The sequence below is a fragment of the Sanguibacter suarezii NBRC 16159 genome (assembly GCF_001552735.1).
Lineage (GTDB): Bacteria > Actinomycetota > Actinomycetes > Actinomycetales > Cellulomonadaceae > Sanguibacter > Sanguibacter suarezii.
The window spans coordinates 171,061-228,731 of record NZ_BCRT01000016.1; the positions used below are offsets into that span (position 1 = coordinate 171,061).

The 57,671-nt window shown below is 70.2% G+C and carries 50 protein-coding genes (2 of these 50 only partly in view); 28 read left to right on the plus strand and 22 right to left on the minus strand.

Annotation, left to right across the window (positions count from 1 at the left end):
* The 3 genes in view from xseA to SS2_RS11495 are tightly spaced (at most 21 nt apart) and all read left to right on the plus strand, a layout consistent with a single transcriptional unit that may run on beyond the window.
* Positions 1–1,122, plus strand: the 3' portion of a protein-coding gene (xseA, locus tag SS2_RS11485) for an exodeoxyribonuclease VII large subunit (RefSeq protein WP_083942158.1). Its footprint begins 177 nt before the window's first position; 1,122 of the gene's 1,299 nt are visible here — the last part of the coding sequence; its start codon lies off the left edge, out of view; it ends in the stop codon at positions 1,120–1,122.
* A 21-nt stretch (positions 1,123–1,143) separates the two neighbouring features.
* Complete coding sequence (locus tag SS2_RS11490; RefSeq protein WP_066464164.1) at positions 1,144–1,416, plus strand: exodeoxyribonuclease VII small subunit; 273 nt, start codon at positions 1,144–1,146, stop codon at positions 1,414–1,416.
* Between the two features lie 7 nt (positions 1,417–1,423).
* Positions 1,424–2,365, plus strand: coding sequence for a carbohydrate kinase family protein (locus SS2_RS11495; RefSeq protein ID WP_066464166.1), 942 nt, complete (start codon positions 1,424–1,426; stop codon positions 2,363–2,365).
* 41 nt (positions 2,366–2,406) lie between these two features.
* On the opposite strand, the gene SS2_RS11500 is transcribed toward SS2_RS11495, so the two are convergent.
* From SS2_RS11500 to SS2_RS11515, 4 genes are read right to left on the minus strand one after another with little or no spacing between them, the layout of a single operon-like run.
* Positions 2,407–3,702: an ABC transporter ATP-binding protein gene (locus tag SS2_RS11500; RefSeq protein ID WP_066464168.1), complete on the minus strand. Its 1,296-nt coding sequence runs from the start codon at positions 3,700–3,702 to the stop codon at positions 2,407–2,409.
* A gap of 22 nt (positions 3,703–3,724) precedes the next feature.
* Positions 3,725–4,573, minus strand: a complete 849-nt coding sequence (locus SS2_RS11505) for a carbohydrate ABC transporter permease (protein ID WP_066464169.1) — start codon at positions 4,571–4,573, stop codon at positions 3,725–3,727.
* The gene (locus SS2_RS11510) at positions 4,570–5,544 is read right to left on the minus strand and encodes a carbohydrate ABC transporter permease (protein WP_066464171.1); all 975 of its coding nucleotides are present in this window, start codon (positions 5,542–5,544) and stop codon (positions 4,570–4,572) included. Before SS2_RS11510 ends, SS2_RS11505 begins: the two co-directional genes overlap by 4 nt.
* Positions 5,541–6,800, minus strand: a complete 1,260-nt coding sequence (locus SS2_RS11515; protein WP_066464173.1) for an extracellular solute-binding protein — start codon at positions 6,798–6,800, stop codon at positions 5,541–5,543. Before SS2_RS11515 ends, SS2_RS11510 begins: the two co-directional genes overlap by 4 nt.
* 253 nt (positions 6,801–7,053) lie before the next feature.
* Between SS2_RS11515 and SS2_RS11520 the strand changes: the two genes are divergently transcribed.
* The 6 genes from SS2_RS11520 to SS2_RS11545 all read left to right on the plus strand — a co-directional run bounded on the left by SS2_RS11520 (position 7,054) and on the right by SS2_RS11545 (position 12,338).
* Complete coding sequence (locus SS2_RS11520) at positions 7,054–7,701, plus strand: carbonic anhydrase (protein WP_066464175.1); 648 nt, start codon at positions 7,054–7,056, stop codon at positions 7,699–7,701.
* 92 nt (positions 7,702–7,793) lie between these two features.
* Entirely contained in the window at positions 7,794–9,215 is a 1,422-nt protein-coding gene (locus tag SS2_RS11525; RefSeq protein WP_066464176.1) for a class II fumarate hydratase, read from the plus strand.
* A 199-nt stretch (positions 9,216–9,414) separates the two neighbouring features.
* Entirely contained in the window at positions 9,415–10,269 is an 855-nt protein-coding gene (locus SS2_RS11530; protein ID WP_066464177.1) for a DUF4397 domain-containing protein, read from the plus strand.
* 66 nt (positions 10,270–10,335) lie between these two features.
* Entirely contained in the window at positions 10,336–10,986 is a 651-nt protein-coding gene (locus SS2_RS11535) for a class F sortase (RefSeq protein WP_066464178.1), read from the plus strand.
* A 49-nt stretch (positions 10,987–11,035) separates the two neighbouring features.
* Positions 11,036–11,611, plus strand: a complete 576-nt coding sequence (locus SS2_RS11540) for an RNA polymerase sigma factor (protein ID WP_245643535.1) — start codon at positions 11,036–11,038, stop codon at positions 11,609–11,611.
* Positions 11,589–12,338 carry an anti-sigma factor gene (locus SS2_RS11545; RefSeq protein ID WP_066464185.1) on the plus strand — a complete coding sequence of 250 codons (750 nt, stop codon included), beginning with the start codon at positions 11,589–11,591 and terminating at the stop codon, positions 12,336–12,338. Before SS2_RS11540 ends, SS2_RS11545 begins: the two co-directional genes overlap by 23 nt.
* On the opposite strand, the gene SS2_RS11550 is transcribed toward SS2_RS11545, so the two are convergent.
* Positions 12,335–12,844, minus strand: a complete 510-nt coding sequence (locus tag SS2_RS11550; RefSeq protein ID WP_066464187.1) for a MarR family winged helix-turn-helix transcriptional regulator — start codon at positions 12,842–12,844, stop codon at positions 12,335–12,337. The two genes, SS2_RS11545 and SS2_RS11550, sit on opposite strands and share 4 nt — an antisense overlap.
* A 93-nt stretch (positions 12,845–12,937) precedes the next feature.
* On the opposite strand from SS2_RS11550, the gene SS2_RS11555 reads away from it, so the two are divergent.
* Positions 12,938–14,245, plus strand: a complete 1,308-nt coding sequence (locus SS2_RS11555) for an FUSC family protein (RefSeq protein WP_066464189.1) — start codon at positions 12,938–12,940, stop codon at positions 14,243–14,245.
* Here the strand turns inward: SS2_RS11555 and phoH2 are convergent.
* Both phoH2 and SS2_RS11565 read right to left on the minus strand, forming a co-directional pair.
* Positions 14,214–15,548 carry an RNA 5'-3' helicase PhoH2 gene (gene phoH2, locus SS2_RS11560; RefSeq protein ID WP_066464191.1) on the minus strand — a complete coding sequence of 445 codons (1,335 nt, stop codon included), beginning with the start codon at positions 15,546–15,548 and terminating at the stop codon, positions 14,214–14,216. The two genes, SS2_RS11555 and phoH2, sit on opposite strands and share 32 nt — an antisense overlap.
* A gap of 168 nt (positions 15,549–15,716) precedes the next feature.
* Positions 15,717–17,327, minus strand: a complete 1,611-nt coding sequence (locus SS2_RS11565; protein WP_083942160.1) for an MDR family MFS transporter — start codon at positions 17,325–17,327, stop codon at positions 15,717–15,719.
* Between the two features lie 117 nt (positions 17,328–17,444).
* Between SS2_RS11565 and SS2_RS11570 the strand changes: the two genes are divergently transcribed.
* From SS2_RS11570 to SS2_RS11595, 6 genes are all read left to right on the plus strand, one after another.
* Positions 17,445–18,035 carry a DUF1697 domain-containing protein gene (locus SS2_RS11570; RefSeq protein ID WP_066464193.1) on the plus strand — a complete coding sequence of 197 codons (591 nt, stop codon included), beginning with the start codon at positions 17,445–17,447 and terminating at the stop codon, positions 18,033–18,035.
* A gap of 67 nt (positions 18,036–18,102) precedes the next feature.
* Positions 18,103–19,449 (plus strand): sensor histidine kinase, encoded by a 1,347-nt coding sequence (locus SS2_RS11575; protein WP_083942162.1) that lies wholly within the window; start codon positions 18,103–18,105, stop codon positions 19,447–19,449.
* A complete protein-coding gene (locus tag SS2_RS11580; RefSeq protein WP_066464460.1) occupies positions 19,446–20,159 on the plus strand; it encodes a response regulator transcription factor in 714 nt (237 codons plus the stop codon). Before SS2_RS11575 ends, SS2_RS11580 begins: the two co-directional genes overlap by 4 nt.
* A 248-nt stretch (positions 20,160–20,407) precedes the next feature.
* Positions 20,408–21,997, plus strand: coding sequence for a YhgE/Pip domain-containing protein (locus SS2_RS11585; protein WP_066464196.1), 1,590 nt, complete (start codon positions 20,408–20,410; stop codon positions 21,995–21,997).
* Positions 21,998–22,080: 83 nt separating this feature from the next.
* Positions 22,081–23,373: a Na+/H+ antiporter NhaA gene (gene nhaA / locus SS2_RS11590; protein ID WP_066464199.1), complete on the plus strand. Its 1,293-nt coding sequence runs from the start codon at positions 22,081–22,083 to the stop codon at positions 23,371–23,373.
* A gap of 9 nt (positions 23,374–23,382) precedes the next feature.
* A complete protein-coding gene (locus tag SS2_RS11595) occupies positions 23,383–25,119 on the plus strand; it encodes an alpha/beta hydrolase (protein WP_066464202.1) in 1,737 nt (578 codons plus the stop codon).
* Positions 25,120–25,150: 31 nt separating this feature from the next.
* Here the strand turns inward: SS2_RS11595 and SS2_RS11600 are convergent, their stop codons facing one another.
* From SS2_RS11600 to SS2_RS11615, 4 genes are read right to left on the minus strand one after another with little or no spacing between them, the layout of a single operon-like run.
* Positions 25,151–27,154: a glycoside hydrolase family 127 protein gene (locus SS2_RS11600; RefSeq protein WP_083942163.1), complete on the minus strand. Its 2,004-nt coding sequence runs from the start codon at positions 27,152–27,154 to the stop codon at positions 25,151–25,153.
* 28 nt (positions 27,155–27,182) lie between these two features.
* On the minus strand, positions 27,183–27,998 hold the full coding sequence (locus SS2_RS11605; protein WP_066464204.1) for a carbohydrate ABC transporter permease: 816 nt from the start codon (positions 27,996–27,998) through the stop codon (positions 27,183–27,185).
* On the minus strand, positions 27,995–28,951 hold the full coding sequence (locus tag SS2_RS11610) for a carbohydrate ABC transporter permease (protein ID WP_066464206.1): 957 nt from the start codon (positions 28,949–28,951) through the stop codon (positions 27,995–27,997). The genes SS2_RS11605 and SS2_RS11610 overlap by 4 nt, the downstream gene beginning before the upstream one ends.
* Positions 28,952–29,011: 60 nt before the next feature.
* Positions 29,012–30,295, minus strand: a complete 1,284-nt coding sequence (locus SS2_RS11615) for a sugar ABC transporter substrate-binding protein (RefSeq protein WP_066464212.1) — start codon at positions 30,293–30,295, stop codon at positions 29,012–29,014.
* A gap of 275 nt (positions 30,296–30,570) precedes the next feature.
* On the opposite strand from SS2_RS11615, the gene SS2_RS11620 reads away from it, so the two are divergent.
* Positions 30,571–31,605: a LacI family DNA-binding transcriptional regulator gene (locus SS2_RS11620; protein WP_066464214.1), complete on the plus strand. Its 1,035-nt coding sequence runs from the start codon at positions 30,571–30,573 to the stop codon at positions 31,603–31,605.
* Positions 31,606–31,691: 86 nt separating this feature from the next.
* On the opposite strand, the gene SS2_RS11625 is transcribed toward SS2_RS11620, so the two are convergent.
* Together SS2_RS11625 and SS2_RS11630 are read right to left on the minus strand one after the other, a co-directional pair.
* Complete coding sequence (locus SS2_RS11625) at positions 31,692–32,420, minus strand: hypothetical protein (RefSeq protein WP_157607314.1); 729 nt, start codon at positions 32,418–32,420, stop codon at positions 31,692–31,694.
* Between the two features lie 60 nt (positions 32,421–32,480).
* Positions 32,481–32,762 carry a DUF3892 domain-containing protein gene (locus SS2_RS11630; protein ID WP_066464218.1) on the minus strand — a complete coding sequence of 94 codons (282 nt, stop codon included), beginning with the start codon at positions 32,760–32,762 and terminating at the stop codon, positions 32,481–32,483.
* 179 nt (positions 32,763–32,941) lie between these two features.
* Here SS2_RS11630 and SS2_RS11635 point away from each other — a divergent pair, with 179 nt between their 5' ends.
* From SS2_RS11635 to SS2_RS11675, 9 genes are all read left to right on the plus strand, one after another.
* Positions 32,942–35,056 carry a hypothetical protein gene (locus SS2_RS11635; RefSeq protein ID WP_066464220.1) on the plus strand — a complete coding sequence of 705 codons (2,115 nt, stop codon included), beginning with the start codon at positions 32,942–32,944 and terminating at the stop codon, positions 35,054–35,056.
* Position 35,057: 1 nt separating this feature from the next.
* Positions 35,058–36,686 (plus strand): class I SAM-dependent DNA methyltransferase, encoded by a 1,629-nt coding sequence (locus tag SS2_RS11640; RefSeq protein ID WP_066464227.1) that lies wholly within the window; start codon positions 35,058–35,060, stop codon positions 36,684–36,686.
* Positions 36,687–36,975: 289 nt separating this feature from the next.
* Positions 36,976–37,860, plus strand: a complete 885-nt coding sequence (locus tag SS2_RS17040; RefSeq protein WP_245643557.1) for a restriction endonuclease subunit S — start codon at positions 36,976–36,978, stop codon at positions 37,858–37,860.
* 39 nt (positions 37,861–37,899) lie between these two features.
* A complete protein-coding gene (locus SS2_RS11650; protein WP_157607316.1) occupies positions 37,900–38,424 on the plus strand; it encodes a hypothetical protein in 525 nt (174 codons plus the stop codon).
* 2 nt (positions 38,425–38,426) lie between these two features.
* Positions 38,427–39,455: a 5'-nucleotidase gene (locus SS2_RS11655; RefSeq protein ID WP_083942165.1), complete on the plus strand. Its 1,029-nt coding sequence runs from the start codon at positions 38,427–38,429 to the stop codon at positions 39,453–39,455.
* A 103-nt stretch (positions 39,456–39,558) separates the two neighbouring features.
* A complete protein-coding gene (locus SS2_RS11660) occupies positions 39,559–42,828 on the plus strand; it encodes a type I restriction endonuclease subunit R (RefSeq protein ID WP_066464232.1) in 3,270 nt (1,089 codons plus the stop codon).
* A 30-nt stretch (positions 42,829–42,858) separates the two neighbouring features.
* Complete coding sequence (locus tag SS2_RS11665) at positions 42,859–43,332, plus strand: hypothetical protein (protein ID WP_066464237.1); 474 nt, start codon at positions 42,859–42,861, stop codon at positions 43,330–43,332.
* Positions 43,329–44,672: a hypothetical protein gene (locus tag SS2_RS11670; protein WP_066464244.1), complete on the plus strand. Its 1,344-nt coding sequence runs from the start codon at positions 43,329–43,331 to the stop codon at positions 44,670–44,672. The genes SS2_RS11665 and SS2_RS11670 overlap by 4 nt, the downstream gene beginning before the upstream one ends.
* A gap of 74 nt (positions 44,673–44,746) precedes the next feature.
* Complete coding sequence (locus tag SS2_RS11675; protein ID WP_174523200.1) at positions 44,747–45,292, plus strand: type II toxin-antitoxin system Phd/YefM family antitoxin; 546 nt, start codon at positions 44,747–44,749, stop codon at positions 45,290–45,292.
* A gap of 99 nt (positions 45,293–45,391) precedes the next feature.
* On the opposite strand, the gene SS2_RS11680 is transcribed toward SS2_RS11675, so the two are convergent.
* The 8 genes from SS2_RS11680 to eda form a co-directional block, all read right to left on the minus strand.
* On the minus strand, positions 45,392–46,087 hold the full coding sequence (locus SS2_RS11680) for a response regulator (RefSeq protein WP_066464251.1): 696 nt from the start codon (positions 46,085–46,087) through the stop codon (positions 45,392–45,394).
* Entirely contained in the window at positions 46,084–48,636 is a 2,553-nt protein-coding gene (locus SS2_RS11685) for a DUF4118 domain-containing protein (protein ID WP_066464252.1), read from the minus strand. Before SS2_RS11685 ends, SS2_RS11680 begins: the two co-directional genes overlap by 4 nt.
* Positions 48,637–48,645: 9 nt before the next feature.
* On the minus strand, positions 48,646–49,350 hold the full coding sequence (gene kdpC, locus SS2_RS11690; RefSeq protein WP_083942166.1) for a potassium-transporting ATPase subunit KdpC: 705 nt from the start codon (positions 49,348–49,350) through the stop codon (positions 48,646–48,648).
* 1 nt (position 49,351) lies between these two features.
* Positions 49,352–51,505, minus strand: a complete 2,154-nt coding sequence (gene kdpB / locus SS2_RS11695; protein ID WP_066464253.1) for a potassium-transporting ATPase subunit KdpB — start codon at positions 51,503–51,505, stop codon at positions 49,352–49,354.
* The gene (kdpA, locus tag SS2_RS11700) at positions 51,502–53,151 is read right to left on the minus strand and encodes a potassium-transporting ATPase subunit KdpA (protein WP_066464254.1); all 1,650 of its coding nucleotides are present in this window, start codon (positions 53,149–53,151) and stop codon (positions 51,502–51,504) included. The genes kdpB and kdpA overlap by 4 nt, the downstream gene beginning before the upstream one ends.
* A gap of 11 nt (positions 53,152–53,162) precedes the next feature.
* Positions 53,163–53,270, minus strand: a complete 108-nt coding sequence (locus tag SS2_RS18250; RefSeq protein WP_157607317.1) for a potassium-transporting ATPase subunit F — start codon at positions 53,268–53,270, stop codon at positions 53,163–53,165.
* A gap of 338 nt (positions 53,271–53,608) precedes the next feature.
* Entirely contained in the window at positions 53,609–54,730 is a 1,122-nt protein-coding gene (locus SS2_RS11705; protein WP_066464259.1) for a sugar kinase, read from the minus strand.
* Positions 54,731–54,733: 3 nt separating this feature from the next.
* Positions 54,734–55,390: a bifunctional 4-hydroxy-2-oxoglutarate aldolase/2-dehydro-3-deoxy-phosphogluconate aldolase gene (gene eda, locus SS2_RS11710; RefSeq protein WP_083942191.1), complete on the minus strand. Its 657-nt coding sequence runs from the start codon at positions 55,388–55,390 to the stop codon at positions 54,734–54,736.
* Positions 55,391–55,473: 83 nt separating this feature from the next.
* Between eda and SS2_RS11715 the strand changes: the two genes are divergently transcribed.
* Together SS2_RS11715 and SS2_RS11720 are read left to right on the plus strand one after the other, a co-directional pair.
* Positions 55,474–56,268, plus strand: coding sequence for an IclR family transcriptional regulator (locus tag SS2_RS11715; RefSeq protein WP_066464264.1), 795 nt, complete (start codon positions 55,474–55,476; stop codon positions 56,266–56,268).
* 54 nt (positions 56,269–56,322) lie between these two features.
* The gene (locus SS2_RS11720; protein WP_066464270.1) at positions 56,323–56,703 is read left to right on the plus strand and encodes a universal stress protein; all 381 of its coding nucleotides are present in this window, start codon (positions 56,323–56,325) and stop codon (positions 56,701–56,703) included.
* On the opposite strand, the gene SS2_RS11725 is transcribed toward SS2_RS11720, so the two are convergent.
* Positions 56,700–57,671 carry the end of a substrate-binding domain-containing protein gene (locus tag SS2_RS11725; protein ID WP_066464272.1) on the minus strand. Its footprint extends 1,254 nt past the window's final position, so the window shows 972 of its 2,226 coding nt (coding positions 1,255–2,226); the start codon falls outside the window, past its right edge — the gene reads right to left on this strand; it ends in the stop codon at positions 56,700–56,702. The genes SS2_RS11720 and SS2_RS11725 overlap by 4 nt on opposite strands.

Here is a 57,671-nt window from a genome sequence, read left to right on the forward strand (position 1 = left end):
CCGCTGTGGGTCGAGGGGCAGATCGTCCAGCTCAACCGTCGCCCCGGCGCCGGCATGGCCTTCCTCACCTTGCGTGACACCGACTCCGACATGTCCTTGCCCGTCTCGGTCTACGCCAAGGTCCTCGACTCTGTCGGCGCACCGCTCGAGGAGGGCGCGCACGTCGTCGTCCACGCGAAGCCGACCTTCTGGACCAAGCGCGGTTCCTTCCAGCTCCAGGCCGACCAGCTCAAGCCGGTCGGCATCGGTGAGCTGCTGGCCCGGATCGAGCACCTCAAGCGCCTGCTCGCCGCGGAGGGCCTCTTCGACGTCTCCCGCAAGAAGCCGCTGCCCTTCCTCCCCCACGTCGTCGGGCTGATCTGCGGGCGGGAGTCCAAGGCCGAGCACGACGTCGTGGTCAACGCCCGCGCGCGCTGGCCGCAGGTGCGCTTCGAGATCCGTGAGGTCGCTGTCCAGGGCGTCGCCGCCGTGCCGCAGGTCAGCGCGGCGATCGCCGAGCTCGACGCCCACCCTGACGTCGAGGTCATCGTCGTCGCCCGCGGCGGCGGCGCCGTCGAGGACCTGCTGCCCTTCAGCAACGAGACCCTCGTGCGCGCTGCAGCGGCCTGCCGCACGCCGTTGGTCTCCGCGATCGGCCACGAGACCGACGCGCCGCTGCTCGACCTCGTCGCCGACTACCGCGCCTCCACCCCGACCGACGCCGCACGGCGCATCGTCCCCGACGTCAGCGAGGAGCGGGCCCGGATCAGCCAGGCCCTCAGCCGCATCCGCGGAGCCATCACCTCGCGGGTCACGCACGAGCAGGCCGGGCTCGACTCCTTGCGCTCGCGCCCGGTACTCGCCGCACCGCAGACCATGATCGACTCCCGCGACCGGGAGATCACCGGGTTGCTCGAGGGCTCGCGCCGCCAGCTCGACCGTCTGCTGCTCCACGCCGCATCGACCGTCGACCGTCTCGAGGCCCAGGTCCGCGCCCTGTCCCCCGCCGCGACCCTCGAGCGCGGCTATGCCGTGGTGCACGGGCCCGCCGGCGGCGTTGTCCGCTCCCCCGACGACGTGACCAGCGGCGACGCGCTGCGCATTCGACTTGCTCACGGCGAGATCGCCGCGAGCGCCCACTGAGAGAGTTGGTTGACTACACCCATGGCTCCTGACCCCACGTCCGCCCCCGGCGCCGACGTCGCTGACCTCACCTACGAGCAGGCTCGCGACGAGCTCGTCCAGGTCGTCTCCCGCCTCGAGGCAGGCGGCGAGCCCCTCGAGGCGAGCCTCGCCCTCTGGGAGCGCGGCGAAGCCCTGGCCGCTCGGTGCCAGGAATGGCTCGACGGCGCACGGCAGAAGCTCGACGCCGCGCGCTCCGGCGGCACCGGCGCGACCGGCGACGCTGCCTCCGCTCCCTCACCCGACGACGAGTAGGACTCCCATGACACCCCGCGCACGGCCCGCACCGCCCGAGGCGACCGCCCTGGTCATCGGCGAGGCGCTGATCGACGTGGTCCACAGCGCCGACGGACGGATCGCTGAGCACCCCGGCGGCAGCCCGGCCAACGTGGCCCTCACCCTGGGACGGCTGCAGCGACCGGCCGAGCTGCTCACCTGGATCGGCTCCGACGTCTACGGCGACCTCATCCGCAAGTGGTTGGCCGGCTCGCAGGTGGCCTTGTCACCCGGCAGCGACGGGGCTGCCTCGACGTCCATCGCGACGGCGCACCTGGGCGCCGACGGCGCGGCGACGTACACCTTCGACCTCGACTGGAACCTGCCCAGGAACGTCGTGGTCCCCGAGGGCACCAGCGTGGTCCATACCGGTTCGATCGCGGCTGTCCTCGCTCCCGGGGCGAGCGCGGTGCGCACCCTCCTGGAGAGCCTGCGCCACCGCGCGACCATCACCTACGACCCCAACGTGCGCCCGACCCTCATGGGATCACCTGCGCAGGCACGCCCGCAGATCGAGGCGCTCGTCCGGACCGCGGACGTGGTCAAGGTCAGCGACGAAGACCTCCTGTGGCTCTACCCCGGCGCGGACCTGTCCGTCATCGCCACCACGTGGCAGCGATCCGGCCCGGCGGTCGTCGTGGTGACCTACGGCGGCGACGGCGCGGTGGCCTACACCGCCACCGAGCGCATCACGGTCGCCGCACCCAGCGTCACGGTCGCCGACACCGTCGGAGCGGGCGACTCCTTCATGGGCGCGCTCATCGACGGGTTGTGGGGGGCGGACCTGCTCGGGGCGACCAAGCGACCGGCCCTCAAAGCCATCGGCTCCGACGTGCTGCGCACCGTCCTGGAACGCTGCGTCCGCGTCGCGGCGATCACCGTCTCACGCGCCGGCGCGAACCCGCCGCGGCTGGCGGAGCTGGGCTGACATCCCCGGTGCAGCAGGGCTGAGCGGGTCCCCCGACCCGCTCAGCTCACCGCCTTGAGCTGTCCGCCGTCGGTCTGACCGCCCTCGGCTGCCGCGGCGTTGCGGTGGGCGCGAGCCAGGGAGGCCTTGCGGTCCTCCTCGTTCTCGCGGTCCAGGCGGGCTACCTCGTCGAGGTCCCGCGTGAGGTTCTCCCCGCCTTCGGGGTCGAAGATGAGCATCTTCTCGGGGTTGAACCACAGCGTCGTCGTGTCGCCGTCGCGCACCCGGCTCGCGGAGTCCAGACCGACGATGAACTGGGTCCGCATCCCCTCCCCGTCCAGGTCCCGGTCGAGCTCCTCGAGCTTGGCGGCCACGTCAGGGTGGGTCTGGAAGGGCACGTAGGCGTAGAGCTCCGAGCCGAGCCACTCCGTCACGTCGACGTCCGCGTCGAAGGTCTCGCCGGTGCCCTTCTTCGACTCCTCCACCAGCGCCGCGTCCTCGAAGTGCTCGGGGCGCAGCCCGACGATCACCAGGGACCGGTCCCCCACCGCCTGGGCGATCCGATCGGGCATGGTGAAGGTCCCGAAGGGCAACGTGATCTGCCCGTCCGCCACCTCACCGGGCATGAAGTTCATCGGCGGGGAACCGATGAACCCGGCCACGAAAAGGTTGACCGGCTGCTCGTACAGCGCCCGGGGGCTCGCCACCTGCTGCAGCTCTCCCTTGCGCAGCACCGCGACCCGGTCGCCCAGCGTCATGGCCTCGGTCTGGTCGTGGGTGACGTACACCGTGGTCGTCCCCAGCCGGCGCTGCATCCGGGCGATCTCCGTGCGCATCTGCCCGCGCAGCTTGGCGTCGAGGTTGGACAGGGGCTCGTCGAAGAGGAAGGCGTCCGCCTCGCGGACGATCGCGCGCCCCATCGCGACGCGCTGGCGCTGGCCGCCGGAGAGGTTGGCGGGCTTGCGGTCGAGGTGGTCGGTCAGCTCGAGGGTCTCGGCGGCGTGGGCAATCTTCGCCTGGATCTCGTCCTCGGTGAAGGCGCCCTTGTGCAGGCGCAGCGGGAAGGCGATGTTCTCCGCGACGGTCAGGTGGGGGTACAGGGCATAGTTCTGGAAGACCATCGCCAGGTTCCGGTCCTTGGGCGCCTTCTCGTTGACCCGGACCCCTCCGATCTCCAGGTCGCCGTCGGTGATGTCCTCCAGGCCCACGATCATCCGCAGCAGGGTCGACTTCCCGCAGCCCGACGGACCGACGAGGATGACGAACTCCCCGTCGGCGATGTCCAGGCTCACGCCGTTCACCGCAGGGAAGCCATCTCCGTACTTCTTGACGATGTCCTTCAGCGTGATGGCAGCCATGTGTCCACTCCTTCGACTTGGTTCATCCCTTGACCGCCCCCTGGGTCAGCCCTGCCACGATCTGACGCTGGAAGAGCAGCACGAGGATCACCACGGGCACGGTGACCACCACAGCAGCGGCGGAGATCGCACCGGTCGGCGACTCGAACTGCGACGCACCGGTGAAGAACGCGAGCGCCGCGGGAACGGGGCGGGCCGCGCTGGTCGAGGTGAGCGAGATCCCGTACACGAAGTCGTTCCACGCGATGAAGAACGCGATGAGCGCCGTGGTGAACACCCCCGGCGCCGCGAGCGGCACGATGGCCTTGCGGAAGGCCTGCCACGTCGTCGCGCCATCCACCTGCGCGGCCTGCTCGAGCTCCCAGGGGATCTGGCGGAAGAAGGCCGCGAGGGTCCAGATGGAGATCGGCAGGGTGAGCGAGAGGTACGGGATGATCAGGCCGGGCCACGTGTCGTACAGCCCGATCGCCCGCCACAGGTTGAACAGCGGGGTGACGATCGAGATGACCGGGAAGATCGACACCGCGAGCGCCGTGGTGAGGATGAGCTTCTTCCCGGGGAAGTCCAGCCGCGCGATCGCGTAGGCGGCGAGCGTGGCGAGCACGACGGCGATGGCCGTGGCGATGAGGGAGATCCCCACCGAGTTGCGCAGCGCGGACAGGAACAGCTCCTGCGCTGCGCCCGACGGCGCGAGGATCGACTCGTAGTTGGTCCCTGACCAGGTCTCGGGAAGGAAGGTACCGGTGTTGAGCTGGCTGGGCAGCTTGAAGGAGGTGGCCACGATCGAAGCCACCGGGAACAGGGCGTAGACGAGCACCAAGACGGTGATCACGCCCCAGCCGATCCGCTGGCGGGCGGTCAGGGCACTCATGACTTCTCCCCTCGTGAGCTGGCGAGATCCACCTTGAAGAGCTTGACGGCCACGAAGCAGATGAGGATCACGCAGAGGAAGAGCAGCACCGAGATGGCGGACCCGAGGCCGATCTCGAGGCGGACGATCGACGTCTTGTAGGCGAGCAGGGACAGCACCTCGGTGTTGTACGCACCGTTGGTCATGATGAAGACGTTGTCGAAGATCCGGAAGGCGTCCAACGCTCGGAACAGCACCGCGACCATGATGGCCGCCTTCATGTTCGGCAGGACCACCCGCTGGAGCACCTGCCACCCGGTGGCCCCGTCCACCCGCGCCGCCTCCTCGAGGTCGCCGGGGACCTGCGCCAGCCCGGCGAGCAGCAGCAGCGAGATGAACGGCGTCGTCTTCCAGATCTCCGAGGCGATGATGACGAAGAGGCTCGTCCCGGTCCCGGCGAACCAGTTGAGGTCGGGGCTGATGCCCGGGACCCAGTCGAACCACTGGTTGATGAAGCCGGAGTTGATGTCGAAGGCGTAGAACCAGGCGAAGGCCGAGACGACGGTGATGATGCCGTAGGGCACGAGGATCGCGGTGCGCAGCAGCCCCCGCAGCTGGCGGGCCGCGCGGTGCATGACGAGCGCGAGCGCGAAGCCCAGCACGAGCTCGACCACGACGGTGATGACCGTGATGAGGACGGTGACCAGCAGCGCCCGCCAGAACACCCAGTCCGTGAGCACGACGGCGTAGTTCTCCAGGCCGACGAACTTGCGGTCCTCGGGGGCGGTCAGGCGGAAGCTGAACAGGGACTCGTAGAAGGCCTGCAGGATCGGGTAGGCGGTCACAGCGAGCATGACCACGAAGGCAGGCCCGGCGAGGTACCAGCCCAGGCGCCGCTCGGCGCGGGCCCGGTCGCTGCGGACCGCGGTGCGACGCGGTCGCTGCGGGCCGGGGTCCGGTGGGGCTGGGGCGGGGGCGGTCTGGGCCGTCATAGCAGCCTCTTCCCTTGCAGCACGGCGGTGATGAACTCGGTCGAGTACTGCGGTGTCGTGTCGGGGTTGACGCTCGAGATGGGGTGCCAGGTCTCCTGCAGGCCGGAGGACACCTCGTTGTAGTACCGGGTCTGGGGGCGCGGGACCGCGAGCTCGAGGGAGTCACGGATGACCGGGGCCATCGGGAACTCCTCGAGGACGGCCGGGTCGTCGAAGGCGACGCTGCTCGCGGGCGGGTTCCCGTTGCTCACGAAGTACTGCGCCTGGTTCTCCGGCGCCACGATGCACTCCACAGCCTCGTAGGCGAGGTCCACGTGCTTGGAGTACTTCCCGACGCCGAGGTTGATGCCCCCGTAGGGCGGAGCGACCGGGCGGTCGGCGGAGACGGCCGGGTAGAGCGCCCATCCCATGTCGTCCAGGACGGACTGGTCGATCGTGCCGTCCTCGACCGAGGCCTGGGTGGCAGCCCAGACGAAGGGCCAGTTCACCATGAACGACCCGCTGTCCCCCTGGAACACGGTCAACGAGGCGTTCTCGTCCTCGGTCGGCAGGCCGGGACCACCGACCCCGGTCTGGGAGATGCTCTGCAGGATGGTCGCCGCCGCGCGGCCCGCGTCGCTGTCCAGGCCGATCGTGATCTCGTCCTGAGGCGCCTCGGGGTTCTCCACGATCGCCCCGCCCGCTGAGGCCACGAGGGCGTTGACCCACACGGTGAGGGACTCTGCCTTGATGCCCTGCACGCCGAGCAGCTTGTCCTGAGAGGCGGCGGCCTCGATGACCTGGTCCCAGGTGACCGGCTGGGTCATGTCCAGCCCGGCGGCCTCCGCCACAGACTTGCGGTACCAGAGCAGCTGCGTGTTGGCCCAGAACGGTGCGGTGACGAGCGCGCCCTCCCAGCTCGCGCCCTGGAGCGCGCTCTTGGTGACGTCCTTGGACACGACCGCGGCGACGTCCTCGGGCACGGGGGCGAGGAAGGTGGCGAGCTCGGGGATGAATGGGGGGTCCAGGCTGATGATGTCGAGGGAGGAGTCGTGGGCCGCGAGGCGTCGGGCGAGCTGCTCACGCTGGGCGGCCGCCTGGGTGGGCAGGCCCGAGGTGACGATGCGGTAGCGACCCTCGGCCGCCGCGGTGCACGTCTTGGCGATCTCGGCCTGTCCGCCGTTGTCCGGGTTGGTGTACCAGGTGAGCACTGGCACGTCCGAGCCGGAGCTCGAGCACGCGGCCAGCGGCAGGGCGAGGGCGCATGCCACGAGCATGCACCGCAGCTTCGAGCGACTTCGCACGATGGCTCCCGTCTACGTTGACGTGGGTCCGAGATGACGTCGTACCGCCAGTACAGTTCTTCAGGACGTTCGCCGCCACGGCACCCCCTGACGTCATGGACACCATGGACGCTGCACGTCGCGACGAGCATCTCTGCTTATCCTCAGAACTACACGAGAACACGGCACGGCGCACCACGAAGGCCGCGACCGCTGGCGCTCGGCCGATCGACCAGGACGGAATTCCATGCCCCACCACGTCTCCCCCACCGCAGCCTGGAGCGAGCTCCGCGACGGCAACAACCGCTTCATCGCCGGCGAGATGCTCCACCCCTCCCAGGGCTTCGACCGTCGCGAGCAGATCAAGGTGGCGCAGAACCCCTTCGCGCTCGTCTTCGGCTGCTCGGACTCCCGCGTCGCTGCGGAGATCATCTTCGACCAGGGCCTCGGCGACGTCTTCGTCGTCCGCACCGCCGGTCACGTGGTCGACACCACGGTCGTCGGGTCGATCGAGTACGGCGTCGACATCCTCGACACCCGCCTCATCGTCGTGCTTGGGCACGACAACTGCGGCGCGATCGGGGCCGCGGTGCACGCCCTGACCACCGGCGAGCAGCCCAACGGCTTCATCCGCGCGGTCACCGACCGGGTGATCCCCTCGATCGTCAGCCTGACCTCGGCTGAGGGCGGATTCGTCTCCCCCAACACCGACGTGCTGCGCCGCGAGCACGTGCGCCACACGATGTCGATGCTGCACTCCTACTCGGCGGCCATCGCCAAGGCTGTGACCGAGGGCCGCTGCGCGATCGTCGGGGTGGAGTACGACCTGGAGGACGGCCACGCCCGCCTCATCGACGTCATCGGTGACATCGGAGACGTCCCCTTCGACGTCTGAGTCGCCGCCTGTCAGCGCGCGCCCCGTGGTTGCGGTCAAGATCACGGGGCGCGCGCTCGGGTTTTGGGCCGGGGGTGCGGCACGATGGACCCATGACTTCCACACCTGACACCGACGTCACCGGCGAGTTCCGGATCGAGCACGACACGATGGGTGAGGTCCGCGTCCCTGCGGCCGCGCTCTACCGTGCTCAGACCCAGCGCGCCATCGAGAACTTCCCGATCTCTGGCACGCCGCTCGAGCGCAGCCACATCGAGGCCCTGGCCCGCGTGAAGAAGGCAGCCGCTCGCGCGAACGCCGAGCTCGGCGTGCTCGAGGCGGACGTCGCCGAGGCGATCGTCGCCGCGGCCGACGCCGTCGCGCGCGGCGGCTACGACGAGCACTTCCCGCTCGACGTCTTCCAGACCGGCTCCGGCACGTCGTCGAACATGAACGCCAACGAGGTCATCGCGACGTTGGCGTCCCGCTCCCTGGGCCGCGAGGTGCACCCCAACGACCACGTCAACGCCTCGCAGTCGTCCAACGACGTCTTCCCGACGTCGGTCCACGTGGCAGCCACGGCTGGTGTGGTCGGTTCGCTGATCCCGGCCCTGGACCACCTGGCCACAAGCCTGGAGGCCAAGGCCACCGAGTTCGCGACCGTGGTGAAGTCCGGGCGCACCCACCTCATGGACGCGACCCCCGTCACCCTCGGCCAGGAGTTCGGCGGCTATGCCGCTGCCGTGCGCTACGGCATCGAGCGGCTGGAGTCGGCGCTGCCGCGCGCCGCCGAGGTCCCCCTCGGCGGGACCGCCGTGGGCACCGGGATCAACACCCCGGCCGGCTTCCCCCAGCGTGTCATCGCCCTGCTCGTCGAGGACACCGGCCTGCCGCTGACCGAGGCGCGCGACCACTTCGAGGCCCAGTCCGGGCGCGACGGGCTCGTCGAGCTCTCCGGCGCCCTGCGCTCGATCGCGGTGTCGCTGACCAAGATCTGCAACGACCTGCGCTGGATGGGCTCAGGCCCCAACACCGGCCTCGGCGAGATCGCCATCCCCGACCTGCAGCCCGGCTCCTCGATCATGCCCGGCAAGGTCAACCCGGTCATCCCCGAGGCCGTCCTCATGGTCGCCGCCCGCGTCATCGGCAACGACGCGACCGTCGCCTGGGCAGGCGCGAGCGGCTCCTTCGAGCTCAACGTGCAGATCCCGGTGATCGCCCTCGGCGTGCTCGAGTCGGTCCGCCTGCTCTCCAACGCCTCCGTGCTGCTGGCTGACAAGACCGTCGACGGCATCACCGCCAACGTCGAGCGGGCCCGTGCGCTGGCCGAGTCCTCCCCCTCGATCGTCACCCCGCTCAACCGCGTCATCGGCTACGAGGCTGCGGCCAAGGTCGCCAAGCACTCGGTGAAGAAGGGGCTCACGGTCCGTGAGGCCGTCATCGATCTGGGCTTCGTCGAGCGCGGCGAGGTCACCGAGGCCCAGCTCGACTCCGCCCTGGACGTGCTCGCGATGACGCGTCCGCCGCAGGCCTGAGCACCCGCTCGCCAGCACCAGCTCACCGCAGCGCCGGGTACCCACCGACAGGGTCCCGGCGCTGCGTCGTGGTGGCCCAAAAAAACTTCTCGACGACAAGTGCATCCACGGGCACCCGTCGGGGAGAAGACACAGGTGTCCTCAGTTCCTCCTGACGCTCGCACCGACGACGGCGCGACCACAGACACCTGGAGCACTCATGAACGCACGACCGCAGGCCCGCCGCACCATGTTCGGCGCTCTCGCCCTCACCGCCGCGACCACCCTCGCCGGGCTCACGATGATCCCCGCAGCCCAGGCTGCCGAGGGAGACGCCCAGCTCTCCGTGCTCCACGCCGTCCCCGGACTGACCGTGGACGTCTGGGTCAACGGAGAACGCACCCTGGACGACTTCACCCCGGGCTCCCTCGCCGGGCCTCTCGAGCTTCCCGCCGGGACCTACTCCGTCGCCATCACCGCAGCCGACGCCGCCGACGCCAGCTCACCGGCCATCGGCCCGGTCGACCTCTCCCTGACCGGGAACACCAACTACACCGCGGTCGCCCACCTCGATGCCTCGGGTGCTCCCACGGCCACCCTCTTCACCAACGACACCTCGACCACCCCGGCGGGTGACGGACGCCTCACGGTCCGTCACGTCGCGGCTGCTCCGGCCGTGGACGTCCTCGCCGGTGGGACCCCCGTCATCACCAACCTCGCCAACCCTGACGAGAAGGTCCTCGACCTGCCCGCCGGGACGCTGTCGGTGTCGGTGGCCGCAACAGGGACCACCACCCCGGTGATCGGCCCGGCCGACGTCCCGGTCACCGAGGGCGTCAACACGATCGTCTACGCCTGGGGCAGCCTGGCCGACGGCAACCTCGCCCTGGCCACGCAGACCATCGACGGACTCCACGCGTCACCGGCCGGGGTTCCCGCCGGTGAGGTCGGGCTCGCGGACACGGGCTCCGGCAACGGACCTGCCATGGGGGTCGCAGCCGCCGCGTCCGCAGGGGTCCTCGCCCTCGGGGCTGTCCTCTACCGCCGGCGCTCTGGCGCCCACGCGGATCGCTGAGCTGGCCCCCGAGCTCACCGACCCGACGCATCGATCATGACGCTGCAGCCACGGAGCTCTCGCCCGGTGACGACCTCACGCCCTCGCGTGCTGGCCGTCACCGGGCTGGTGGCTGCTGTCCTGGTGGCCTGCAGCCCCTCAGCGGGACCGTCAGATCCAGCGGACCCTGCGCCCACGGCGTCCACCGCGCCCGCTCCCGAGGCGCCCGCCGTCGTCCTCCCTCAGGACATCCCGGTCCGGGTGGCCGACGACGCGTCCACCGCGCCGGTCCCCGCACCGGCCCGGCTGGTCGTCGCCGACCTCGACGTGGACATGGCCGTCATCGGGGTGGGCACCGAGGCTGACGGGACCATGACCCTGCCCGCCTCAGCGGCCGACGCCGGCTGGTACCGCTTCGGCTCGGCTCCTGCCAGCCCGTCGGGCACCACGGTGCTCGCCTCGCACGTCGACACCCGCGCTGAGGGTCTGGGCCCCTTCGCGCGGCTGCGCGAGGCGCAGGTGGGAACTGCGGTGAGCGTGACGGACGAGGACGGCACGGTCCACGGCTACACGGTGTCCTCCGTCGATCGGATCGCCAAGACGAACGTTCCTCTCGACGAGGTCTTCGACCGGGACGGACCACCCCGTCTTGTGCTCCTCACCTGCGGTGGCGCATGGGACGCGTCCATCGGACACTACGAGGACAATGTCATCGTCACCGCAGTCCCGGACGCCTGAGATGGGCAACACCTCCGGGGCTGAGGCATCACTGATCGAAGGAGCGTGCGTGGACGATCCCGGCCAGGTGGACCGGCGCGGCAACGCGCTGGACACCTCCTTCGCCGGCGGTGACGAACGTGCGCTCGCCCAGGCCTACCACCGGTGGTCGCCGCTCGTCTTCACGGTCGCCCTGCGGTCCCTCGGTGACCGCCAGGACGCCGAGGACGTCACCCAGCAGGTCTTCGTGGCCGCGTGGCGCGGGCGCGGCTCCTTCAACCCCGAGCACGCCCGTCTGTCGACGTGGCTCATGGGCATCACGCGCCACAAGATCGCCGACGCCCACGAGAGCCGCACCCGGGCCCGGCACTCCGAGCAGGCCGCCGTCGTCCTCGCCCCGGGCGCCACGCCCGGCCTGGCTCACGACACAGCGGTCGCCGATCGTGTCATGATCGCCGACCAGCTCGCTCGCCTCGGCGAGCCGGGCAAGACGATCCTCGAGCTGGCCTTCTTCCGTGATCTCACTCACGCGCAGATCGCCGACGAGCTGGCCATGCCCTTGGGTACGGTCAAGAGTCACCTGAGACGAAACCTGTCCCGACTGCGCACACGGCTGGAGGTGGATGGTGCAGCACGTCGATCCTGAGATCCTCGCCCTCATCGCCCTCGGCGAAGCCGCGCCCGACGTCGCCGGTCCCACCGAGCGCGCCCACCTCGAGACCTGCGCCGAGTGCCAGGAGGAGTCAGCCGACCTCGCAGCCGTTGCTGCCCTCGCCCGCACGGTGCGCCCCGACGAGCTCGAGCACCCCTCCCCCCAGGTGTGGGCGCGGATCAGCGCCGAGCTCGGCCTCGACGCACCCGCCGAGCCCTCTCCCGTGCCCGCCGCCCGCACGCAGCGTCGCCGCCACAGGTCCGCACCGCGCCGCTGGGGACTGGTGGCCGCGGCCGCCAGCGTGGCCCTCGTCGCGGGGATCGGCGCCGGCATCGTGTGGGACCGCGTCACGACGCAGGAGCCCAGCGACCCGATCATCGCCCAGGCCCCCCTGGACGCTCTGCCCGACTGGCCGGACGCGTCGGGCCAGGCCACGATCGAGACCGCACCGGACGGCACGCGACAGGCGGTGATCAGCGTCGACGCCCCGCCGAGTGCTGACGGCTACCGCGAGGTGTGGCTCATCGCCGAGGACCTGAGCAGCCTGACCAGCCTGGGTGTGCTCGAGGGGTCGCAGGGGCGTTTCGACATCCCGGACGATCTCGACCTCGCGGCCTTCCCCCTCGTCGACGTCTCTCAGGAGCCCCTCGACGGCGACCCGACGCACTCGGGGGACTCGATCGTGCGCGGGAGCCTGACCCCCGAGACGGCGTCGAGCTAGCCCGCACCCGGGCTCGTGGCGAAGTCCTCCGGGTCGACGGTGGACAGGACGACCGCCAAGAGCTCGGCGAGGCGTGCCGCCTGGGCGGGGTCGAGCCCCGCGAGCGCCTCGGCCTCGCTCGCCGCGATGGCGGGGAAGACGTCGTCGAGGAGGGTGGTTCCCTCGTCGGTGAGGCTGACGAGCACCGACCTGCGGTCGTCCTCGGCCTGCTCGCGGCGGACCATGCCGTGGGCGGAGAGCCGGTCGAGCCGCTTGGTGATGGCCGCCGGTGAGGCGCCTGTCACCGTGGTGATCGCTCCGGGGCGCAGTGGGCGCCCGGCCCGGCGCAGCGCGCACAGCAGGTCGAACTCGCCGCGGGTCAGGCCGTGCTCGGCGAGCTCCACCTCGCTGCGGGCCGTGACCACCGCCGCGATCCGTAGGATCCGTCCGACCACGAGGATGTGGGAGGCGTCGAGGTCGGGGTAGCGCTCGGCCCACTGGTGCACTGCGCGTTCGGCAAAGTCCACGCCTGAGTCCGTCCCCCGGGATGGCCCGGAATTATTTCACGAGTAAACTACTTTCAGAAGCATAGCCACCCCTGGAAGGATCCGCCCCACCCCGTGCCCTCCCCCGCCGCTCCGCCCCGCTCCGCCGTCACCTCCACCCCCGGCGGGCGCCGTCACGCCGTCCGCTCCGTGCTGTCCACCTCGCACGCCTGGTCAGCCCTTGCCGTGCACTCAGCCGACGCGACGGTGGCCGCTGCGGTACGCGCCGGCCTCGCCGTGGGGCTCGCCCTCGCCCTGGGGCACCTGTCCCCCCACCCGGAGATGGTCGGCTTCGCCGCGCTCGGCGTCCTCACCGCGATCTACTCCCGGTACGAGCCCTACCGGCGTCGTGCCTCCCGCCTTGCCCTGGCGGGGGCGATGATCACGGGGGCGATCTTCCTCGGCTCGTTGTCCGCGCACCTGGACTGGCCGCCGTACGTGCGTCTGCTCCTCGTGGCCCTGGTCGCCGGCGCGGCCAGCCTCGTCGCCCTCGCCTCCCGCATCGGAGCGCCGGGACCGATCATGGTGATCTTCGCCGCCGGTGCGGCGGTCGCCGGCGCACCCACCCTGGGCGAGGTCGGGCTGCGGACGGCCTTCGCCGCCGGCGGCGCGGGGATCGCCTGGCTCGTGTGCATGTCCGGATACCTGCTGCGCCCCTCGGCCCCGGCGGTGCTCGCCGTGCGCCGCGCCCTGGCCCCGGCCGACTACGACGCGGCGCGGGTGTCCCTGGCCCGCGACGTCCTGGCCGACGACGCCTCTCACCGGCGCACCGCGCCGATGGCCCACGAGCTCGCGCTCGTCCTCGCCGAGCACGCCGAGAACGCCGGGGACACCGGTGAGGCAGCGGACCTGCCCCCGCGCCGCACCCTGGCGGACACCGTGCGTGAGGAGTGGTCCTCCGGTGAGCTCGTCGTCCCGGTGGTCCGGATCACCATCGCCTCCCTCGCGGCAGCCTTCCTCGCGCAGGCCCTCGGGTGGGGTCACCCCTCGTGGGCGGCCATCGGTGCGGCCTCCACCCTGCAGGGCCGACACATCCACACCACGACGCCGCGTGCGCTCCAGCGCGCGCTGGGCACCGCGGTCGGCGCGCTCCTCGCGTGGCCGCTGCTGGAGGCCGGGCTGAGCTTCTGGTGGGTGGCCGGCGTCGTCGTCGCGCTGCAGTTCGTCACCGAGCTCATCGTGGTGCGCCAGTACGCCCTCGCGATGCTCACCATCACCCCGATGGCGCTGCTCATGACCTCCTTCGGTGACCCCTCGGGCGGTCAGCTCGCCCTCGACCGGGCGCTCACCACCGCCCTGGGTGCGCTCGTGGGAGTGATCATGACGATCCTCGTGCACGACACGTGGACGATCAGACCTCGATCCGCTCGAGCATCTCGGTGACCAGCGCGGCCACCGGGGAGCGCTCCGACCGCGCGAGGGTGACGTGGGCGAAGAGCGGGTGGCCCTTGAGCGCCTCGATGACGGCGGCGATCCCGTCGTGGCGGCCCACCAGCAGGTTGTCGCGCTGGGCGACGTCGTGGGTGAGCACCACCCGGGAGGACTGACCGATCCGGGACAGGACGGTGAGCAGCACGTTGCGCTCGAGGGACTGTGCCTCGTCGACGATGACGAAGGCGTCGTGCAGGGACCGGCCACGGATGTGGGTCAGCGGCAGCACCTCGAGGATCTCGCGGTCGATGATCTCCTCGATCACCTCGCGGCTGACCACCGCACCGAGGGTGTCGAAGACCGCCTGGGCCCAGGGGTTCATCTTCTCCGCCTCGGAGCCGGGCAGGTAGCCCAGGTCCTGTCCGCCGACCGCGTACAGCGGGCGGAAGACCATGATCTTGCGGTGCTTGCCCTTCTCCAGGACCGCCTCGAGGCCGGCGCACAGCGCCAGCGCGGACTTCCCGGTGCCGGCCCGCCCACCGAGGGAGACGATGCCGATCGAGTCGTCCATGAGCAGGTCGATGGCGATCCGTTGCTCGGCCGACCGCCCGCGCAGACCGAAGACCTCCTGGTCGCCGCGCACGAGCTGGAGGTGCTTGTCCGGGGTCACCCGGGCGAGGGCGGAGCCGCGCGGTGAGTGCAGCACCAGACCCGTGTGGCACAGGGTGGGTGCGGCCGCCGCGAGCGCGGCCGGGTCCAGCCCCGCCAGCTCGAGGGACTCGTTCTCCCACAGCGCTGCCATCTGCTGCTCGGCGAGGGCCAGCTCGCCCATGCCGGTCCAGCCGGAGTCCACGGCGAGCTCGGCCCGGTACTCCTCGGCGCTCAGGCCCACAGCCGAGGCCTTGACCCGCATCGGCAGGTCCTTGGACACGACCGTCACCTCCGCCCCCTCGGCGGCGAGGTTGGCCGCGACGGCGAGGATGCGGGTGTCGTTGTCCCCGAGGCGGAAGCCGTCCGGCAAGCTCCGCGGGTCGGTGTGGTTGAGCTCGACGCGCAGCGTCCCGCCGGCCTCGCCCACCGGGATCGGTGAGCTCAGCCCGCCGTGGGCGACCCGGAGGTCGTCGAGCATGCGCAGCGCGCCGCGGGCGAAGTACCCCAGCTCGGCGTGGTGGCGCTTGGCCTCCAGCTCGGTGATCACCACGATCGGCAGCACCACGTCGTGCTCGGCGAAGCGCAGCGGCGCGGTGGGGTCCGAGAGCAGGACCGAGGTGTCCAGCACAAAAGTTCGACGAGCTGCGGTTCGACGAGCTGCCATGACAGGCTCCCTCCGGCGCGCGTGCGCCTGGGTGTCAGGACGGCCGGATGCCGTCCGTCACGACGAAACTACGCCCGCGTAGTTTGCAGCGCCACGGCACACGCGCGAGGACCCACGACTGTCATACGGCGTTCACCTGCCGGATATCTCCGCAGACGCCGCGGCGTCTCAGCCCGCCACGTGCCCGGACTCCCGGCGCATCGCGACCCCGGCGACCAGCCCGGCCAGCAGCACACCGGCCACGAGCAGCATCGTCTGACCTGCCGCCGTCGCGAAGCCGGTGTTGAAGGCGTCCTGGGCGGCGGCGGCGAAGGAGGCGGCGACGTCGGCGGGCACCCCCTCGGGCACGCTCACCCCGGAGCCGCCGCCCGTGAAGGACCCGCCGGCGGCGGCGAAGGCGTCGACGAAGGGCTCGCGGAGCTGGGCCGGCAGCGCGGTCGCGGCCTGCGCAGCGGCGTCGGGCAGGGTGACGGCGAGGCGAGCCTGGAGCATGGCGACCACGGCTGCCGAGCCGATCACGCCGCCCACCTGGCGGGTGGTGTTGAAGGCGCCGGCGCCCGCACCGGCGGTGGTGTGGTCCAGGCCCGCGGTGGCCAGGCTGGCCATCGGGGAGAAGACGCACCCGGTCCCCACCCCGAAGAGCACCATCGGCGCCACGATCGCCCACGGCGAGGCCCCCGGGGCGATGACGAGGTCCAGCCACACGGTGGCCAGGGCGAGGGCCGCGAAACCGGTGACCATGACCCACTTGGCGGGCACACGGTCGGACAGGCGTCCGGCGAAGGGCGCCACCACGCCCGAGACCAGCGAGCCGGGCAGGCCGATGAGCGCGGCGTGCAGCGGCGAGAGGCCGAGGGTCGTCTGCAGGAAGATCGTCAGCGGGAAGAAGATCCCGATCATCGCGAAGGACACCGCCATCCCCGACACGTTGGCCAGGGAGAAGTTGCGGTGGTGGAACAGGCTCAGCGGCAGCAGGGCGTCCGCACCGAGGCGGTGCTGCCAGGCCACGAAGGCGGCGATGACCACGACGCCGAAGCCGATGATCAGCGGGACGGTGATCGGCCCCCACACCTGACCCCAGTCGAAGGTCTCCCCCTCCTGGACGCCGAAGACCAGCGCAGCCAGACCCACGACGGACAGCACCACGCCGACGACGTCGAAGGACTTCTTGTTCGTGGCCAGCGCGGGCAGCGTGCGCACGGCGAAGAACAGCGCGACCAGGCCCACCGGGATGTTGACGAAGAAGATCCACTCCCACCCCAGGGACTCCACGAACAGCCCGCCCAGCACCGGGCCGGTGATCGTGGCGATGCCCGCGACCGAGCCCCACAGGCCCATCGCCGCGCCGCGCTGGTGCGGGGGGAAGACCCGGGTGATGATCGCCATCGTCTGCGGGGTCATGAGCGCGGCGCCCACGCCCTGCACCGCCCGCGCGACCACGAGCATGGCGATGCTGCCGGAGAGCCCGCACCACAGCGAGGCCAGGGTGAACACCGCCAAGCCGATGACGAAGATGTTCTTGGGGCCGTACCGGTCCCCCAGCCGCCCGGTGACCAGCAGCAGGACGGCGTAGGTGAGCAGGTAGGCGCTCGTCACCCAGGCCACCGCGGACAGCCCGACGTCGAAGGTCTCCACGAGGGTGGGGACGGCGATGTTCACGATGGTCGTGTCGACCATGATCATGAAGAAGCCGAGCAGCAGGGCGGGCAGCACGCTCCACGGCGTGCGGCCACGCAGGTCGACGACGGGCGGTGCCCCGGCGGTGGTGGGTGCGCTCATGTGCAGTCCTAGGGTGAGGTCCGGATGGCGCGGTCGCGCGTGATGACAAACCATCGTCGAGCGGTTGATATTCCCTCCTCCGTTCCATCCTCGCCCCGAGGGCGCTACCGTGACCGCATGAACGCGCACGCCGCCCTGCTGCGGGGAGTCAACGTCGGCGGCCACCGGTCGGTGCCGGCCGCGGTCCTGCGGTCCCTGGGGGCCGACGCCGGCTTCGCAGCCCCGGCGACCCTGCTCACCAGCGGGAACCTCGTGCTGGGCGGCGCCCTCCCCGGGACTCCCGCGGCCTCCTGCACCTCGCCCGCGGACGTCGCGGACCTGGTCCGCGCGGAGCTGCGGTCCCGCCTCGACCTCGACGTGGACGTCGTGGCGGTCACCCTGGCCGATCTCGACGCGGTCGTGGCGGCCAACCCCTTCCCCGCGGAGAGCGAGGCCGCGCCGTCCACGGTCCTGGTGACCTTCTACCTCGACCCGCCCGAGCCGCAGCGGCTGGCCGGTCTCGACCTCACCGGCTTCCCCGAGCGGGTGGTCTGGACCGGCGGCGTGGCCTTCACCCACTACCCTTCGGGCGCCGGGACGAGCCGCCTCACCCCGGCCTACCTGCGCCGCGTCGTCGGGGTCGACGGGACGGCCCGGAACTGGTCGACCGTGCTCAAGCTCCGCTCTCTGCTCGCCGAGCGGGAGCACGCCGATCAGCCGAAGGACTGACCCGAGGCGCACGAGTCCAGCCGATCGGCCGTCGCACCGGCGTCCTGCGGGTCCGTAGGCTGACGCCATGCAGGTCAGCGACCGCCCCCTCCTCGATGCCCGGTGGGCCCTCCCCGGGCAGCTGGCGCGCGCCGTCGGCCCGGCGGGAGAGCCATCCTCCACCCGGCGTTCCCCACGCGACTGGGCGGTGGACGCCACCTTCTTCCTCGCCGCGACGCTGTTCTGGATGATGGGCACCGAGACGTCCGCCACCACGACCGTCGAGCTCTCGAGCGAGGTCGAGAACGGGCTGAGCATCGCCTCGCCGGTGGCCCACGACCCCTCGATCCTGCTCGACGTCGTCGACCCGGTGGTGGGCGCCCTGCTGTGCATCGCGTTGTGGTGGCGACGCCGGATCCCGGTCGTCCTCGCGGTCGCCGCCCTGGTCGCCTCGACCTTCTCCGTCACCGCCGCCGGCGCGATCTTCGTCATCGTCTTCACCCTCGCGGTGCACCGCCCGTGGCCGATCTCGGTGCCACTGTCCCTGCTCCAGGTCCCCGCTGGCCTCGTCTACGACCGGGTCCATCCCGACACCTCCACGAACGCTGTGCACCTGTCCATCGCCGGGACCCTCCTCGTGGGCGCCGTCCTCGCCTGGGGCATCGCCGTGCGCGCCCGGCGTCAGCTCGTGCTCAGCCTGCGCACCAGCTCCGAGCAGGAACGGCGCGAGCACTCCCTCCTGCTGCACAACGCTCGCCGGGCCGAGCGCGAGCGCATCGCCCGCGAGATGCACGACGTCCTCGCCCACCGGATCTCCTTGCTGTCCGTGCACGCCGGAGCCCTGGAGTACCGCACCGACCAGGCCGAGGCCGGCACCGCACCGCCCCCCACGGCCGCGGAGGTGCGCGACGCCGTCTCGGTCATCCGGGAGAACGCCCACCAGGCTCTCGAAGAGCTCGCTGAGGTGCTCTCGGTGCTGCGCACCGCGGACCTGCCCGAGGATCCCGCCGACGCCCCCGCGGCGACCGGCACAGCCGCACCGCAGCCTGACCTCGGCGACCTCGACGCCCTCGTCGCCGAGGCGCGCACCGCGGGGCAGCAGGTGCACCTGGACGTCCACGCCCCCGGCCTGGAGACCACCCGACCCCAGCTGCAGCGCACGATCTTCCGGGTGGCCCAGGAAGGCCTGACCAACGCCCGCAAGCACGCACCCACCTCGCTGGTGAACATCACCCTGCGCGGCGACGCGGACACCGGCGTGGAGCTCGTCCTGACCAACGTCGTGGCGATGGACGCCGTCGAGTCCCAGATCCCCGGCGCCGGCGCGGGCCTGGCTGGGCTGACCGAGCGGGTCGCGATCGAGGGCGGGACGTTGGACCACGAGATCCGGTCCGGCGCGTTCCGGCTCCGCGTCCGGCTACCGTGGCGACCATGATCCGCACCCTCATCGTCGACGACGACGCCCTCGTCCGCTCCGGCCTGCGCCTCATGCTCGGCGGAGCCCATGACATCACCGTGGTCGGCGAGGTGGCCGACGGCGCGCTCGTGGCCGAGGCCGTCCGCGAGCTGAGCCCCGACGTCGTGCTCATGGACATCCGGATGCCCGTCATGGACGGCATCGCAGCGACCGGGGCGCTGGCGGCGAGCGGGACGCCGGCCCAGGTCATCGTGCTGACGACCTTCGGCGGCGACGACATGATCCTGGCCGCCCTGCGGGCCGGGGCCTCGGGGTACCTGCTCAAGCACACCCCGCCGGAGGAGATCGTCGACGCCGTGCGCCGCGCCGCCGACGGCGAGCCGGTGCTCTCGCCGGCCGTCATGCAGGTGCTCATCGACCAGGCGACCAAGCTCCCGGTGGCTGCGAGCGCACCGACCGCACCGACAGCGCCGACGGCGCCGGCCCCTGTCGCCGAGCGCGCCGTCTCCGAGCGCGCTCTCGCCGCACAGACCCGCCTCGGCGTGCTCAGCGCACGCGAGCGCGAGGTCGCGAGCGCCGTCGCCCGGGGGATGACGAACGCCGAGATCGCCACGGAGATGTTCTTGTCGATGGGCACCGTGAAGTCCCACATCTCGAGCGCACTGACCAAGCTGGACATGACCAACCGGATCCAGCTCGCCCTGCTCGGTTACGAGGCCGAGCGGTAGCACGAGGCTCGCCCGGGCTCCGGGGAGCCGCCGCGCCACGCCGAGTGTGACCTACTTCACAAAGAGCGTCCGGTTTGCTAGCCTTGCGGGGTAGTTAACCAAGACTTTGAGTTTCAGATAGTCGAGAGCGCTCATGGACGGACCAATGGCGGTCCGCCCTCAGGGCTCCCGCCCCGTCCACACCAGCCCGGCGCTGCGCCCGGCTGTTCACGCGCGCGCCGGAAGCTGCGGCGCGAGACAGGACTTCGATGAGCTCGCACGAGACTGCCCGACTGCCCCGTTTCCCCTTCTTCACCGGGATCTCGATGATCCTGCTCGCTCTCGTAGCGATCGGGCTCATCGTCTACCTCCAGATCTTCAACACGAAGGTGCACAACGCCTCGATCAAGCTCAACGACGGGTCCGTCCAGGTGGCCGCCGGCGCGAGCGAGCTCGCCGCCGGATCAGGCAGCGCGGCCACCGGGGCGAGCGACCTGTCGACCGGTGCCACGACCCTGCAGACCGGCGCCGCCGCGGTCGCCGACGGGGCGACCAGCCTCTCTGACGGTGCCGCCACGCTGGCCACCGGGGCCATCGCCCTCCAGACCGGCGCGAGCAGCCTCGACACCGGCGCCCAGGCCCTCGACGTCGGGGCCTCCAAGGTCGCCACCGGTGCGTCCGACGCCGCCACAGGTGCCCAGCGCCTCAAGGTCGGCGCAGCCGCGGTGGACACCGGCGCCAGCACGCTCGCGACCAAGACCGGCGAGCTGCGCGACTCCGTCGCGGTCCTGGCCGACAAGCTCCCCACCCTGGACACCGGAGCCGGAGCGATCGTGGACGGAGCCAAGTCCGTCTCCGACGGAGTCACCAGCGTGAAGACGAACGTCGAGGCCCTCAGCACAGGCTTGGGTCAGATCTCCCAGGCCGTGACCACCGCACCTCCGGGGGGCACCTCGCTCATGGCAGCCGCGAAGAGCGTCAGCGACGGAGCGGGCAACCTCGCGACACAGCTCGACACCCTCGAAGGCACTCTCGAGGCGCTCCGCACGAAGATCGCCGCCGGCGGCGTCGTGACCGACGCCGAGCTCGCGGCGCTCTCCGCGGGCGCGGGGGCCCTGTCCACGGGGGCGACCACCCTCCAGAACGCTGTGCTCGACTCGACGCCCGGCTCAGCACCGACGAGCCTGTCCGACGGTCTCCTCGTCATGCAGGCCACGATCGCCGGTGTCTCCACGAGCGCGAGCACCCTCGCGACCGGGATGGCTCCGCTCGTCACCGGGTCCGCCGCCGTGCACGCCGGGGCGAGCACCCTCAAGGAGGGCACCGCCGCGCTGGCCCTCGCCGGCCCCGCGCTCGTCGAGGGCACCACGCTCATCGCGGCCGGGGCGAGCACGCTCAGCGACGGGACGACCAGTCTCGCGACGGGCACCACCTCCTTGGCCACCGGGACGCAGACCTTGGCCACCGGGGCGACCACCCTGGCCACCGGGGCAGGCACGCTGGCAGAGGGCACCACCGAGATGAGCACCGGGGCGACGACCCTGTCCCTGGGATCGCAGACGCTGGCCGCCGGGGCCTCGACCCTGGCCACCGGCGCCGGCGACCTCAGCTCCGGCTCCGACACCCTCGCCGAGGGCGCCAGCACCCTCGCCACCGGGGCCAGCGCAGTCGCCGAGGGCGCCGACTCCATCGACGGCGGCACCACCCAGATCTCCGCCGGGACCGCGAAGCTCCAGACGGACGTGGAGAACGGCCCGACCCTCACCCTGGCCTTCGTGGGGGCGGCCCTGGCGATCCTCGGGCTGATCACCGGAACCGTCGCGGTGGTGATCGGGATGCGCAGACGAACACTCGCCTGACGTACCCTGGGGTCATAGGATCTACCCCTTGGTGTGCCGGGAAGACTGGTCGGTGTTCTCGTCGTCGACCCCTTGGGAGCAGCATGAGCACGCCCGCCAGCACACCGTCACACACCCCGCCCACCGGCCTGCAACGGCTCACGGCGTGGGTGACCCGCGAGACTACCGGCGGCCTGCTGCTGATCATCGCAGCGGCCGCCGCCCTCGTCTGGGCGAACTCTCCGTGGCGCGACGCCTACGCCTCGCTCGCCAGCACGACGATCGGGCCGGAGGCGCTGCACCTCGACCTCACCCTCGCCCAATGGGCTGCTGACGGGCTGCTGGCGATCTTCTTCTTCGTCGTCGGGCTCGAGCTCAAGTACGAGTTCGTCGCCGGGTCGCTGCGCCAGCCGCGACGGGCCGGCGTCCCGATCCTGGCGGCCGTGGGCGGCATGGCCGTCCCGGCGCTGCTGTTCGTGCTCGTCCTCAAACTCACCGGGGACACCTCCGCGATCGACGGGTGGGCGATCCCCACCGCGACGGACATCGCCTTCGCCCTCGCGGTGCTGGCGGTCTTCGGGCGGGGGCTGCCCGCCGCCATCCGCACCTTCCTGCTCACCCTCGCCGTCGTGGACGACCTGCTGGCGATCGTGGTCATCGCGGTCTTCTACACCGACAGCGTGTCCTGGGTGCCGCTGGGCCTGGCCGTCGTCGCCCTCGTGGTCTTCCGGATGCTGGTCACCGCACGCCGGGTGCACAGGTGGGCGCTGCTCCCCCTCGCCGTGGTCATCTGGGTCCTCGTGCACTCCTCCGGGGTGCACGCCACCGTCGCCGGCGTCCTCATGGGCTTCCTTGTCCCGGCTCTCCTCATCCACGGTGAGCACCACCCGCGCACGCACAGCTTCGAGCGCGTGTGGAGCCCGATCTCCTCGGGCATCGCCCTGCCGGTCTTCGCCTTCTTCGCCGCCGGGGTCTCCCTCGTCGACGACGGCGTCCTGGGTGTCCTCAGCCAGGGGGTCGCGGTGGCGATCATGGTGGCGCTCGTGGTCGGCAAGTGCCTGGGGGTGCTCGGGACCACGTTCCTGCTGACCAAGCTCACCCCGCTGCGCCTGGCGCCGGGCATCGGCCTGCGGGACCTGCTCCCGGTCGGTCTGCTGGCAGGCATCGGCTTCACCGTCTCGCTGCTCATCGCCGAGCTGTCCTTCCCGCCGGACTCCGTGCACGCCCACGCCGCGAAGGCCGCTGTGCTCGCGGCGTCGGTCATCGCGGCCTCGCTCGCAGCGCTCGCGCTGCGCGCAGACGCGCGCCGGGCCGACCGCAGCACCGACATGAACGAGGACGGCCTGCCCGACGACGTCACCGAGTTCATCGGAGGCGAGGACAGCCAAAGCCACTAGGCTCACAACATGGAGCGAAACGGTCACATCCTGTCGGGGCTCGGTGCTTCTCTCGCGCGGTACGGCCGCACCTTCTCCCCGACGGGTCTGGCCTTCGCGCTGACCTTCTACTGCATCTCCATGACGCCGTCCCTCATCCCGCGTGAGTGGCTCTACCAGGCCCTGCTCACCGGGCTGTCAGTGATCGGCGGCTACGCGATCGGGACCTTCCTGGGCTGGGTGCTGCGCCGCTTCGGCTTCCGGACCCCGTGGCCGCCGTCGGTGACCCGGGTGTTGTGGTGGGGACTGGCGCTGGCCACGGTGGTGCTCGTCCCGTGGTTCCTCGTGCTCGGCTCGCACTGGCAGAACGACCTGCGCACCCTCTTCGGGATGGAGCCCCCCGGCCCGTTGCACACCATCCCGCTGCTCGGGCTCGCTCTGCTGCTGGCTCTCGTCCTGCTGGAGATCGGGCGCACCCTGCGCAGGTGCACCCGGTGGGCCGCCCGTGTGCTGGGCCGGTGGGTCCCGCTGCGGGTGGCCCGGCTCGTCGCCGCGGTCGCGGTCACCGCGGTCACCATCGTGGTGGTCAACGGTGGCCTCATCGACGGGACGCTCAGCGCCCTCAACTCCGTCTACGCCAAGGCTGACGAGACCACTCCGGCGGGGGCGGTCCGACCCACCTCCCCCGAGCGGTCGGGATCGCCGGAGTCGCTCGCCTCCTGGGAGACCCTGGGCAAGCAAGGTCGCGGCTTCGTCTCCGGCGGTCCGTCGGTGGCCCAGATCCAGGACTTCGTCGCGGGCGGGGACGTCATCGCCCCGGCGGACGTCATGGAACCCATCCGGGTCTACGCGGGGCTGGACTCCGCCGCCACCGACTCCGCTCCCGACTCCGCCGAGTCCCTCCAGGCGACAGCCGAGCTCGTCGTGGCTGAGCTCGATCGCACCAACGCCTGGGACCGGGACATCCTCGTGGTCACCACGACGACGGGCACCGGCTGGGTGGACCCGTCCATGTCGCAGAGCCTGGAGTACATGCACGGCGGGAACACCGCGACCGCCGCCATGCAGTACTCCTTCCTCCCGAGCTGGATCAGCTTCGTCTCCGACATGTCCACTCCCCCGGCCGCGGGCAAGGCGCTCTACGAAGCCGTCTACGCGGCGTGGTCGGCCAAGCCCGCCGACGACCGGCCGTTCCTCCTGGCCTTCGGCATCTCTCTGGGCAGCTACGGCGCGCAGGGTGCGTTCAGCGGCCTGCAAGACATGAGCGCCCGCACTGACGGCGCGCTCTTCGTCGGCACTCCCAACGCCACCGCGAACTGGCAGTTCTTCACCGACAACCGCGACCCCGGCAGCCTCGAGTACAGCCCCGTCTACGAGGAGGGCCGCCAGGTCCGCTTCGGGACCGAGGTGGGGAGCGCGGCAAACATCTGGGACTTCCCGGGCACCTGGCAGACGCCGCACATCGTCTACATCCAGCACGCCTCCGACGCCATCGTCTGGTGGTCCCCGGACCTCCTGTGGCGCGAGGCCGACTGGATCTCCCAGCCCGGCCCGGACCGGATGGAGATGACCTGGGTGCCGATCGTGACCTTCTGGCAGGTCACCTTCGATCTCTTCGTGGCCGGCGACGTGCCCTCCGGCCATGGCCACGACTACCGCGAGGCGTACGTGGACGGGCTCGCTGCGCTCGGCGCTCCCGAAGGGTGGGACACCCAGGAGACCACGCGGCTGCGTGATCTCCTGGGGCCCCAGGCCAGCCAGGGTTAGCAGGGGGGGCTTGGCTGGCCGGCTCAGGGGGTCAGGACACCGGCATCCACACCCGCATGGTCGACGGTCCGCGGTTGGCCCAGGCGTGGTACGGGACCAGCTGGACGAGTCCGCGGTCGGTGACCCGCTCGGGAGCCACGGCGTCGGCGTCCGGGCCGAAGGGCCACGGGGTGTCGTGGGGGTCCACCGTGGTCGCCGAGACGAGCACGGCGCCGTCCAGCTCGACGGGGGGCAGGCTCGTGTCCACCGAGACGGTGTTGACCGAGGCGCCCAGGTCCGTGGACTCCAGGCACAGCACGAGCGGACCGCGCTCGACCGCGACCTGGCCGCGGACGGCGTCGACGCGGGCGTCCGGCCAGGTCCACCGGGCCACCACGGGCAGCTCGAGCTCGACGACGTCGCCCACTGCGAAGGCGCGTCGCACCTGGGCGTAGCCGGCGTCCACGCTCGTGGAGACGCCGCCGGTCCGCAGCACGGCGCGCTCCGCCCAGGCGGGCACCCGCAACGAGAGCGTCCACTCCGCGTCCTGGTCGGCCTCGGGCACCTGGGTGATCGTCACCCGGACCAGCCCGTCGTGGGGGTAGTGCGTGGCCACGCTCACCCCGACCGTGCGGCCATCCCCGAGCGGGGCCACGACCTCGGCCGAGGCGTACTGGTGGAGCTGGGTCCCGGCGTCGTCCGCGGAGGCGAGGTAGGACCCGAGGGAGGCCACGGTGCGAGCCACGTTCGTGGGGCAGCAGGACACCTCGAACCACGGGGCGCGCAGGCTGGAGGAGGCGCGGGCGCTCGGCTCGGTGGCGTCCGGGACGGTGCCCGGGACCCGCTGGTGCAGGGTGTTGGTGTAGTAGAAGGCCTTGCCGTCCTGGGCGGGCGACGTCGCGACGACGTTGTAGAGGGTGCGCTCGACGGCGTCGGCGTGGGCCGCCTCGCCCGAGGCCAGCAGCAGGCGCTGGTTGAGCATGACCGAGGCCACGCCCGCGCAGGTCTCGGAGTACGCGCGGTCGGAGGGCAGCTCGTAGTCGGCCCCGAAGGACTCCCCCTCGTGGTGGGCGCCCATCCCGCCGGTGAGGTAGGTGCGGCGGGCCAGGGTGGCCAGGGTCTGTGCGGTGATCGCTGCGAGCAGCTCGTCGTCGCCCTCCTCGATGGCGAGGTCGGCGGCACCTGCGGCGAGGTAGAGGGCGCGGACGGAGTGACCGGTCATGATCGCCGTCTCGCGGACGGGCTGGTCGTCCTGGAAGTACTGGGCGCCGAACTCGATCTGCCCGAGCCGCCCGTGGCCGCGGCGGTCGACGAAGAGCTGAGCCTGGTCGAGGTACCGGCGGTCCCCGGTGTAGCGGTACAGCTCGACGAGGGCGACCTCGATCTCCGGGTGCCCGCAGACGTTGTCGATGCCGTCAGGGCCGAAGGCCTCACAGACGTGGTCGGCCGCGCGCACGGCGATCTCGACGAACTGGTCCGCACCCGCGGTCCGGCCGCGCGCCACACCGGCCTGGATGAGGTGGCCGTAGCAGTAGAGCTCGTGGCCCCACTCCAGGTCGGAGTACCGGGGCTGCTGGCCCGGGCGGCCGAACTTCGTCGACAGGTAGCCGTCAGCCTCCTGGACCGGGGCGATCCGTGCCACGAGCGCCTCGAAGCGGGCGTTCATCGCCTCGTCGCCGGTGCGCCCGATCTCCCAGGCCATGGCCTCCATGAGCTTGTAGACGTCGGAGTCGGAGAACTCCCGCCCCCGCCGGGTCTGAGCGATGGTGCCGGCCACGACCGCGTCGAAGTTCGTGGTCCAGCCCATCTGCTCGACCCACGCCTCGCAGTGCTCGATCATCGCGGAGGAGTTGAGGGCCTGCAGGTCAGCCCAGAACCCGCCGGTGATCTGCACCTCGCCCAGGCCGAGCGGGCGCAGCCGGCCCGCGGACGGCGCGATCGGCAGCCCGCGGTCGGCGCCGGAGTAGACGAGGCTGGTGCGGCGGGCGGCGGCGGTGGCTGTGCTGGCGGTGGCAGCCAGGTCGCCCAGGTTCTGGGCGCGATCGGAGGAAGACATGACTAGCTCCAGTTCAGTGGTTCAGGGGTCACTTGACCGCGCCGACGGTCAGTCCGTCGCGCAGCAGCTTGTAGGTGGAGGAGAAGACGATGAGGACCGGGATCGAGGTCAGGACCGCCAAGGCCATCAGGCCGGGCCAGTTGATGCCGAAGGCCGACACCTGCTGGGAGAGCAGAGCGCTGAGCGGGTAGCTGCCCGGGGAGAGGAAGAAGTTGACCGCGTAGAGGAACTCGCCCCAGGACATGAGGAGCACGAGGGTCCCGGCGGTGAAGATCCCGTTGCGGGCGATGGGCAGCACGATCGAGAAGAAGGTGCGCATCATGCCCGAGCCGTCGATGGACGCGGCCTCCTCGAGCTCGGGGGGCACCCCACGGAAGAAGGGACGCAGCAGGATGATCGCGAAGGGGGCGAGCAGCGCGGTGTCCGCGACGATCACACCGGCGACGGAGTCGAGCAGCCCCCAGTTGCCGAAGACCTGGAAGAGCGGGATGACGTTGGCCGTCTGCGGCATCATCTGGAAGACGATGAGCAGACCGAGCCCGATGGTCGTGATGTACCCGGAGGTCCGGGCCAGGCCGTAGGCGGCGGGGATCGCGATGAGCATCGTCAGGGCGGTGGTGCCCACCGCGATGGTCACGGACTGTCCCAGCGCGGTGAACAGCTCTCCGTTGAAGGCCTCGACGTAGGCCGTGGTGACCGGCCGGAAGAAGATCGAGGACTGCGTCGACATGACGTCGGCCGAGCTCTTGAAGGAGGTGAGGATGATCCAGAACAGCGGGACGCCGTACAGGAGGGTCAGGAGGACCTTGATCGTGGTGGTCACGGGTCCGGCGGTCTGCTTCACGATTCCGACTCCTCACGGCGGATGCTGCGGGCGTAAACGACCGCAAGGACGATGACGAACAGCACGGTGAACACCGACGTCGCCGAGCCCAGGCCAAAGTCGTACCGGACGAAGGCCTGCAGGTAGCCCAGGAAGGGCAGGGTGTTGGTGGCCGTGCCGGGGCCGCCGTAGGTCATGACGTAGATGAGGTCGAAGCTGCGGAAGGCGAAGACGACGGTCAGCACGAACAGCACGAGCGTCGTCGGGCGGGCGGCGGGGATCATGATGTGGCGGATCTCCTGCCACTTGTTCGCCCCGTCCAGGGCTGCGGCCTCGAAGGTCTCCGGCGCGATGCCCATGAGCGCAGCGCGGAAGACGAGGGCGTTGAAGGGGATGACCGACCAGGAGTTGACGAAGGCCACCGAGGCCAGCGCCCAGTGCTGGTCGTAGAGGAACGGGATCGCGGTGTCGGTCAGCCCGGTCTTGAGGATGATCGTGTTGATCAGCCCCGCGTCACCGAGCAGGAACTTCCACACGCTGCCGTTGACCACGGGGGGCAGCGCCCACACGAAGACCATGACGGCGAGCACGACGCCGGACCACCGCCCGGTGGTCCGCAGCGCGATCGCGGCGGCGAGGCCGCCGGCCATGCCCACGACGGTGACGACGACGACGAAGAGGCCGGTCCGCCACAGCGCCTGGGTGGTCTCCCCCGAGGCGAAGCCGGTGCGGAAGTTCTCCAGGCCGGTGAAGACCCAGTCGCCGTTGAGCGTCGCGGCGTTGACCGCGGACATGCTCATGCGCACCAGGGTGATGAGGGGGTACACGCTGAACAGGGCGAGGAAGATCGCGGCCGGGGCGAGGAAGGCGAGCTTGTTCCCTCGCTTGAGGCCGGTGCGCGCTCGAGGGGCCGGGGCGCGCGTCCCGGGGGTCAGGGTGGTCGGCGAGGGCGCCGACGCCAGTGGTGCTGTCATTCGATGGGCCTTGTCTGTCTCGAGGTGACCTGGCGTCGGCGCCTGCGGCGCCGTCCGGGCTTACTTCTTCAGGAGTCCGTCAAGGGTGGAGACGGCGGAGGTGGCGGCGTCGGCGGGAGACTTCTGTCCACCGATCGCCGCGCTCCAGGCCTGTCCCACGGTCAGCTGGACGTCGGCGACGGCAGCGGCGGGGATGACCGAGGCGGGGTAGTTCGCACCGAAGCGGGCGATCGTCTCCGAGAACGGCTGGAGCAGCGCGTTGCCGGTCACGGCCTCGTCCTGGCCCGCGTCCGCGCGGCTGGGCAGCGACCCCACGTTGTTGACGGCCACGAGCTGTCCGTCCGCGCTGTAGTAGGTCTCAGCCAGGTACTCCCAGGCGAGGTCGGGGTTCTTGCTGAAGGCACCGATGCCCTCGCCCTCGCCGCCGAGGTAGACCTGGCCGTCCGCGCCCAGCGGGAGCGGCACGACGCCGTACTCGAAGTCCGCGTCGGAGGCCGCGGTGCCCATCTGCCAGTTGCCGTTCTGGGCAAAGGCCACCCCGCCGGCGGCGAACTTCTGGAAGGGGACGGTCTGGTCCCAGGTGACGGCTTCCTGGGTGAGGTAGCCGTTCTCCACCCAGCTGCGCACGCGGGTCAGGCCGGCCTCGAGGGCTCCGGCGTCCGGGGCGTCGTAGGTGAAGCCCTCGGTCGAGAGCCACGGGAAAGCCTGCCACTCACCCTGGGACTGCGGGAGCCCGGAGAGGGTCATCCCGGCGTAGCCCGCGTCCTTCGCAGCGGCCATGGCCGCCTCGAGCTCGTCGATCGTGGTGGGCGCCTCGACGCCGATCTCGTCGAGGATGTCCGCGTTGTACCAGAGGCCGAGCAGGTTGACGTAGCCCTGGACGGCGTAGGTGGTGTCGTCGATCGTGTGCACGACCGAGTCGGGGAACTGGTCCTTGTCTGCGAAGGCGTCCCACTGCTCGTCGAGGGGTGCCAGCGCGCCGCCGAGGGCGAGCGTGCCGGCGTCGGCGCCGTTGAAGACGACGACGTCGGGGCCGGTCTTGGCGCCGGCGGCGGAGATGAGCTTGGAGTTCATCTGGTCGTAGGGGACGAAGACGTTCTCGACGGTGACGCCGTCGTGGCTGGCCTCGAACATGTCCGCGTAGTCGGTCATGATCTTCACCTGGTTGGCGTCGCTGAAGTAGTGCCACACGGTGAGCGTGTCTGCCGAGGCTGCTGAGTCGTCGGCGGACGAGCCGCAGGCCGCGAGGGCGAGCGAACCGACAACAGCGAGGGAGAGGGCGGCGGTCAGGCGCCGGGCGGGTCGGGGGGCGGTCCGGCGTAGGCCGGAGGTCAGGATGCTCAACGGATCTCCTCAAGGGGTGTGCGACCGGGAGCCATGGCGAACCTCTTCTTTGAGTCCCGAGCGCACGTGGATGAGATGTGCGAGTGCTGCAGGCCGCGCGCGTAGTTGCGTGCCGATGGCGCGGTCGGCAACGACCAGCCACTGTCGAAAAGCACCCCGTGAGGCAACATTCCGAAACCGTTTTCTGACCGTAGCCTCGGCGTGACGGCGTGGTCAAGGCCACATTTCCTGGGCTACAGTTCGGTAACGAATCAACAGTTTTCGCTGGGAGACCCATGCCTGTCCATGACGACGTCGCCGCACGGCCGAGGAACGCCACGCTCAAGGACGTCGCCGCTCTCGCCGGGGTCTCGGTGGCCACCGCCTCCAAGGCGCTCAACGGCAAGGGCAACGTCCACCCGGACACTCGCCGCAGGGTGGTCGAGGCGGCTGAGCGCATCTCCTTCACGCCCAACCAGCTCGCCCGGGCCATCGTCGGCAAGCAGACCGGGACCGTGGGGCTGCTCACCCACGACCTCGAAGGACGGTTCTCCCTGCCCATCCTCATGGGTGCCGAGGACGCCGTCGGCGCGGACCAGATGTCGGTGTTCCTCTGTGACGCCCGCGGCGACACGATCCGCGAGCAGCACCACCTGCGGGCGCTGCTCTCGCGCCGCGTCGACGGTCTCATCGTCGTCGGCGGGCAGACCGACGCGCGCCCCACCCTCGGGCGCAACCTGCCGGTCCCGGTGGTCTACGCCTACGCGCCCTCCCTCGACCCCGCTGACGCCTCGGTCATCCCTGACAACACCCACGGCGGCACCCTCGCCGCCCAGCACCTCGTGGCGACCGGCCGGCGTCGCATCGCCCACATCTCTGGCGACGTCGCGTACCTCGCGGCTCGCGAGCGCAGCGAGGGCGTGCAGCTGGCGCTGACCGCCGCGGGGCTCTCGCTCGCCGGGGGCGAGGTCCTCTACGGCAGCTGGTCGGAGGCCTGGGGCCGCAGCGCCGCTCTCACCCTCCTCGACCGCGACCCCCACATCGACGCGATCGTCTGCGGCTCCGACCTCATCGCCCGCGGCGCCCTGGAGGCGCTGCGCGGGCGCGGCGTCGACGTCCCCCGCGATGTCGCAGTGATCGGCTTCGACAACTGGAAGGTCCTCGTCGAGGGCTCACGCCCCGCACTGACCAGCATCGACATGAACTTCGAGGCCCTGGGCCGCCGCGCCGCCGAACGCCTCATCGACGCCATCGCCGGCCGAGAGCGCCCCGGCATCGAGACCCTCGACTGCCGGTTGGTGGTGCGGGGTTCTACAACGTACGACGGCTAGGACGGGATCCCGACCAGCCCCCTGCCGGGCCGAGATCCCGCCTCCCCTTCCGCCGCGTCAGACGGCTGCCTGACGTCCGGAGACGCTCAGGTCGTGGCGGCCGTAAAGAACACCGGGTCACTCCACCCTGCGCTGACCGTCCAGAGTCCGTCGGCGCCCGCCGGGACCGCGACGCACGTGTTGCCCACGGCAATCCCGCCGGCGTAGAGCTCACCAACGTCGTTGAGCGAGTCGGGGATCACGCCGCAGCTGTCGGAGTACGTCACGCCGTCCGACCCGACGAAGGCGACCCGCAGGTCGAGCCACGCGGTGCCGGTATCCGCCCCCGTGTAGGTCGCCGACACCGGGACGATGTAGAACTCGAAGCCCGCGGTGGGCGGAGAGTTGAACTGGTTCTCGGCCGAGACCTCTGCCGCCGCTTCACGCGGGGCGGAGAGGACTACGGACCAGTCGTCGTTCCCGACCGTCTCACCGATCGCATACGGGTTGGCACGAGTCCCTTCCGCGGCCGCTGGCGTCGCGGAGGGCTCCGGGGTGGGTTCGACCGTATCCACGGTCTCCTGCTCGGTCGTTTCCTCCGTGCCCGAGGTCGTTGCGGCAGCCGATGAAGTGGCCGTCACCTTCCCCGAGTCGGTTTCTCCCCCGCCGGCTCCGCCGATGCCGATCCCGATGACGAGGCCGACAGCTCCGCTGATCGCGCCCACAAGCACGGGCCGTGACTTCTTGGGCTTCTTCGCGGGAGGGGCAGGGAACTGTGGTGCAGGCGTCAAGGGCTGTGAGGCCGGCGGGCCGGGCTGGGGCAGGTGATCAGTCATGGTCATCTCTTCTCTTCGAGAGTCTGTGTGCGGACGGGCAGCCGGACGGTAGCGACAGCCTCAGAACCGCGGCAGGCCCAGGAGGTTGTTGCTCTCCCGCCCGTCCGCGACCGTCGTGATGTACGGCCGGCCAGATGAGCTGGTTGCGGCGATGACCGGAGCCTCGGCCCCTGTCTGGTCGTTGTGTGTCCGGTAGGTGTGTCCGGCACGGATCTCGGCGGCGACTCCCTCACGGGTGGCGGTGAATACCGCGCCCGAGGTCGAGAACGCGTATTTGACCGAGCTGATGTGTTCGTTGCGGGTACCGGGTGAGTCGACGTGGACCGCACGGATGTACCTCATGGGTTGCTCCTTGCCTGTGTTGGAAGACCACGCTGCGGGCCTTCTCACTGGTCATGAAGGTAGAGAGACTCTGGACCGGCGACAAGAGAATCGGCGATAAGCCCCCTTATCATCGACAGCGCCTCTGGGGCTCCGACCTCCCGTACGATCAACCCACAGGCCAACGAGAGGAGACCGCAGTGACCAGCACGTCCGCCTCCTCCACGACACTGACCCCCGCCACGATGTCACTGTCGGACGTCGCTCGTCTGGCCCGCGTCCAGCGTCCGGTCGTCACCACGTGGCGCAGGCGCAAAGCGCACACCACCCAGCCCTTCCCCGCACCGATCGACCCGACCAGCTCACGCCCACTCTTCGACGCCCTAGAGGTCGTGGAGTGGTTGGAGGAGACGGACCTGGGCAACAACCGGGAGGTCCGCGCGGATGCTGCTGCCTTCACCCAGCTGCCGGTCCCCTTCGCAGGACCGGACGGTGCAGGTCACCTCGCCTCGCTCTTGTGCCTCAAGGCACTGACCGGAGAGCTCCTGGCCGGCATGACAGGCCCCGACCTGCTTGACCTCGCTGATGAGTGCGATCCGGGCGACCACTTCCTCTATACCGAGATCGCGGCCGTTGCAGGGCTGACCGCGACGGCACTGGCCACCGCGACAGCTCACGCCGACGCCCTCGCGGACGCCTGCTTCACCCCTACCGCTGCACTGGAGACTCTTGAGAGGACCGAGCGCATCCGCCGCGGCGACGAGGAGGCGCTCTCCTTCGCGGCCGCGACGCTCATGGGTGACCTTGCGATCGCGTTGCTCACCAATGACACCGGCGACGCCACGGATTCCGCTGAGGCGTCCTTCATCGATGTCTCTCCTGGCAACGGGGACGTCCTGCTCGCCGTACGAGACCGCCTGCCCGAGAACATCGAGATGGTCGCCTATACACCGGCCGCCCAGACCGGCCCTGCCTCGCGAGGTGCCATCAGGCGTCTGCGCTCTCGCGGGATCGGCCACCGTCAGCTGGCCGACGACGCCCAGCCGGGTCTCCTCGCACATTCCGTGGTCGTGGCCCACCTACGCGGCGCTGCGGGTCCAGGGTCCGTCCTGGACGCAGTCGACAATCTGCTCCTGGAGCTGGGATCCGCCCAGCGTGCAGTCGTTCTTGCCCCCGCCGAGGCTCTGGTCGATCGTCTGCGAGACCACGCAGACACCAACGCACGGGCTGAGATCTTGCGCTCCGACCGCATCCGGTCGATCGTCACGCTCCCGGCCGGCGGGCTCCCCGGCCGACCGCGCCAGCATCTAGCCCTGTGGGTGCTTGGCGACGCACACCCGGACGTTCCGAGCGAGCGTCAGTGGACCACGACGGCCGACCTGCGTGACCGCACGTTGTCCGGCGACGTCACGACCGACCTGGTCAACGACGTCCTGGCCGCACTCGGCAACGAAGACACTGTGCGCTCGCATGCCTTCCGCTTCTCCCGTCGGGTGGCCGCTCACTCCGTGCGCGCACGCTCACAGCACCTCGTGGACGCACGGCCCCGCCCTCTCGCCTGGACGACCGGAGCAGCCGCTCTGCAGACCGGACCAGATCTCGCCCTGCGTATCGGCGACCTGGCTCGTCATCTCGACGAGGCCACCCGAACCCTGGTGGCACCGGCTCTCATGGTCGAGACGACTCATGCCGCCGGCGCGGCTCCCGACATGGGGCCCCGGGGGTCTGTCGAGACCATCGAGGGCCTGCTCGCGTCGGGCGCCCTCGTCCTCGTACCGGGGCACCGACTGGCCTCCGACCATCTCACGCCTGGCCGTGGTGCACGGGTCGTCGACGACTCGCTCGACCTCGCGTCGGACCTGTCCATCGACCACCTCACGCTGGCGGCCACGTACCCGCGGAGCCAGTTCACCGAACCGGGTGACGTGATCTTCGTCGCCGCCGGCAGCCTCCGTGCGGTCGTCGATCCCGACGGCGCATCCCTGGTCCGGTTTCCGGCTAGGGTTCTGCGGGTGCGCAGCCGAGACGACAAGCAAGGGCTGCTCCCCGACCTGATCTGCCGTGCGATCAATGCCCACGGAGTCGAGCCCAGCCAGCGCTCGTGGAAGACCACGCCTGTCCCGGTCCTCCCTCGGGACCAGCTCGCTCCGGCAGCGCGCGCCGCACTAGCGGTCGACGACGCACTCGAGGCGTCCCAACGCCAGGTCGAGCTGCTGCGCGAGCTCAAAGACCTTGTCCTCGAGGGCACGGCCCGCACCCTGCTCACCTTCGAGCCCACTGCTGACGTCACCGAAGAATCAACGGAAAGTAGCTGAGATGCCCCCCAAGAAGAAGGACTCCGCCCCGGCAGTCCCCTCGACCATGAAGGAGCTCAAGGACACACTCTGGAAGGCCGCCGACAAGCTCCGCGGGTCGATGGACGCCTCTCAGTACAAGGACGTCATCCTCGGCCTCGTCTTCCTCAAGTACGTCTCCGACGCCTTCACCGAACGCCGCGAGCAGATCACCGCCGAGCTCACGGCCGAGGGCATGACCCCCGAGCAGATCTCCACCTTCGTCAACGACATGGACGAGTACACCGGCAGCGGCGTGTTCTGGATCCCGATCACCGCCCGCTGGGACTACCTCGCAGAGAACGCCAAGGGCCGCCCGGCCCAGGGAAGCGAACCGTCCAAGACGATCGGCGAGCTCATCGACGACGCGATGGACCTCATCATGGGCTCCAACTCCGCTCTCCGTGGGACGCTGCCGCGCCTGTTCAACAAGGACAACGTCGACCAGCGGCGCCTGGGCGAGCTCATGGACCTGTTCAACAGCGCCCGCTTCACCGGCCAGGGCGCTACGAGGGCCCGCGACGTGCTGGGTGAGGTGTACGAGTACTTCCTCGGCAAGTTCGCCAGCGCCGAGGGCAAGCGCGGCGGGGAGTTCTACACGCCCCCCGGCGTGGTGCAGGTCCTCGTCGAGGTGCTCGAGCCGCACCAGGGCCGGGTGTATGACCCGTGCTGCGGATCAGGTGGGATGTTCGTGCAGACCGAGAAGTTCCTCGAGAGCCACGACCGGGACCGCACAGCGATCTCCGTGTTTGGCCAGGAGAACAACGAGCGCACATGGCGGATGGCGAAGATGAACCTCGCCATCCATGGCCTCAACGCCAACCTCGGCACCATCTGGGGCGACACCTTCGCCCGGGACCTTCACCCCGATGTCCAGATGGACTACGTGCTGGCAAACCCGCCGTTCAACATCAAGGACTGGGCCCGGTCCGAGAACGACCCCCGGTGGAAGTTCGGCGTGCCGCCGGCCGGCAACGCGAACTACGCCTGGATCCAGCACATCATCTCCAAGCTCGCCCCGGGCGGCTCAGCTGGCGTGGTCATGGCAAACGGCTCCATGTCCTCGAACTCTGGCGGTGAGGGAGAGATCCGTGCCCAGCTCGTCGAGGCCGACCTCGTCTCCTGCATGATCGCCCTGCCCACCCAGCTGTTCCGGTCCACAGGTATCCCGGTGTGCACGTGGTTCTTCGCCAAGGACAAGACCGCTGGGCCCAAGGGGTCGGTCGACCGCACCGGTCAGGTGCTCTTCATCGATGCGCGCGAGCTGGGGCACATGGTCGACCGCGCCGAGCGCGCGCTGTCCGACGAGGACATCGCCAAGATCGCTGGCACCTTCCACGCCTGGCGGGGTACCCCCTCGGCAGTCGCTGCTGGGTCGATGTACGAGGACGTGCCGGGTTTCTGCAAGTCCGCAACGCTCGCGGAGATCAAGGCGGCTGGCTATGCCTTGACACCGGGTCGGTATGTTGGCGCGGCTGAGGTGGCCGACGACGGCGAGCCGATTGAGGAGAAGATTGCGCGGTTGTCCGCGCTGTTGTTGGAGCAGTTCGATGAGTCAGCACGACTCGAGCAGGTCGTGCGCGAGCAGTTGGAGCTGATCGAACGTGGCTGACTACACAGCACTCGGCGAACACGTGAAACTTCAGCGCGGCCAGTCCTACAAGAGCGCACTTCTTGGAATGGATGGTCCAGTCCTCCTAGGGCTCGGAACGATCCAACGGAATGGCGGTTTTCGAGGCGACAATCTCCGCACCTACGGAGGTGACACTCCAGCACGCACGCGAGTCAATCCTGGCGATTTCTACGTTTCTCTTAAGGACGTGACCCACTCTGCCGATCTCCTTGGAGCTGTCGCCCGGGTCCCTATCAGCGTGCCAGCCGGTCGTCTCACTCAAGACACGATGCGCCTTGACATTTCGGAGTCGAACATCGATCGAGACTATCTCTACTGGGCACTCCGAGCTCCGAATTACAGGGCATACTGCCGAGCTCGAGGCACTGGCACTACAAACCTTGACTTGAGCCAAGCCGATTTCCTGGCGTATCGCCTACGCACGCCTCCTCTCTCCGAGCAGCGCGCGATCGCTGAGGTGCTGGGCGCACTCGACGACAAGATCGCCGCCAACACCAACCTCGCCACCACCTCCGACGAGTTGGTGCGCGCATGGTATATGGGGACATCCGCGAGCGCGGACTCGACGGCGACAATTGCCGAACTGGCAACCCAGCCTCGCGCACTGATAGCACCGTCAGAATTCACCAAAGACTTGGCCTATGTCGGCCTCGAGCACGTTCCGCGCCGACAGATGTGGCTGAGTGAATTCGGACCTGCGGAGAGCGTGACAAGCACGAAAACACGGTTCTCCAAGGGTGACGTGCTCTTCGGGAAACTCAGACCGTATTTTCACAAGGTCGCGGCAACTCCGTTCGACGGCGTCTCATCTACCGACATTCTCGTCGTGCGAGCTTCAGACACGCTACTCAAGGGCTTCCTCCTTGCCGCACTCGCCTCCGATGCAGTAGTCGAGCGATGTGCCGCCGCGAGCGAAGGGACACGTATGCCCAGAACGAGTTGGGCGACCCTCTCGTCCATCGAGGTGCCCTGGCCCGGCGAGCAGGCTGCACGAGCAATGAGTAAGCAGATTGACGCCGTGCGCGATCGTGTGGAAGCCGCACTTGCGGAGAACCGCACCCTCGCTGCAACCCGCGACGCACTCCTCCCCGCCCTCATGTCCGGCACCCTCCGGGTCCGCGATGCCGAACGGGTCGTCGAGTCCGCGCTCTGACCTTCCACCTCACGTCACCAGCCTCCAAGGAGTCCCCGCATGTCCGCCCTGCCCCCAGTCCCGCCAGCACCGCCCACCGCGGAGTCAGCGCCCGCGAGTGCCATTCGCGGCGGATGGGTTCCTGCGTCTCCTGCTTCCCCCTCCCAGCGTCCCGCCTGGCTACTCCCGGTAGCGACCGGCGTCGTCGGTGCGATCTTCGGGGCGACTGGGATGTTCGTGGTCACCTCGCTCCAGGACTCGTCCAGCGCCCGCGCGGACCGGGCGGTGCTGCTGGATGCGGCGACGGCTTGCGAGCTCACGAGCACCCCAGGGATCACCCTTGCCGACAAGAACTTGAGCCTGACGTTTAACCACAAGGGCGAGGAAGATTACACAGGTGTTGAGTTCTCTGACATCGCCTGCCTGCTCGGTGAGCTCAACACGCCGTCCGCGGTGATCTCCCACATGGACCAGACCACCTCACAGGACGGCCGCCAGACCGAGACGTGGGACAACATCACGGTGTCATGGTCCTACCACCCCAACCGCGGCATGGACGGCGTCCTCGCTGTCACCGCGAACTAGACATGGGATACGACCTCAGCGAGCGCCTCGTCATCGGCGTAGCGTCTAGCGCGTTGTTTGACCTGACCGAGTCCCACGCGGTCTTCGAGCAGGGCATCGAGGAGTATCGGGCGTTCCAGGACACACACGTCGGCGACCCACTCCCGCCGGGTGTCGCGTTCCCCTTCATCAAGCGGCTCCTCGGCCTGAATGACCTCCGGTCGGGGAGCAAGCTCGTCGAGGTCTTCATCCTCTCCAAGAACGACCCGACAACGGGCCTGCGGCTCATGCGGTCGATCGAGCACTATGACCTGGCGATCGAGCGTGCCGCCTTCACTCGGGGACGTGCACCGTTCGAGTACATCCCGGCTCTCGACATCTCGCTGTTTCTCTCAGGCAACGAGAACGACGTCAAGGAGGCGATGGCCCTGGGCCACCCTGCCGGTTTGGTGCTCGGGTCAGCGGCCGTGGACCACGGCGACGCGGACGACGATGACTCTTTGCGGGTGGCCTTCGACTTCGACGGTGTCATCGCGGACGACGGCTCGGAACGCATCTACAAGTCAGGGGACCTCACGTCATTCCTTGAGCATGAGGTCGCCAACCGGTTCACACCACTGCGCCGCGGACCGCTCCGTGACTTTCTCACCGCACTCAGTCGAGTGCAAGAGATCGAGCGGGTACGTGCCGATTCTGACGGGGGATACTCACCCCGGGTGCGCGTCTCCGTCGTCACCGCCCGACAGGCGCCCGCCCACGAACGGGCCATCAAGACCCTGCGGAGCTGGAACGTCGAGATCGACGACGCGTTCTTCCTCGGCGGGGTCGACAAGGGACGAGTGCTTCGTGTGCTCAAGCCGCACATCATGTTCGACGACCAGCTTGGCCACCTGGACCCGGTAGCCAAGGAGGTTGCCAGCGTCCTTATCCCGTACGGCGTCTCCAACGAGAGCCCACCGACACCCGGCGAGGGAACGCCCGTCCTGAACGTCGGTGTCGCCGTGGACAGGCCATCACTTCCCACATCCGCTACCGAAGCAGCCCTCGGGTAGCTCACACCGACGTCAAGGGTCACTCGACTCCGACAACAACGGTTGGGCAAGAGCGAGACGCGAACCACTGGACCCGATCACCGAACCTGCCGATGGAGACAGCATGAACCTCACTGAAGACGCCTGGGAGCAGATGGCGCTCGAGACCCTGGGCGAGCTCGGGTGGGCCCCGCTCCACGGTGCGGCGATCGCTCCGGGCGGAGCCACGGCGTCGGGCACGGTGGAGCGGGAGTCGTGGGACGAGCTGCTCATCCGGCCTCGGCTGCGCGCGGCGCTCGTGCGGCTCAACCCGGACGTTCCGCGGGAGTTCCTCGACCAGGCGCTCGACATCATCGCCTCTCCCACCTCCCAGGATGCGATGGCGGAGAACCACCGCATCCACACCTCCCTCGTGGACGGCTTCCGCGGTGTCACGTACATCGACCACACCGGCACCGAGCAGACACCCACGATCCGCCTGATCAGCACCTCTCCGCACGAGAACGACTGGCTCGCCGTCAACCAGGTCACCATCGTCTCCGGGGACCACACGCGCCGCTTCGACGTGGTGCTCTACCTCAACGGCATGCCGGTCGCCGTCGTCGAGCTCAAGAACGCCGGCAGCGCGCACGCCGATGTCGCCGCCGCGCATGCCCAGCTGCAGACGTACCTGCGCGAGTTCCCGCTCGCCTTCCGCTTCGCGGTGCTCACCCTGGCCTCGGACGGGATCACCGCCAAGTACGGGACGCCCTTCACCCCGCTCAACCACTTCTCCCCCTGGAACGTCACCGAGGGAGGGGAACCGCTGTCCGCAGGTGGGGATGCATCCGGCGCTGGCGACACAGATGAGGACACCGGCGCCGAGGACGGCTACGGCGTGCCCACCACCCCGCTCGACCACGCGCTCTACGGGCTGTTCAACCAGGAGCGGTTCACCCAGCTGCTCATGAGCTACGTCGCCTTCGACCAGAACTCCGGCGGACTGGCCAAGCGGATCGCCAAACCGCACCAGTACTTCGCGGTGTCCAAGGCCGTGGCCAAGACCGTGCTCGCCGTGGAGAGTAACGGCAAGGCGGGCGTCGTGTGGCACACGCAGGGCTCGGGGAAGTCGATGGAGATGGAGCTCTACGCCAACCTCGTCATCCGCCACCCCAAGCTGCGCAACCCCACGATCGTGGTGATCACCGACCGCAACGAGCTCGACGGTCAGCTCTACGAAACCTTCGCCCAATCGCTGCTGCTGCCCGAGGCACCTCGCCAGATCCTGCGCCGTGAGGAGCTGCGCAGCGAGCTCAGCGAACGCACCACTGGCGGGATCTACTTCACCACCTTGCAGAAGTTCGGGCTGAGCAAAGCCGAACGGGACGCTGGCGCGGCGCACCCGGTGCTCTCCGAGCGGCGGAACATCGTCGTCGTCGTGGACGAAGCGCACCGCAGCCACTACGACAACCTCGACGGCTACGCATGGCACCTCAAGACCGCCCTGCCGCATGCGACCCTCATCGCCTTCACCGGGACGCCGATCTCCTTCGACGACCGCAACACCCGCGACGTGTTCGGCGACTACATCGACGTCTACGACCTCTCCCGTGCGGTCGACGACGGCGCAACCGTGCCGGTGTACTTCGAGAGCCGGCTGATCAAGGTGCAGCTCGCCGACGGGCTGACCGAAGAGGATATCGACCGGGCGGCCGACGAGGCGACCGAGGGTCTCGACGACACCGAGCGGGACCGGATCCAGCAGAACGTTGCGGTGGTCAACGCCGTCTACGGCGCCCCCGCCCGCATCGCCGAGCTGGCATCCGATCTGGTCACGCACTGGGAAGCCCGGCGCGCGGCGATGTTCGAGGCGCTCGGGACGTCCGACCGGCCGGCAACTCCCGGCAAGGCGATGATCGTCGGCGCCACCCGGGAGATCTGCGCGAATCTCTACGCGGCGATCGTCGCACTGCGCCCTGACTGGCACAGCGACGACCTCACGGCCGGGCGGATCAAGGTGGTGTACTCCGGGACCGCGAGCGACGCTCTCCCGGTCGCCGACCATGTCCGCCGCGACTCCCAGAACGCACTCATCAAGGGGCGGCTCAAGAACGTTGACGACGAGCTCGAGCTGGTGATCGTCAAGGACATGATGCTCACCGGCTTCGATGCTCCGCCTCTGCACACCCTGTACCTGGACCGGCCGATCAAGGGCGCGCTGCTCATGCAGACCCTGGCCCGGGTCAACCGGACCTTCCGCGGGAAGCAGGACGGGCTGCTCGTGGCGTACGCGCCGGTGGCGGACAACCTGGCGCGAGCACTCGAGGAGTATGTCTCTTCCGGTTCCGGCGATCCGGAGATCACGACCCAGGGCCGGAACCTCGAGGAGGCGGTGGCCCTCGCCCAGACCTTGGTGGAGTCCCTGCGGGCGATGCTCGACCCGACGAGCTGGCGTGCGCGACTTGCCCGCCCCAGCCCACGGGCCTACATCTCCGCAGTGACAGCGGCAGTCAACTTCCTCCGCGATCCGGCCACGCCCGGGAACCAGGTCGCCGAGGGTGAGGAAACCCTCACCGCGCGGTTCCGCAAGCTCTCCGGCCAGCTCGGTCGCGCCTGGGCACTGTGCGGGCGCGCTCCCGCCCTCGAGAACGTCGCAGACGACGCGCGCTTCTTCGAAGAGGTCCGCGTCTGGATGGCCAAGTTCGACGCCGAGGAACGCCAGGCCCGCGGTGAGCCCGTACCCGACGACGTCCAGCGCACCCTCAACCGGCTCATGGCCACCGCCGTCGTCTCCGGCGAGGTGCTCGACATCTACGGGGCAGCGGGCATGCCCAAACCCTCACTGAGCGACATCAACACCGACTTCATCGCTCGGACCAAGGCCGCCGCGAACCCGCACCTGGCGATCGAGGCGCTGCGTCAGCTCATCATGTCCGAGACCCGCGCGGTCACCCGCCACAACGTAGTGCGCCAGCGGGCGTTCTCGCAGCGGCTGCAAGAGCTCATGGTCAAGTACACCAACCAGCAGCTCACCTCGGCCGAGGTGATCGCCGCGCTGATCGAGGTGGCCAAGGAGGTCGCCGTCGAGGCCGACCGAGGGGCTACGTTCTCCCCTCCCCTGGACTCCGACCAGCTGGCGTTCTACGACGCAGTCGCGACCAACGAGTCCGCCGTCGCCGAGCAGGGCTCGGGCGTGCTCGCGGACATCGCGCGTGACCTGGTCGCCGTCATGCGAGCCGACATCCGCACCGACTGGACCGTTCGCGACGACGTCAAGGCGAAGCTGCGATCGTCGATCAAACGGCTGCTGGTGCGACACGGGTACCCGCCGGACCAGCAGCCTGAGGCGATCAAGCTCGTCATGGAGCAGATGGAGTCGATCGCTCCGCGGTTCGCGGTGGCGACGACCTCCTGACGTCCTGTCCCTACGAACAATGGAGTCCTCGTGTCGAATGAACCGATCTTGCTGCTCTTGCACGGCGTGGGACAGGGCGACCGGGACGGGACGTGGCAGGCCACCTGCTCCGAGGCTCTGGTCCGCCTCGGGTACCCGGACCTGGAGAACGTGCAAGTCATTGCTCCCCAGTTCGCGCACGCCCTGAAGGGTGTCGATGAGCCGCGGCCGCTCCCGCCCGTGACGACAAAGCAGCTCTCCCGGGAGGCAGCCAAGAAGAACCGGCGAGGCTTCGAACGCCGCATGGGAGCCATCGAATTCCGACTGGGGCGCCCTGACCGCGGTCAGGGCCGGGTGGGCGGCGACGCCGCGGTACGCGCGGCCTACGAACATCTCAAGGCTGTCGAACAAGCGAAGACTACCTCGAAAATCCAGAGATTCGCGCGCAGGTCCTGCACCGCGTTCTCGCCAAGCTTCCGGAGTCAGGCCGGGTCGTCATCATCGGCCACAGCCTCGGCTCCGTGATCGGCGCTGACCTCCTGCGTCACCTGCCCGCGTGGCTCGACGTCGCCGGCATGGTGACGATCGGCAGCCCGTTGGCTCACGGAACCTTCGACGTCGACCGCCTCCGAGAGTCCCTCACAGAGCCGCCGACGAACCTAGCCTGGTGGGTCAACTTCTGGAACCCCCAGGATCCCGTGGCCGCACGCCGAGGCGTGTCATCCGTCATTCCGTGGATGACTGATTTCCGGATATCGACGAAGAAGGTGCTCATAGCCGCCCACGCGGCGACGGAGTACCTCAGCAATGAGTCCGTAGCTACCGCCGTCGGGTTCGCTCTGTTTGGCTCCAGGTCCAAAGAGATCGCGGTCCTCGACAGGGGGGTCGATATTCCCTTGGAAGACACAGAACACTGGGCTCTCATGGCCCTGCGGTACGCGCACCTTGTGATGGCGGAGCTGACAGGCGATCAACGAGATCGGTTCGCCGGAGCCCTTCGTCAGGCGCAAGCGGAAACCATCGAGAAGATCAAGACCCGCAATGCCAGCGAGCACAGGCCGATGCCCTCCCCCGTTGCACGACTCGCATTCGATCTGTCCGATCCACAAGCAACTGTTCCGGTGCCGCTTCCGGTGAGCCATATCGCAAAGGACGACGCCGCTCTCCTGTTGACGGTCCTCGCGGCAGCGAATGTCGTTCAACCGTATGAACTCTCGATCTCACCGGCGATCCGGCAGCAAGCCATGGAGCATCTCACGGCCGAGATGGGGTTGGGCCACCAGTACGGCACCGATGTCTTCACAGCCGCCAAGCGCGCACGGGAGGCCCTGAGCAGCAACGGTGGAGTGAACTGGATCAAGTGGGGCGCCCTCGGCGTGGGTGCATTCGCGATTGTCGCCGCGACCGGAGGGTTGGCTCTGGCAGCCGCCCCCGGTGTTGCCGGGGGCGCAGTGATCACCAGTGCACTGGCGAGCTTTGGCCCCGGAGGGATGATCGGAGGACTGCTCACAGCAGGCACTCTCGTCACTGCGGGTGGCAGCGGCATCACCTATGGTCTCGCCAGTTCCGGAACCACAGCACAGGCCCTCGAAGAGGTCGTCGTGGGCCGGTTGGCCGCGGCAATCCTGCGGCAGCTGCAGCACCTCGAACCGGACCCGAGCGTGTACAGCGCCTTGATCGAGCTCGAGATCGAGGTCCGCCGGAACCACCAGCGGCTGAGCGCATTCTCCGATGAGTCGGCGCCCGCGCTGGGAGAGCTCCAGCGCAAGATCAGAACTGTCGAGCGCGCACTGAAGTACTTGACGGACAACGATCTAGCGCCAGCTGTTCGCTCCGAGCCTCCCGCACAGCAGGTACTCGTCTAGGGCCGCGCTGGCGCACGCTGGCTGAAACCATATCCACAGTTGACACTTCAGAACATGTTCTGACTGCTCGAAGCATGTCCACCACCCGGATCCGCGCCGACGTCGTCCAACGCACCGTCGCATCGTCGGACCTGGCCCGATCGCCCGCGGCTGTCTTCGCTTCAGCCGAGGACGGGCCGGTCACCATCACCCGCCGTGACGGTGAACCGTTCGTCTTGACCACCAAGAAGCGTGACGACGAGACCACAGCGATCCTCCACCTCGCAGCCCAGCTCATCGCGGTGTCCCTCGCTGAGAACTCAGCCCCGTTCACAGTGAGGCTGCGCACCCCCTTCCCGTGGATCGCGGTGCTCAGCCCCGAGGACCAGGACTCTTTTGCGGACGAGATCCTCACGACGGCACGCGCCTGCTTCAGCCTCGGGCAGATGGACTCTCTACTCCACACGGTGCACGCCTGGCATGAGACTGCCGCTGCGGTCGCCGAGGGCTGGGACAGAGCGCCTGTCGACTGGCTCGATGAGTCCACACCGGTTGACGACCCGCGGGGACTAAGGACGCACAACGACACCACCCACACAGGTCACCCCAACCCACTGCCCTCCACCCTCCGCCTCCACTGAGTGCGCGAATTTGTACGCGACACGCAGGTGCGACACGCGCGTTTTCGTACACTCAGCGGAGGGCGGGAGGGGCTGGAGGGGGTGGGGGGTGGGGGTGGGTCAGGGTTCGAAGAGGTAGCCCATCCCGGGTTGGGTGATGATGTGGCGGGGGGCTGACGGGTCGGCTTCGAGCTTGCGGCGGAGCTGGGCGGTGTAGACGCGCAGATAGTGCGTCTCCGCTGAGTACGCGGGGCCCCAGACCTCGTGGAGCAGCTGGACGCGGCCGACCATCCGGCCGCGGTTGCGCACGAGCACCTCCAGCAGCGCCCACTCGGTGGGGCTCAGGCGCACGTCGGCGCCCTGGCGCTGCACCTTGCGGCGGGCGAGGTCGATGCTCAGCTCACCGGCCACCACGACCGGCTCACCCAGCTCCCCCTCGACCGGGGCGGCGCGGCGCACGGCCGCGCGCAGGCGGGCGAGCAGCTCGTTCATCGCGAAGGGCTTGGTCACGTAGTCGTCCGCGCCGGCGTCGAGGGCGTCGACCTTGTCGTCGCCGAGCTGGCGCGCGGACAGCACGACGATCGGCACCCGGCTCCAGCCGCGGATGCCCGCGATGACGTCGAGGCCGCTCATGTCCGGCAGCCCCAGGTCCAGCACGACGACGTCCGGCTGGGACGCGGCCACCGCGTCCAGGGCGTGGGCGCCGTCGGGCGCGGTGGTCACCACCCAGCCGTGGGCGCGCAGGTTGATGGTCAGGGCGCGGACCAGGCCGGCGTCGTCGTCGACGACGAGCACCGTGGTGCCCGGCGCGGTCATCGCGTCACCTCGGCCGCGAGCTCGGGCGCCGGAGCGGTCGGCACTGTCAGCACCATCGTCAGCCCTCCCCCGGGTGTGTCGTCGACGACCAACGTAGCCCCCACAGCGTGCGCGAGCCCCTGCGCCACGGCGAGACCCAGGCCCAGACCTTCCGGCGACGCGTCACCCAGACGCTGGAAGGGCTCGAACATCCGCTCCTTGCGGGCCTGGTCCAGGCCCGGCCCGCGGTCCACCACCCGCAGCTCGACCTCACCGGACCGGGCCGACGCGGTGACCAGCACAGGCTCCCCGGCGGAGAACCGCACGGCGTTCGCGGTCACGTTGGCCACCACCCGCTCGAGCAGCCCGGGGTCGGTGAGCACGAGCGGCAGGTTGTCCGGCACGTCCATGACCACCTGGGCGGCGGTGAACGGCTCGATGGCGAAGGGCACGAACTCGTCGACGGAGACGGCGCGGACGGCCGGTCGCACGCTGCCGGTCTGGATCCGGGAGAGGTCGAGGAGGTTGGCGATGAGCCGCTCCAGGCGGGTGGTGGACTCCGCGATCGTCTCCTGCAGCACCGCCCGGTCCTGAGCGTCCACGCGCACGTCGGCGGCGCTCAGCCCGTCGATCGCGGCCCGGATGGAGGCGAGCGGGGTCCGCAGGTCGTGGGAGACCGCAGCGAGCAGCGCTGTGCGCGTCGCATCGGCCTGCTCCAGCACCGCCGCGGCCGCGGCCTGCTCCCGCAGCCGGCGGTACTCGATCACCAGGCCCGCCTGCGCTGCGAAGGCCTCGAGCACCTGCTGGTCGCTCGCCGCCAGCACCCGCCCGACGACGAGGCGCCGGTCCGCGGAGATCGCCACGATCGTCGCGGGGCCGTCGTCGGGAGTCGGGCGCGGACGCAGGCTCGCCTGCGCGAGCACGGTCCACGCCTCCCCCGGTCCGGTGCGTTCCTCGAGGCGGACCTCGGGCACCGAGAAGGTCTCTGCGAGCCGGGCCACGAGCGCCTCGGCGGTGTCCTCGCCGGACATGACCGACCGGGACAGCGCTGCCAGCGTCGCGGCCTCCGCACGGGACCGGTAGGCCTGGACGGTGCGGCGGGCGGCGAGGTCCACCACCGAGGCGACCGCGGCGGCCACCACGAGGAAGACGACGAGGGAGAGCAGGTTCTCCGGGTCGGCGACGGTGAGCATGCCGGTCGGCTCGGTGAAGAACCAGTTGACGCACACGAAGGACACGAGGGCAGCCAGCAGTGCCGGCCACAGCCCGCCGACGATCGCGACGCCGACCGTCCCGGCCAGGAAGAGCATGAGCTCGGTGGGCAGCGACACCCTGCCCTGCATGGCCGAGAACACCCCGGTGAGCAGCGCGGGGACCACGACCGCGAGCGCCCACCCGGCGATCAGCCGCGGCCGCGGCAGCGCTGACCAGCGTCCGCGCAGCAGGGAGCCGGACCGTGCCCGGTCGTGGGTCACCAGGTGCACGTCGATGGTCCCGGCGAGCTGGGCCATCTGGGTGCTCGAGGATCCCAGCAGCGCCTCGCGGACGCGGGAGTGCCGGGAGACGCCGACGACGATCATCGTCGCGTTGACCCCCTGGGCGAAGTCGACGACCGCGCTCGGCACGTCCTCCCCCACCACGGTGTGAAAGGTCCCGCCGAGGGCCTCGACCAGCTCGCGGTCCACCGCGATGGCCGACGCCGGAGCGCTCGGCAGCCCGTCGGTGGCGAGCACGTGCACCGCCAGGAGCTCCGACCCAGCAGCCCGCTGGGCGATCCTGGCGCCGCGGCGCAGCAACGTCTCCCCCTCGGGCCCGCCGGTCACGGCGACGACGATGCGTTCACGTGCGGGCCACGTGCCCTCGATCGCGTGGTCGCTGCGGTAGCGGGTGAGGGCGTCGTCGACGCTGTCGGCCAGCCAGAGCAGTGCCAGCTCGCGCAACGCCGTGAGGTTGCCGACGCGGAAGTAGGAGGAGAGGGAGGCGTCGATCTGCTCGGCGCGGTAGACGTTGCCGTGCGCCAGCCGTCGTCGCAGCGCGTCGGGAGCGAGGTCGACGAGCTGGATCTGGTCGGCGCTGCGCACCACGCGGTCCGGGACGGTCTCACGCTGACGCACCCCGGTGATGGTCTCCACGTCGGCGCTGAGGGACTCCAGGTGCTGGATGTTCACCGTGGTGACGACGTCGATCCCGGCGGCCAGGAGCTCTTCGACGTCCTGCCAGCGCTTGACGTGCGGCGACCCGGGGGCGTTGGTGTGGGCGAGCTCGTCGACGAGGACCACCTCGGGGGCGCGGGCCAGGATCGCGCCGGTGTCCATCTCGCCGAGCTCGGTCCCGCGGTAGCTCGTGACCGTGCGCGGCACGATCTCCAGGTCGGCGATCTGGGCCGCGGTGCCCTCTCGGGCGTGCGTCTCGACGAGGCCGATGACGACGTCGGTCCCGCGGGCTCGGCGCCGGTGCGCCTCCCCGAGCATGGAGAAGGTCTTGCCCACGCCGGGGGCGGCGCCCAGGTACACGGTGAGGCGTCCTGGGCGCCGGTCCTCAGGCGAGGACGAGCCGGGTCGATCAGACATCTGTGTCGCTCATGAGGACATCTTCTCAAGGCTCAGCGCTTCCACGGCCAGGTTGAGCTCGAGCACCGTGACGCGGTCCTCGCCGAGGACACCGAGGTCACGACCCTGGGTATGGGCGGACACCAGGGCCTCGACCTCCGCCGGGTCCAGGTCACGAGCCGCAGCGACCCGGTCTACCTGGAGCTCGGCATAGGCCGGGGAGATGTGCGGGTCGAGCCCCGAGGCCGAGGCGGTGAGCGCGTCGGGGGGCACCTCCCCCGGCGCCACGCCGTCGGCTGCGGCGATGGCGGCCCGGCGCTCTTCGATCGCCGCGACGAGGTCGGGGTTGAGCGGGCCGAGGTTGGACCCGGCCGACGCGAGGGTGTCGTAGCCGTCGCCAGCCGCCGAGGGGCGGGGCTGGAACCACTCGTCACCGGTGAGCTGCTGCCCCACGAGCGCGGAACCGATCACCGGGTTGTCGGTGCCAGCCCCGGCCGAGACGCTCTCTGCGCGGCTGCCGTCGGCGCGCAGCAGCGACCCGTTGGCCTGCCAGCGCAGCCCCACCTGCCCGACGGCGAAGACGGCCAGCGGGTAGGCCACACCGAGCAGGAGGGTCAGCACGAGCAGGACCCGCAGGCCCGCCATGGTCTGGCGGCCGAGGGACACCGTCCCGCGGCGCAGCCCCAGCGAGCGTTGCCCGGCCGGGCGGACAGAGGAGTAGTTGTCGTGCGCCATGTCAGCCGATCCCGGGGAGAAGTGAGGTGAGCAGGTCGATGAGCTTGATCCCGATGAAGGGGGCCACGAGGCCGCCGAGGCCGTAGACGAGGAGGTTTCGCCGCAGTAGCGCAGAGGCGGCCACCGGCCGGTAGGTCACGCCGCGCAGCGAGAGCGGGATGAGCGCGACGATGATGAGGGCGTTGAAGATCACCGCGGACAGGATCGCCGACTCTGGGCTCGACAGGCGCATGATGTTGAGCACCTCGAGCTGGGGGAAGACCACCATGAACATCGCCGGCAAGATCGCGAAGTACTTCGCGATGTCGTTGGCGATCGAGAAGGTGGTCAGCGCGCCCCGGGTGATGAGCAGCTGCTTGCCGATCCGCACGATCTCGATGAGCTTGGTCGGGTCGGAGTCCAGGTCCACCATGTTCCCGGCCTCCTTGGCCACCGAGGTACCGGTGTTCATGGCCACCCCGACGTCGGCCTGGGCCAGAGCCGGGGCGTCGTTGGTGCCGTCCCCGGCCATCGCCACGAGTCGCCCGCCGGCCTGTTCGCGCCGGATGAGGGCGAGCTTGTCCTCCGGTGTCGCCTCGGCGAGCACGTCGTCGACGCCGGCCTCGGCGGCGATCGCCCGAGCGGTGATCGCGTTGTCTCCGGTGACCATGACGGTCCGGATCCCCATCGCGCGCAGCTCGTCGAAGCGTTCCCGCAGTCCCTCCTTGACCACGTCCTTGAGGTGGATCACCCCGAGCACCCGCGCCGGGGCGGTGCCCCGCTGCTCGGCGACGACGAGCGGGGTGCCGCCGGTCACGGACACACCGTCGACGAGGGTGTCCACCTCGTCGGGGACGGTGCCCCCGGTCGAGCGCACCCAGCGGGCGACGGCGCTCGTGGCGCCCTTGCGGATGTGCAGGCCGTCGGCGCCGGGCAGGTCGATCCCGGACATCCGCGTGTGCGCGCTGAAGGCGACGAGCTCGGCGCCCGCGACGTCGGCATCGGTGGCGTCGGGGGCGTCGGTGCTGCTGAACCGCTCCTCGACCAGCGCCACCACGCTGCGCCCCTCAGGTGTCTCGTCGGCGAGGGAGGCCAGACGGGCCGCCTGGGCCAGCTCGGCCGCGGTGGAACCGGGGGCGACGAGCAGGTCGGTCGCCCGGCGGTTGCCGTAGGTGATCGTGCCGGTCTTGTCGAGCAGCAGGGTGTCGACGTCCCCGGCTGCCTCGACCGCCCGCCCGGACATCGCCAGGACGCCCCGCTGGACGAGGCGGTCCATCCCCGCGATGCCGATCGCGGAGAGCAGCGCCCCGATCGTCGTCGGGATGAGGCACACGAGGAGAGCCACGAGCACGAGCAGGGACTGCGGGGACCCGGAGTAGATCGCGAAGGGCTGCAGCGTCACCACGGCCAGCAAGAAGATGATGGTCAACGAGGTGAGCAGGATGTTCAGGGCGATCTCGTTGGGGGTGCGCTGCCGCTCGGAGCCTTCGACGAGGGCGATCATCCGGTCGACGAAGGTGGACCCGGCCGGTGCGGTGATCCGCACAGCGATGGTGTCCGAGAGCACGACGGTGCCTCCGGTCACCGAGGACCGGTCACCGCCGGACTCCCGGATCACCGGGGCTGACTCACCGGTGATGGCCGACTCGTCGACCGAGGCCGCGCCTTCCACGACGTCGCCGTCCCCGGGGATGGTCTCCCCCGCTCCCACGAGCACGACGTCGCCGACGGCGAGGCTCGCGGAGGGCACCTCCTCGGTCGCCATCGTGGTGTAGCCGGCCTTCGTGGTCATGGTGGAGCCGCTCGCGACCACCTTGTGCGCCGTCGTCTGGCGCTGCGTGGCGCGCAGGCTGGAGGCCTGCGCCTTGCCGCGGCTCTCGGCGATCGACTCCGCGAGGGTTGCGAAGACCACCGTGGCCCACAGCCACACCGTGATGAGGGTGGCGAAGAGGGACGGGTCGGTGATGGCCAGCCCGGTGGTGAGCACGGCGCCGACCTCGACGACGAAGAGCACCGGGGAGGCGATCATCTCTCGAGGGTCGAGCTTGCGCAGCGCACCGGGCAGAGCCCCGCGGACTTGAGCCCAGCTGAGGGCAGAGCCGGTGCGCGGCGGGTGGGCAGGCGGGGTAGGCGGCTGAGGTGCTGCAGCGACGCTGGTCAGCGTGGGTGCGCTCATGACAGGGACTCCACAATCGGGCCGAGGGAGAGAACAGGGATGAAGGTGAGGCCGACGACCACGACAGTCACCGCGGCGACCAGGCCGACGAACAGCGGCTGGTGGGTGGGCAAGGTGCCCACCGTGGCCGGTGTCGTGCGCTGGCTGGCGAAGCGGCCGGCGAGGGCGAGCACGAGGGCGATCGGGATGAAGCGCCCGGCGAGCATCGCCACGCCCAGCAGCGTGTTGTAGAAGGGGGTGGCCACGGTCAGCCCGGCGAAGGCTGAGCCGTTGTTGTTGCTCGCCGAGGCGAAGGCGTAGAGGACCTCGGACAGGCCGTGCGGGCCCATCTCCTGGATCCCCGCCTGCCCGGCGGGCGTCGCGACGGCGATCGCCGTGCCGACGAGCACGAGCAGCGGCATGGTGAGGATGTACAGGGCGACGAGGGTCATCTCCTGTCGCCCGATCTTCTTGCCGAGGTACTCGGGGGTGCGCCCGACCATGAGCCCGGCGACGAAGACCGCGACGATCGCGAGCATGAGCAGGCCGTAGAGGCCGGTGCCCACGCCGCCGGGGGCGACCTCACCGAGCAGCATGCCGAAGATCGCCACGCCGCCGCCGGGGGCGGTGAGGGAGTCGTGCATGGCGTTGACCGCACCGGTCGAGGTGCCGGTGGTCGCCGCGGCGAAGAGCGCGGATCCCGCCGTGCCGAAGCGCAGCTCCTTGCCCTCGAGGGCTCCGCCGGCGGCCTGCGCCGCGAGGCCAGGACCAGACATCTCTGCCCAGGTGAGCAGCATGACGGCGGAGATCCACAGGGTCCCCATGACGCTGACGATGGCCCAGCCCTGGCGCCGGTCGCCGACCATGATGCCGAAGGTGCGCGGCAGGGTGAAGGGGATGACGAGGATGAGGAAGATCTCGATGAGGTTGCTCACCGGAGACGGGTTCTCGAAGGGGTGGGCTGAGTTCGCGTTGAAGAACCCGCCGCCGTTGGTGCCGAGCTCCTTGATGGCCTCCTGGGAGGCGACCGGGCCACCGAGCACGTGCTGCGTGGCTCCGTCGAGGGTCTGGACGGCGGTGTGAGCGTCGAAGTTCTGGATCACTCCCGTGGCGAGCAGGGCGAGCGCACCGATGAAGGCCATCGGCAGGAGCACGCGCACGCAGGTCCGGGTGAGGTCGGACCAGAAGTTGCCCAGGCGTCCGTCGGTCCCCGAGCGCTGGAAGCCGCGGATGAGCGCGATGGCCACCGAGATGCCCACCGCAGCGGAGACGAAGTTCTGGACGGCGAGGCCCACCATCTGCAGGAGGTGACCAGCCGCCGCCTCACCGGAGTACCACTGCCAGTTCGTGTTCGTCACGAAGGAGACAGCGGTGTTCCACGCCCCCGCGGGGTCGAAGGGGCTCACGCCCAGGCTCATCGGCAGGTGCTGCTGCAGGCGACCGAGGGCGTAGAGCACGAGGACCGAGGCCATCGAGAAGCCGAGCAGCGAGAAGAGGTACGAGGTCCACTTCTGCTCCGCGTCGGCGTCGACCCGCATGAGGCGGTAGCCGGCTCGCTCGACGCGCAGGTGGCGAGGGCTGGTGTAGACCCGGGCGAGGTAGGCGCCCAGGGGAAGGTGCACGGCGGCGAGCGCCGCCAGCAGGACGATGATCTGGCCGGCGGCCATCCAGGGCGCGCTCACGGTCGCCGCCCCTTTCCGGAGCCGGCGGAGCGGATCAGCTCGGCGAAGAGATAGACGAGCAGGGCGCCGGCGACCACCAGGCCGACCCAGTCAGCGGCGCTCATGGCCGGTCCTGGGGCGCGTCGGTGTCGCCGAGGCGACGGGCGAGCACGGCGATCGCGGTGAAGGACGCGATCGTGAGGAGGATGAAGGCCACGTCGGCCATGGGTGTCATGCCTTCTGACGTCGGGCGGCGTGGCGGTCGTCGTCTCCCTCGAGACGGCGCCGACGCCGGCGCACCTGTGGGTGTGCACCCTCAGGTCTACGCGTCCGTGACCTCGCCAGACGTGGTGTTGACGGCTTCTTGACAGCAGGGAGGCCAGCGTTGACGCAACCCTGACGAGGTGAGCCCCGGTGCGCAGGAGGCGCACCGGGGCTCACGGGAGCTCACGACGGAGTGACGTCAGCGCTGGACGCGCGCGCTACCTCCGCCGGCGAGCTTGGCGACCTCGGCCAGGCTTGCGGTCGACGTGTCTCCCGGGGTGGTCATCGCGATGGCGCCGTGCGCGGCTCCGTACTCGACCGCCGAGGCGATGTCGCCGATCTCCATGAGCCCGTAGGCCAGGCCCGAGGCGAAGGAGTCTCCGCCGCCCACCCGGTCGAGGATCTCCAGGTTCGCCCGGTGGGTCGCCTCGGCGAAGCCCTGCGTGCGGCTCCAGGCGATCGCGCCCCAGTCGTTGTCCGAGGCCGAGTGCACCCCGCGCATCGTGGTGCCGATGACCTGGAAGTTCGGGTAGGCCGCCGCGGCCTTCTCGATCATGGTGCGGAAGGCTGCGGTGTCCAGGTCGGTGAGGTTCTCGTCCACTCCCTCGATCTCGAAGCCGAGGCTCGCGGTGAAGTCCTCCTCGTTGCCGATCATGACGTCGACGTACTGGGCCAGGCGCTGGTTGACCTCCTGCGCGCGGGCCGATCCTCCGATCCCCTTCCACAGCGAGGGGCGGAAGTTGAGGTCGTAGGACACGACCGTGCCGTGCTCGCGGGCCGAGCGCATCGCGGCCTCGGCGACGTCGGCCGCGGACTCCGAGAGCGCGGCGAAGATGCCGCCGGTGTGCAGCCAACGCACTCCGCGCCGGCCGAAGAGGTCGTCCCAGTCGACGTCACCAGGCTGCATCTGGGCGATCGCGGTGTTGCCGCGGTCAGAGACCCCGACCGCCCCGCGCACACCGAAGCCGCGCTCGGTGAAGTTGAGGCCGTTGCGCACGGTGCGGCCGATGCCGTCGTACTCGACCCACTGGATGTAGCTCGTGTCGAGGCCGCCGGTGAGGATGAAGTCCTCCACGAGCCGGCCGATCTCGTTGTCGGCGAGGGCGGTGACGATCGCCCCGCGCAGTCCGAAGCAGCGGCGCAGGCCACGGGCCACGTTGTACTCCCCGCCGCCCTCCCAGGCGTCGAAGGAGCGGGCGGTCTTGATCCGGCGCTCACCCGGGTCGAGGCGGAGCATGACCTCGCCGAGGGAGACGATGTCGAAGTCGCAGTCCGCGGCGGCCTTGACCTCGATGGCGCGGGACAGGTCGGTGGTGGTCATGGCTCAGGCTCCGATCGATGCGGTGGCGGGCGCCGCGAGCGCGACGGCCTCGGCGGTACGGCGGGTGATCTCCGCCCAGTCCTCGGCCTCGATGAGGGCGCGGTCCACCATCCAGGACCCGCCCGCGGCCAGCACGGCCGGGATGGCGAGGTAGTCGCCCACGCTCGCAGCGCTGATGCCGCCGGTGGGGACGAAGCGCAGCCCCGGGAAGGGCGCGGAGAAGGCCTTGATCGCGGACGGCCCGCCGAGGGTCGCCGCAGGGAAGAACTTCACCGTGGACAGTCCCAGTGCGAGGGCGGTCATGATGTCCGACGGCGTCGCGATGCCCGGCAGGATCGGGATGCCGACGGCCTGGGCGCGCTGGACGACCTCGACGCTGAGGCCCGGGGAGACGAGGAACTGCGCGCCGGCTGCGACGGCGGAGTCGACCTGGTCGGGGCGCACGACGGTGCCGGCGCCGACGATGAGCTCGGGAAGCTCCTTGAGCGCGGTGAGCGCTGCCTGCGCACCGGCGGTGCGGTAGGTGACCTCGATGACGTCGAGGCCGCCGTCGAGCAGGGCCTTGCCGAGCGGGAGGGCGTGGTCGGGGTTGTCGATGACGACGACGGGGACGATCCGGGCCGCTGCCAGGGCGTCGATGATCTGGTTCTCGGTTGACATGACCGCCTGCATCTCTGCTAGAGTTTCGTTATAGTGAACGCACGTTGCTGGTTGCGAAATCACCATAGCAAAGGACCTCCCCGATGAACACCACCGAGAGCCCCACCTCCCCCATGGGCAGCGTGGACAAGGCGCTGCTCGCTCTGCAGGAGCTCAGCGCCGCCGGGCCGGCCGGCGTGGCGCTCGCCCCCCTCGCCGAGACCCTCGGCCTGAACAAGACCTCCTTGCACCGGACCTTGGCCGCCCTGCGCTTCCGCGGCTTCGCCGACCAGGACCCGGCCACCGGCAACTACGTGCTCGGCGCCGCCGCCGCGGCCCTGTCCTCGGCCTTCTTCTCCCACGAGAACCTGCCGCGCCTGCTGCAGAACGCCCTCGTGGCGCTGTGCGCGCGGGCCGACGAGCTGGTGCACCTCGGTGTGCTCTCGGGCGCGGAGATCCTCTACCTCGACAAGGTCGAGCCGGCGCGCCCGGTCCGGGTGTGGTCGGCCGTGGGGCGGCGCCAGCCGGCCGCGACCACCGCGCTGGGCCGCGCCCTGCTCTCCCAGCGTCAGGTCGATCCCACGACCTTGGCCTGGTACGCCGGGGACCACCTGCCCCCGGACCGCCTCGCCGAGATCCTGGAGACCGCACGCGAGCGCGGCTACGCCACCGAGACCGAGGAGAACGAGGCGGGGATCAGCTGCCTGGCCGTCCCGGTCCTGCGCGACGGCGCCCCGGTCGCCGCGGTGAGCATCACCGCCCCCTCGGACCGGATGACCGCGGACCGGCGCGCCGAGCTCACCCGGATCATCGCCACGGACCTGCCCGCGCTGCTGCCGGTCGGCGTCGAGCTGCCGGCCGCCCTGGCCGCACCGCCCTCATCTGCGCAGTTGCCCTAGGCTAGGGGCAGCCCGCACACGGCACGTACCCAGACAGGCAGGGAGCAAGGCACCATGACGGTTCTCGTGGCTTACAACGAATCACCGCAGGGCGAGGCCGCCTTCGCCGCCGCAGCCGACGAGGCCCGCCGCCGCAGCACCTCCCTGACGGTGCTCGTCCTCACCCCGCAGCCGGAGACCTCACCAGTCCCCGCCCACCTGGCCGGCCTCGTCGAGACCGCCGGGGCGGGCGTCATCGTCGACATCGCCTTCCGCAGCGACAAGATCGACGTGGCCGACGCCATCCTCGACCACGCCGAGCGCACCGACGCCGAGATCATCGTCATCGGCTCGCGCAAGCGCTCCGCCGTGGGCAAGTTCCTGCTCGGCTCCACCACCCAGCGCGTCCTGCTCGACGCCGCCGTCCCCGTCCTGGTCATCAAGGCCGCGGACTAGCCGATCACCGTCCGTCCGGCGCCTTCGCGCAGGGAGGACTCCGTCAGGTCGGTCATGGCGCCGACCAGCCGCGCCGGGCTGCCCGCCTCGTTGAGGACGGTCACGGCCCGGCACAGCATCCATCGGTAGGTGCCGCTCGCGTCCAGGACGCGCTGCTCGAGGGTGAAGGGCTCGTCGACCCCGGCGAGCTGGGCCGCGATCGCCATGGACAGCTCGTCCCGGTCGTCCGGGTGCACCCGCCCGGTCCACTCCTCCAGGGTCGAGCCGATGTCCGCCTCGGCGTACCCCAGGGCAGACTTCCACCGCGGTGAGAAGTACACAGCCCCGCTGAGCACGTCCCAGTCCCAGACGCCGTCGGAGACCGCCCCGGCCGCGAGCATGTAGCGCTCCTCGCTGGCACGGAAGTCGTCGGCGAGGCGACGCTCCCGCTCGGCGGCGACCTGCAGCGCCGTGCGCTGCTCCCGCAACGAGCCCACCATCCGCTCGTGGTCGAGGGCCACGGCGAGCATCGCCGCCCAGTGGTTGTACTTGTCCCGGGAGCTCGTCGACCGTGTGTCGACCGGGCCGCCGATCGTCAGGTAGCCCCAGTCGCTGTCGGCGTAGGTCACCGGGATGACGAAGGTCAGGTCCGGGCGTGCGCTCCCGGCTGCCCGGGTCAGGGCAGCCGGCGGGAACTCCCGCTCGGAGAAGGACATCCCGGCGAGCCGGCTCCCGGTGGCCCCCACGTCCCGGGTCCCCACGACCTCCAGCTGGCGGTCCCCGCTCGGCGTCCGCCGGCCGGTCCACAGCGCGAGCGACGCCGGCCCGCGGTGGGCGCTGGGCAACCAGCTCAGCGTCCGCGGGCTCGCTCCACCCGGACGCATGAGCTCGAGGTCGATCTCGTACTGGGTGATCAGGGTCTGCTCGAGCCCGCCCGAGCGGGCCAGCAGCGCCCGCGTGCACCCCTTGGTCAGCGCGACCGTGATCCC

Bases quoted from the DNA above. Each gene is read 5' to 3' on its own strand.
- SS2_RS11545 (WP_066464185.1), top strand. From the start codon at position 11,589: ATGGTGCAGCACGTCGATCCTGAGATCCTCGCCCTCATCGCCCTCGGC.
- SS2_RS11680 (WP_066464251.1), bottom strand. From the start codon at position 46,087: ATGACCGCGCCGGGCACCACGGTGCTCGTCGTCGACGACGACGCCGGC.
- SS2_RS11500 (WP_066464168.1), bottom strand. From the start codon at position 3,702: ATGGCTGCCATCACGCTGAAGGACATCGTCAAGAAGTACGGAGATGGC.
- SS2_RS11570 (WP_066464193.1), top strand. From the start codon at position 17,445: ATGAACGCGCACGCCGCCCTGCTGCGGGGAGTCAACGTCGGCGGCCAC.
- SS2_RS11495 (WP_066464166.1), top strand. From the start codon at position 1,424: ATGACACCCCGCGCACGGCCCGCACCGCCCGAGGCGACCGCCCTGGTC.
- SS2_RS11655 (WP_083942165.1), top strand. From the start codon at position 38,427: ATGGGATACGACCTCAGCGAGCGCCTCGTCATCGGCGTAGCGTCTAGC.
- SS2_RS11685 (WP_066464252.1), bottom strand. From the start codon at position 48,636: ATGTCTGATCGACCCGGCTCGTCCTCGCCTGAGGACCGGCGCCCAGGA.
- SS2_RS11510 (WP_066464171.1), bottom strand. From the start codon at position 5,544: ATGACGGCCCAGACCGCCCCCGCCCCAGCCCCACCGGACCCCGGCCCG.
- kdpC (WP_083942166.1), bottom strand. From the start codon at position 49,350: ATGGCGCACGACAACTACTCCTCTGTCCGCCCGGCCGGGCAACGCTCG.
- SS2_RS11585 (WP_066464196.1), top strand. From the start codon at position 20,408: ATGAGCTCGCACGAGACTGCCCGACTGCCCCGTTTCCCCTTCTTCACC.
- SS2_RS11625 (WP_157607314.1), bottom strand. From the start codon at position 32,420: ATGACTGATCACCTGCCCCAGCCCGGCCCGCCGGCCTCACAGCCCTTG.
- SS2_RS11650 (WP_157607316.1), top strand. From the start codon at position 37,900: ATGTCCGCCCTGCCCCCAGTCCCGCCAGCACCGCCCACCGCGGAGTCA.
- SS2_RS11640 (WP_066464227.1), top strand. From the start codon at position 35,058: ATGCCCCCCAAGAAGAAGGACTCCGCCCCGGCAGTCCCCTCGACCATG.
- SS2_RS11600 (WP_083942163.1), bottom strand. From the start codon at position 27,154: ATGTCTTCCTCCGATCGCGCCCAGAACCTGGGCGACCTGGCTGCCACC.
- SS2_RS18250 (WP_157607317.1), bottom strand. From the start codon at position 53,270: ATGAGCGCCGCTGACTGGGTCGGCCTGGTGGTCGCCGGCGCCCTGCTC.
- SS2_RS11575 (WP_083942162.1), top strand. From the start codon at position 18,103: ATGCAGGTCAGCGACCGCCCCCTCCTCGATGCCCGGTGGGCCCTCCCC.
- SS2_RS11715 (WP_066464264.1), top strand. From the start codon at position 55,474: ATGAACACCACCGAGAGCCCCACCTCCCCCATGGGCAGCGTGGACAAG.
- eda (WP_083942191.1), bottom strand. From the start codon at position 55,390: ATGTCAACCGAGAACCAGATCATCGACGCCCTGGCAGCGGCCCGGATC.
- SS2_RS11505 (WP_066464169.1), bottom strand. From the start codon at position 4,573: ATGAGTGCCCTGACCGCCCGCCAGCGGATCGGCTGGGGCGTGATCACC.
- SS2_RS11610 (WP_066464206.1), bottom strand. From the start codon at position 28,951: ATGACAGCACCACTGGCGTCGGCGCCCTCGCCGACCACCCTGACCCCC.
- SS2_RS11520 (WP_066464175.1), top strand. From the start codon at position 7,054: ATGCCCCACCACGTCTCCCCCACCGCAGCCTGGAGCGAGCTCCGCGAC.
- SS2_RS11515 (WP_066464173.1), bottom strand. From the start codon at position 6,800: ATGCTCGTGGCATGCGCCCTCGCCCTGCCGCTGGCCGCGTGCTCGAGC.
- SS2_RS11660 (WP_066464232.1), top strand. From the start codon at position 39,559: ATGAACCTCACTGAAGACGCCTGGGAGCAGATGGCGCTCGAGACCCTG.
- SS2_RS11565 (WP_083942160.1), bottom strand. From the start codon at position 17,327: ATGAGCGCACCCACCACCGCCGGGGCACCGCCCGTCGTCGACCTGCGT.
- SS2_RS11720 (WP_066464270.1), top strand. From the start codon at position 56,323: ATGACGGTTCTCGTGGCTTACAACGAATCACCGCAGGGCGAGGCCGCC.
- SS2_RS11620 (WP_066464214.1), top strand. From the start codon at position 30,571: ATGCCTGTCCATGACGACGTCGCCGCACGGCCGAGGAACGCCACGCTC.
- SS2_RS11675 (WP_174523200.1), top strand. From the start codon at position 44,747: ATGTCCACCACCCGGATCCGCGCCGACGTCGTCCAACGCACCGTCGCA.
- SS2_RS11595 (WP_066464202.1), top strand. From the start codon at position 23,383: ATGGAGCGAAACGGTCACATCCTGTCGGGGCTCGGTGCTTCTCTCGCG.
- SS2_RS11525 (WP_066464176.1), top strand. From the start codon at position 7,794: ATGACTTCCACACCTGACACCGACGTCACCGGCGAGTTCCGGATCGAG.
- kdpA (WP_066464254.1), bottom strand. From the start codon at position 53,151: ATGGCCGCCGGCCAGATCATCGTCCTGCTGGCGGCGCTCGCCGCCGTG.
- SS2_RS11630 (WP_066464218.1), bottom strand. From the start codon at position 32,762: ATGAGGTACATCCGTGCGGTCCACGTCGACTCACCCGGTACCCGCAAC.
- SS2_RS11530 (WP_066464177.1), top strand. From the start codon at position 9,415: ATGAACGCACGACCGCAGGCCCGCCGCACCATGTTCGGCGCTCTCGCC.
- SS2_RS11705 (WP_066464259.1), bottom strand. From the start codon at position 54,730: ATGACCACCACCGACCTGTCCCGCGCCATCGAGGTCAAGGCCGCCGCG.
- nhaA (WP_066464199.1), top strand. From the start codon at position 22,081: ATGAGCACGCCCGCCAGCACACCGTCACACACCCCGCCCACCGGCCTG.
- SS2_RS11580 (WP_066464460.1), top strand. From the start codon at position 19,446: ATGATCCGCACCCTCATCGTCGACGACGACGCCCTCGTCCGCTCCGGC.
- SS2_RS17040 (WP_245643557.1), top strand. From the start codon at position 36,976: ATGCGCCTTGACATTTCGGAGTCGAACATCGATCGAGACTATCTCTAC.
- kdpB (WP_066464253.1), bottom strand. From the start codon at position 51,505: ATGAGCGCACCCACGCTGACCAGCGTCGCTGCAGCACCTCAGCCGCCT.
- phoH2 (WP_066464191.1), bottom strand. From the start codon at position 15,548: ATGGCAGCTCGTCGAACCGCAGCTCGTCGAACTTTTGTGCTGGACACC.
- SS2_RS11490 (WP_066464164.1), top strand. From the start codon at position 1,144: ATGGCTCCTGACCCCACGTCCGCCCCCGGCGCCGACGTCGCTGACCTC.